Consider the following 54,019-nt stretch of genomic DNA (forward strand, 5'->3'; position numbering starts at 1 on the left):
CCGTCCATCCCTGCGCCAATCTGGCGCGGCGCGACCGGATTTTCGCGCAGTTCGGACGGCTGGCCGGGGTGGGTCTTTGCCTTCCCTCAAAATCAAGCGGCGGTATTTCGGTCGCAACGGGCCGATAGCTGGGACAGCTTGCCGCTGCCGCGTACTATTCCGCTGCCGGTGCCCGCCTATGGCGACGGTGGCCTGCTGGTGGCGGGCCGGTCGAACGCCTGTCTGCGGTCGGCGGATGGGGCGGGGTTCAGCGACTATACCCCCGTGCCCGACCCTTACTACGTCAACGATTTGGCCGCGTCCGGGCGGCGCTATATCGCGGTTTGCTATGACCGCACCGGGAACAGCGGCGCCACCTGGCAGACCAGCAAATTCCTCATCCTCGACGTTCCAGGCTGACCGTCGTTCATAAGGATAGATTAACAATGCCGGTTTTAATCTCTTTCCGTACTCGTTTGGGCATATCTCGTTTACCCCCTAACTGGATATCAATCTCTCCCCTACCCAATGCTGAATGGGGGGCAACCTATTCAGCGACCCTGCTGGCAACCACCGACGCGCCACCGGTCAGCTATAGCCTGCCGTCCGGCAACTTGCCGCCGGGGCTAACACTGGTCGGGGATACGATCAGCGGCGCCCCGCGCCCGGCCCCGACCGCGCCGGTCTGGGGCACGGCGGCGGGTAGTTTAGGCAGCGCGACCCAGGGTGGCAGTTTTGCCGCCACCTTGACCGCCAGCGGAGCCGCCAGCTTTGCCGTGCGGGCCGGGCGCTTGCCCTGGGGGCTAACGCTGGATGGGGAGACGGGGGCACTCGCGGGCACGCTGGCGGTGATCGGCGGCGCGACCGACGATCCCGGCCCGCCGCCGGTCTGGGTAACCGCAGGCGGCAGCCTTGGCACGGTGCGGGAAACCTATAATGGCATCAACGAACCGGTTGCCCTTGGCCTCGCTGCAACCGGGGCGGCGGTTTACACGATAAGCGGCGGCGTGCTCCCCTGGGGCCTGACGCTCGACCGCGATACCGGCGCGCTGGCAGGCGTGGTGCGGAATATCGGCGGCGGCACCTGGGAGCCGGATACGGTTGTTACCTGGACGGCGCCGGTGGCGACGGACCTTGGCAGCTTCGCCCGGGGCACGTCGGTCGGGCCGATTCCGCAGACGGTAAGCCCTTCTGGCGTGTTCTGGATCAGCAGTGGCACGCTGCCCTGGGGGCTTACACTGACACGCGTCGGCGGCGAGATCAGCGGCACGGTCAGCAACGAGAACGAGATGGGCACATACACTTTTACGGTGGCTTGTGCTGCCAACCCAGGCTTTGCCTTCGGCACGCGCGCCTATTCGATCACCATTACATAAGGAGGGCGGTATGCCCGAAGTGTTTAATTTCACCGCCCGCGCCACGGCGGCGAGCGGGGCTTTTGCCGACCGGGATTTTTCGATCACGGTCAATAATACCCAAATCAATCGGCTGCTGGCGGTGGGCCAAAGTGGCGCGGCGCGGTCAATCAACTCGCACACGGCCTGGGTTCTCATCCCTGGGGTGAAGGGCGATAGCGCCGCCTATGGTGACCGCTGGTTGATCTGGGACCAGACGGCGGGGGTGATGTGGACGTCACCCGATGCGATCAACTTCACCAGCTTTGTGCCGACCTTGCCGGGCGGCTATAGCCGTCTTGGTTTTTTGCGCTGGCGCGATGGTGTCTGGTGGGCGATGGCGATGGCGGACCGCACGAGCCACTGGGAAACCGGTGTTGTGACCTCAATTGACGGTGGGGTTACTTGGAGCCTTGTAGGGGCAACCTTGATTGATGCCGCGTTCGGTTATTCCTTCGAGCGGTCGGAGGCCGGGGCATCGATTATGGCAACCGGAACTCAGTGGTTCCATCGGTCCGATGATGGGGCCGCTTGGATTTCGGTGCGCAGCACAGGTCAATCCTACCGGTTTCAGATCGCCCATTTGAACGGTATCTGGTTCGGGCCGGACTCGATGGGGGCCAACAGTCTGCTGGCGCGTTCGATTGATGGGCAAAGCTGGTTTGCGCAGAGCAACCCAACAGCCTTGATCAGCGGCGGCTATTATCGCGGCATGGCCTACGGCAATGGCTATATCGTCGCCTGCGCCTACACCGAGGCGGAAACGGGATTTACCACCGACGCCGGGTTAACAGTCCAGGCCGGGGCGACGCTTCCGGCTGCGTCCGGCCCCTATGATACCGAATGCCCCATCGTCTGCGTCCAGGGGCGGTTCGTGATGCTGGGCGATGCCGGGCGTACCTTCGCGGCCTCCACACCTGCTGGGCCGTGGAATGCCAGCAATCTGCCTGCCGGTCTCAATCCCTCAACGTTGGCGGTACGGCCATGATGATGGGGGATATTCATACCGTTTTAGCCGAAATCCAGGCAGGCGCACGCGAGGGGCGCGTGTGGCGTGAACGGGCGGACGCACGATTGGATCAGACNCGATGCCGGGCGTACCTTCGCGGCCTCCACACCTGCTGGGCCGTGGAATGCCAGCAATCTGCCTGCCGGTCTCAATCCCTCAACGTTGGCGGTACGGCCATGATGATGGGGGATATTCATACCGTTTTAGCCGAAATCCAGGCAGGCGCACGCGAGGGGCGCGTGTGGCGTGAACGGGCGGACGCACGATTGGATCAGACCGCAGAAAGCCTCAATCATCTCTCCCAGGCAGTCGCCGAAATCGGCACCGAGATGAAACTGCACTTGCACTATGGGCAGGAGCGGATCGACCGCCTGGAAACCCGACTGGCCAATGTCGAAACCCCAAGAGGGGCGACAACCCAGAAGGCGGCGGTAGCGGTTGGCGGCGGCGGGTTATTCGGTTGGTTGGCCGGTGGGGGATGGGATCATCTCGCCCTCTTGCTGAAAAGGATCCTGCCATGACGGGCGGCAGGCTGCCGCGCGGCATCCGCAATCATAATCCCGGCAATATTCGGCGGACGGCAACCCTCTGGCGGGGTATGAGTGTGGATCAATCCGCCGACCCCACCTTCATCGTGTTTCAGGAACCGCTGTGGGGCCTGCGCGCTCTCGGTCGGCTGCTGCGCACTTACTACGATATTTACCACTGTCGGACGGTTGCGGCGATCATCGACCGCTATGCCCCCCCGACGGAAAACGACACGGCGGCCTATCGTGCCTCTGTCGCAGCGGCGCTTCGCGTTGCAGTAGATCAACCGCTGGTCCGAGACGTGCCGACGTGGGTTGGGCTCATGCAGGCCATCGTCCGTCACGAAAACGGGGTTGGCGACTATTACTCCCCCGATCTGTATCGGTCCGCCGCTCAGATGGCGCTGGACTGATTTTCATCTTCGTCTTCAGGAGACTGACATGTCCTATCTTCTCGCGCGCTTGCAGGAGCGCAGCACTTGGCTTGGCCTTATCGCGCTGGCAACCGGTTTCGGTGTGAGCCTTGAGCCGGAAATTTCGAATGCCATCATCACCATCGGCAGCACCTTGGCTGGGGTGGTGGCGGCGCTGACGCCGGATCGTTCTTCCTAAGGAGGATGAGAGACCGATCCTGGCGAGAAAAGGTGTATGTTGTGGGCTTGGCATCTAGGCGTGCTGCCACCATCTCGCACCAGAGTGCCTTTGGTTGAAAGGATCGGTCATGCGGTCGCTTGCAGTCGTTTTGCTGGCCGGTGGATTGGCGTTTCCAGCCTCGGCCAGCGCCCCCGAACCCCAGGGGGCGGAACTTGAGTATCGCGTCTATGTCGGCGGTATCGGCGCGGCGCGCTATGCCGTGCGCTACACGGCGACGGAGGGGCGCACGGCTATCGCCCTGACCGGCCAGACCGAAGGCATGACCGATTGGTTTGCCGGGTGGCGGGCGACGCAGTTTGCCGAGGCAGACTTCGATCCCCGCGCTCTCCATATCGCGCCGCGCATCGAGTATCGGTCGGCCAGTATTTTTCGCAGCGAACCGCGCGACGTTCGCCTGTCGCTGTTTCCCGACCGGCCCGCCGATTGGTGGGCCAGCCCGGAAAAAGACGATGAGCCGCGCACGCCTATTGATGCGGCGCAGACGCGAGGGGTGTTCGACCCGCTGACCGCCAGCTTCCTCAGCCTCAGCCGGATCGGGGATAGCCAGACCTGCCCCGATCAACTGCCGGTCTTTGACGGACGGCGGCGGTTTGATGCCGTTTTCCGGCCTGCGCAATCGGAGGTGCTGAAAGCCAGCAGTTACAGTATGTTTGCTGGGCCGACCCTGGTCTGTCGGTTCGTCATCAAGCGCCTTGGCGGTTATATCATTCGCGAAACCGATTGGAACCGCCCGGAAGACCGCGAGCGACCGATCACGGTGCATCTTGCCTCGGTTCTGCCGGGGCATCCGCGCGTGCCGGTGCGGATCGAGAGCGAATTAACGCTGGGAAGCATCATCGTACATCTGGTCGCCGCCCGGGCGGTGAGCGGGGAAACGCGCATGGCTGCCTTGCCGCCGAATTAACATTGTCTCTCTGGTGTCTCTCCTTTGTCCGCGTTGATATGAGTAGCGCTTAACGCCGCTCACCGAGCTTTAGGGGGAGAGAATGAACCTGACCGATACCGCCCTGTTCCGTCAGCAAGCCTATATCAATGGCCAATGGGTTGGCGCTGATACGGGGGGCACCCTTGCCGTCGATAATCCAGCCACGGGCGTTTTGATCGGCACGGTCCCAAATATGGGGGCGGCTGAAACCCGCCGGGCGATTGAAGCGGCGGGCGCGGCCTTTCCGCTCTGGGCAGCGAAGACGGCAAAGGAACGGTCGATCATCCTCACCCGCTGGGCCGAGCTGATCGTTCAGAATGTCGATGATCTTGCCGTTCTAATGACCAGCGAGCAGGGCAAGCCACTGGCCGAAGCGCGCGGTGAAATTCTGTCGGGCGCCGCTTATATCCAATGGTTTGCCGAAGAGGGCCGCCGGGTGTATGGCGATGTCATCCCGCAGCCGCGCGGCGGTCAGCGTTTGCTGGTCGTAAAGCAGCCGGTCGGCGTCTGTGGGGCGATTACCCCGTGGAATTTTCCGTCTTCAATGATCGCGCGCAAAGCCGGGGCGGCCTTGGCGGTCGGCTGCACGCTGGTGGTCAAACCGTCGGATCTGACGCCGTTTTCGGCGCTGGCTCTGGCGGAGCTTGCTGAACGCGCCGGGCTGCCCGCAGGGGTTCTGAACATCGTGATCGGCGATGCCGCGCCGATTGGTGACGAATTGAGCTTCAATCCTATCGTCAAAAAGATCACCTTCACTGGCTCGACGGCAGTCGGCAAGTTGCTGCTGAGTAAGGCCGCGCAGACGGTGAAAAAGGTCAGCATGGAGTTGGGCGGCAATGCGCCCTTCATCGTTTTCGACGATGCCGATCTCGATGCCGCGGTGGCCGGGGCGATCCTGTCGAAGTTCCGCAATGCCGGGCAGACCTGTGTGTGCGCCAACCGCGTTTTCGTGCAGGAGGGGATTTACGAGGCTTTTGCCGCGAAATTCACAGCGGCAACGCAGGGGCTGAAAGTCGGCAACGGCCTCGACACCGGCACCACGACCGGTCCGCTGATCGACGACCGCGCGTTGGCGAAGGTCGAACGGATGGTGGCTGAGGCGACGGAAAAAGGGGCGCGCGTGCTGACCGGCGGCACGAAGCATGCGCTGGGTGGGCGCTTCTATACCCCGACCGTGCTGGCCGATGTGACTGGCGAAATGTCGGTCGTGCGGGACGAAATCTTTGGTCCGGTCGCGCCGCTCGTCCGCTTTAAGGACGAGGCCGATGTCATCCGGCTGGCCAATGACACCGATTACGGCCTCGCCGCCTATTTCTATGCTCGCGACCTTGGGCGCGTCTGGCGGGTGGCCGAGGCGCTGGAATATGGCATGGTCGCCGTCAATGAAGGGGCGATTGCGACGGAAGTTGCGCCCTTCGGCGGGATTAAACAGTCTGGCATGGGCCGCGAGGGTTCAAAATATGGCGTTGATGATTACATCCAACTGAAGTTCGTGACCTTCGGTGGAATTGGAGCCTAGGGATGGCCTATGAATTTGACCTGCTGACCATCGGCGCCGGGTCGGGAGGCGTGGCGGGGAGCCGCCGCGCCGCCGCCTACGGCCCGCGCGTTGGCATTATTGAAGAAGCCCGCATTGGCGGCACCTGCGTTCTACGCGGCTGCGTGCCGAAAAAGCTGCTGATCTATGGCGTCGATATCGCCGACACGCTGGCCGACGCCGCCGGTTTTGGCTGGAGCATTGACGGCGCTAGCCTGGACTGGCGCAAGCTGATCGCGGCTAAGGATAACGAGCTGGATCGTCTCCACGGTATCTATGTCTCAATGCTCGACAAGGCCGGGGTTGCGCGGATCGAGGGGCGCGGCGTGCTGGTCGATCCGCACACGGTGCAGGTCGGCGACCGGCGCGTAACGGCGGAGCGCATTCTGATTGCCACCGGTGGCTGGCCGACTGTGCCGGATATTCCGGGTAAGGAGTTGATGATCACCTCGAACGAGGCGCTTGATCTGAAAAACCTGCCGGAACGCATCGTCATTTACGGGGCGGGCTATATTGCGGTGGAGTTTGCCGGAATTTTCCGGGCGGCGGGCTGTACCGTCGATCTGGTTTTCCGGGGCGATCAGGTTTTGCGCGGCTTTGATGGCGAAGTGCGGGCGCATCTCACCGACTCGCTGGCCGCGCGCGGGATTAACCTATTGCCGGGCCGGACGATCGCCAGCGTGGCGGAAGAGGGCGCGGCGCGGCGTGTCACCCTGTCCGACGGATCGGTAATCCTGGCGGGGCAGGTCATGGCGGCAACGGGTCGCGCGCCGAATACCAAAGGCCTGGGGTTAGAGGCAGTTGGGGTGCAGACTGGGGCGCAGGGCGAGATTATCGTCGATAATTGGTCGCGCACCTCGGTGCCCTCGATCTATGCCGTTGGCGATGTGACCAACCGCTTCAATCTAACGCCGGTCGCGATTGCCGAAGCGCGGGCGGTGGCTGAAACGCTCTATAATCAAAACCCGATGAGCGTCTTCGAGAATATTGTCCCGACGGCGGTCTTCTCGCGCCCGGAAGTCGGCACGGTCGGCCTGTCGGAAGAGGCGGCCCTGGCAGCGAGCCATACGCTCGATATCTACACAACCCGCTTCCGCCCAATGAAGAACACCATCTCTGGCCGGGCGGAGCGGACGTTTATGAAGCTGGTGGTCGATCAGCCGTCCCAGCGCGTCTTAGGGGCGCATATGGTCGGGCCGGATGCGGCGGAAATCGTCCAAGGTCTCGCCGTCGCCCTGACCTGCGGCGCGACCAAGCAGCAGTTCGACCGCACGATCGGCCTGCATCCCAGCGCGGCGGAAGAGTTTGTGACGCTGCGGGACAAGCGGACTTAACAACGGCAGCCGGGGCTTCGGCCCCGGCTAAACCCGCTTGAGTAAGGCCCGACCGATGGGCTTGATCGGCTCGCTGCGCAAGACCAGCGACGTCGTAACCGCGCCGAATCGGGCGATGGTATCGACGATGGCTTCCAGTTCTGCCGGGGTTGGCACCAGCACTTTGAGAATGAAGCAATCCTCGCCGGTTAAACGCAGGACTTCGATCACCTGTGGCATTTCGGCGAACAAGGCCAGGCTGGCCCGGATATGCTCGTGGGTTGTGCGCAGCCGGATCACCGCCATCATGCCGAGGCCCAGGGCGGCGGCATTGATCCGCGCGCCATAGCCAGTGACGATGCCGCGCTCTTCCAGCCGTTTCACCCGCTCGGAGGTGGCGGGCTGCGACAGGCCGATCCGCCGCCCAAGTTCCGACATGCCGATCCGGCCATTTTCCTGAAGTGCTTCCAAAATAGCGATATCCACGGGGTCAAGGAGGCTCTTCAAGCCGCTCATCGGGATGCTCCACCTTGAATTCATCGGAAAGGGCGTTTCTTTTCCGATGATCACCCATTCAGCCGCGCTCGGAAACCCGTCATTTTTCCTCTATCGAACGACGTAGGAGACGATGATGACGGAAATCATTCTGGTACCGGGGATCAATGGATCAGGCCCAGCGCATTGGCAAAGCCTATGGGCGGCGGAAGATGCGACGATGCGTCCGTTCCAGCCGCGCGACTGGGATCACCCGGAGTTGGATGATTGGTTGGGGGCGTTCGACGCGGCCGTTGCAGCGTCGAACGCTCCTCCGGTCCTGGTCGCCCACAGCCTAGGGTGTCTGCTGGTTGCCTTTTGGCAGGCACGCTCGGCGCATCCCGTTGCCGGGGCCTTTTTGGTGGCGGTGCCCGATCCGGTAGGGTCGAAGTTTCCGGCGGCGGCGGTAAGTTTTACGGCCCCCCCGGGCGATAGTTTCCGCTGTCCTGCCCTGATCGTCGGCAGTTCGGACGATCCTTATGGAACGCCCGATTATGCCCGGCAGCGGGCCGCCCAATGGGGGTGTGGCTATCTCGACATTGGTGCCAAGGGGCATCTCAACGCCAAAAGCGGGCTGGGCGCTTGGCCGGAGGGGCGGGCTTTGCTAACCGCCTTCATTGCCGGTCTGGCACATTAGGATGGATGGGGCCGCTAGGCCCCATCCGCCTCAGGCGATTACGCGGCCTTCCGCTTCACGCTGCGGACTTTCGCCGAGCGTGGTTTCAGGGTCCGCGCGGCGAAAGGGAGGACAGGGCCCTCCAGATCGGCCAGCGATCCAGGGGTTAGGCCCCGGATGTACAGCCGCTCGGTCTTTTCGCCCGGCATGGTAATGCCCTTCGGGCCAGCCTGCTCGAAGCCGAACTTGGCGTAGAATTCGGCGAGGTCGCTGACCAGCACGATCACCTGATGCCCGTGAGCAGCGCAGGCGGCCAGCGTTACATCCATAAGGTCGGCGCCAAGGCCGAGGCCCCGATAGTCGCCATCGACGGCGAGCGGACCCAGCAGCAGGGCAGGCGTCGCGTTCGGGCCGATCTGCACAGGCCAATAGCGCAGGGTGCCGATGATCTTCTCGCCATCCTTGGCGACGAAGCACAGCGGTGCGACGGGCGCGACCCGATCCCGGAACCGATAGGAAGTCTTCTGGCAGCGTGTCTGGCCGAAAACCTTATCGAGCAGATGTTCGATTTCCGCCGCGTCTTGCGGCTGTTCTTGGGTGAAAGTCACCATTGTCCTAGTCCTGTAATCCCGAGAGCGCACACGTCCAGTCGCTTGGCCAGCGACACACCGACCAAACCCGGTCCGGCAACCGCCGGGGTACGTCTAGGGCAACAGGGTCCCCACCGAAGCGGCAGGGCAGGAGGGGCTGAGTTTCGTCAGGGTGCCCGCATCCCGCTGCGCGTCACGACGCACCGGCTGGCCGAACCGGCCATCCTGTCGTCGTCGTTGCAGGGGAAGAAACTGAAGCACCGTGAAATCCTCTGATTAGGTGAGGCAGATCAATATCATATTCTGAGGTCGCGTCAATAGGCAGAATTTTATCCTGCATCTTGCCGAAATTGCATCAGTCGCAGGGCAGCGCCCCATAGGCTGAACGCATCTTTGACGGAAAGGCTACCGATATCGGCGTGACTCAGATCATCCAGCAGAACCAAATGACCCTGTCCTGGGGGCAGGGCTTCTATCAGGCTTTCGCTTTCGGTGTAAGGCACGGTTCCGTCATGGCGGCTATGCACGAGGGTCACGGATGCGGAAAGGCCGGAGAGATCTAGATCCGCAAGGCTCAGCGCAGCAATCGCCTCCCGCAGCGGGGCGGGGAGGGCGGCGATGAACTCACCTACCGCGTCGGGATCATCGTTACGGATCAGGGCGAACAGCGCCCGGCCTTCCGGTCCTAGGCCAGCGGCGAGATCATCCAGCGGTGCGCTGGGATCAGTCAGGCGGCGCTGCGCCATTATCCCCAGTAGGCCCCGGTCGGCGGGATCGCTCAGGCGATCAAGATTGGCGTCGAGAAAGACCCAAATCCCCCGCGCATTGGGCGGCTGGAACTGCCAACTCTCATCCAGCGGTCCGCGATAAGCGCCAGTGGTGAAGAAGCGGATGACCGCTTCGGCATCATAAAAACCGCCGAGCGCGAAGATCCCCTGCACATCGGCGGCGATATCGGGTTCGAGCGCCGCACGGATCGATGGGACGAGGCTGTAGGAGACGGCACCAATCCCAACCTGCCGCGCCGCCGGATCGATCCGGTCGGTCGCAACGCGGACGGCATCGGCAATGGCGCGCGGGTGATCGGGCAGGACGTGCAGTTTTTCCATGCCCGGCAGTTCTGGCACGATAACGCGGAAGCCGGTTTCCGCCAGCAGCCGGGCCATCAGCATCAGACGCGAATCGTCGCGCCCGGCTTTGGAGGCGCCCGGCACGAGGATCAGGCTGGCGCGTTCCCAGCCATCCTGCCTTAGCCAAATGTCACCCTGGCGGGTACGCCCTTCTACGGTCCATTCCGTGCGCCGCTGATCGACGGCGGGGGCGAAGGGGAGCGGCTCCCTCCCCGCCAGCAGCGAGACGATGACCCAGAGCGCCGATCCGGTTCCCGCTGGGGTCATGGCCCAGCCCAGCCCCATCGCCCCGGCGAGGACCGCCAGGGCTAGGGCAATCCGCCGGAGCCAGATCATTTCCGCAGCAGAAATTCGCGGCCGAGCTTAACGCGCGGTTCGCCATCGTAAGCGATGATATCGGCGGTGGCGTAGGTTTCGCCCCAATTATCCGGCAGGTAGGAGCCGGTGCCGATCACGTCGATGGGGGCGCCTGCCGCTGCCATTACTTTACATTTTGCCGGGCCGAAGCCGCTGGAAGCGATGATTTTTACCGCACCGAACCCGGCTTGATCGAGCGCTTGGCGGAAATGGAAAATCGCCGCCGCCGTTACGCCGGGGCCGACCAGATGCCGCAGTTCCGCTTCTGTCCGATAGCCCCGGATCGACTGCGGTGCATGGGCCGCGAGTACGGCGTAGGAGAGGGATGTATCCAGCCCCTCGATAAAGCGGCTACCGTGGGTATCGAGGCGAAAGCTGATGCGCCCCGCCGCCGCCAATTCGGGGAAGCGGTGGCAGACCGCGAGCGCATCGGTCACTTCCTGGCCGAAATAATCGACGAGGACGATCAGATCGTTCTGCGGATAGGTCTCATGATACATTTCGGCGGCGCGCACCGTCGATCCGGCATAGCCGATCAACGCGTGCGGCATGGTGCCGAGGCCGCTCTCCCGCCCGAAATGATGGGCGGTCGCCGTCGTGGCATTGCCAATAAACCCGACCGCGCCGACCGACCGTTTTGCGGCGTCCGATCCGACATGCGCGGCATAGGCCATCATATCGGCCATTTCCTGGCCCGCGCAGTGGCGCGCTTCCATCGCCAGAAATGCCACATTTGGCAAATCGACGCACATGGTAAAGGCGTTATAGGCCGCAACGCAGGCCGGGCCGAGCCGTTGTAGCAGAATGGTTTCGAGATCGACGAGATGGGTGAAGGCGCCGGTTACATAGAACAGCGGTTCGCCCGCGCCGACCCAATCGCCTTCCTGGTGTTTGGTTTCGATGGTGAACTGCGTGCCGCGCTGGGCGGCCATCGCTGTCAGCCAATCCAGCGCAAGTTTTGCCGCAAATAGCACCGGACGCCGCATAAAGACAGCATAGGTGACGCTGGTGTCGCCGTTCCTGCGGACGATTTCTTTCGTCCGCAGGAAATACGCATCGGTCCGGTCGGCGACCTGAGCATCGGAAAGCGCCACACCTTGAACAGGTGCCTCGGTCTGGGCAACCACGGCCCGGTCGCGAACGTCCATATTTCTCCTGACCGGTAGGCCCCCGACGGCGCCGCTACCGACTAGCTTGCTGCAGCAAGCCTTACAGCTTCCCGCTCGGCTTTCAAGGATTCAGCGATCAGGAACGCCAATTCAATCGCCTGTTCGCCGTTAAGGCGCGGATCGCAATGGGTATGGTAGCGATCACCCAGCGTATCATCGCTGATGGCTTGGGCGCCGCCGATACACTCCGTCACGTTCCGGCCGGTCATTTCAAAATGCACGCCGCCCGCATAGGTGCCTTCGGCGCGGTGAATGTCAAAGAAGGCGCGGATTTCCGACAGGATATTGTCGAACGCGCGGGTTTTATACCCGCTGGCCGATTTGACCGTATTGCCGTGCATCGGGTCCGATGACCAGACGACGCGGCGGCCTTCGCGCTCTACCCGGCGGACGAGCTGCGGCAGGTGCTTGCCGATCTTATCCGCGCCCATGCGGGCGATCAGGGTCAAGCGGCCCGGCTCGTTCGACGGGTTCAGCCGGTCGATCAAGCGGATCATATCGTCCGGGTCCATCGACGGGCCGACCTTCATGCCGATCGGGTTCTTAATCCCGCGCATAAATTCAACGTGCGCCCCGTCGAGCTGGCGGGTGCGGTCGCCGATCCACAGCATATGGGCAGACGTATCGTACCAATCGCCGCTAATGCTGTCGGTGCGGGTCATGGCCTGCTCGAAGCCGAGCAGCAGCGCTTCATGGCTGGTGAAGACATCGGTTTCGCGGATCTGCGGCGAGGTTTCGGACGTCAGGCCGCAGGCTTCCATGAACGCCAAGCATTCGCCGATCCGGTCCGCGAGCGCTTGATATTTTTCCCCCGCCGGGGAGCGCGAAACAAAACCGAGCGTCCAGCCGTGAACCCGGTGCAGATCGGCATAGCCGCCTTGGGCGAAGGCGCGGATCAGGTTCAGCGTTGCTGCTGACTGGCTATAGGCCTGCAACTGCCGCTTCGGATCGGGGATGCGCGCGTCTTCGGTGAACTCGATGCCGTTCACCACGTCGCCGCGATAGGACGGCAGCGTCACGCCGTCGCGGGTTTCAGTATCTTCCGACCGCGGTTTGGCGAATTGCCCAGCCAAGCGCCCGACCTTCACGACCGGCATGGCCGAACCGAAGGTCAGGATGACCGCCATTTGCAGCAGTACACGGAAGGTATCGCGGATATTATCCGGGTGGAATTCGGCAAAACTTTCGGCGCAATCACCGCCCTGGAGCAGAAAAGCCTTCCCGTCGGCCACTTTTGCAAGCTGGGCTTGCAGGCGGCGCGCCTCACCGGCGAACACCAGCGGCGGATAGCTGCGCAGCGTATTTTCGACCGAGGCGACATCGGTCGCATCAGGATAGCTGGGCAGTTGCTTCGCCGGTTTCGTGCGCCAGCTTTCGGGGGTCCATTTCCCGCTCATTGTATCCTCTTTCTTTCCTCCATCTCTCCGACACTTCGGAAAGGTCTGCCAGAATAGCGGCTTCCTGGCAGAACGGAAATTCTAATTTTGCAGTCCTGCCAATGGTTTCTGATGTAATGAACGCTTGGGCAGTCCGGTTAACGCATTTGTCATACGGCGGCAAGCCCTGAGAAAGCTGACAGGCGTTAGGCTGTTTCCATCACCCCTTCGGGAAGGAAACCGTCCATGCGTCGCGTATTGATCCTATCGGTCTTGCTGTTGGCGTCAGGGTGCGTCAGCGACCGCCATTCCCATCGTCCCCATTACCACGGCGGGCCGCCTGCGCGTGTTTATGCCGCGCCGCCCCCACCGCCGGACTACCGCGGCCCGCGTCATTATTATTCCCCGGAAGCCGATGGGCACCGGCGGAATTGGGAACGGCGCGTCCCTCGCCACTGATCGCCGCCGGATTACGAATTTGTCATACGGCGGCAAGCGGCGTGTGAGGCGCGCAGGCCTAGGATAAGTCTCAGGTGATGCGGCGGAAAGCGCCGCTGTGGAGGATAAGATGTCGATCCGTTTATCGCTGTTGGCGGCCTCGGTGCTTCTATCCGGTTGCGTGACCGGCACGGCGACCTTGGCACATGATCGCTACTATTACGATCAGCCCCGGTATTCACGGTACTATTACGCCCCGCCGCCGCCGCCAGTCTACTATCGCCCGGCGCCGGAATATCGCCCGGTGATCATTTACCGCGACCGGCCTTACCACCGCTACCGGCCCCATTGGCGGGACCGGGACCGCTGGTAGAGTTGCTGCCCCGGCAGCGGTCGGAACAATAGCGCACCTGCGGCCAGTCCCGCGCCCACTTCTTACGCCACGCAAAGGGACGACCGCAGGCGGCGCAGATTTTCTCGGGCAGGGTGAGTTTCTTGTGAACCATCCGCCCGATGTAGACCGGGCTCGGGGCAAAACAAGGCTGCTGGTGCCGGCAGAGGGATTCGAACCCCCAACCTTCAGTTTACAAAACTGCTGCACTACCGTTGTGCTATGCCGGCGGCCTTGCGGATAGCTGCTTGTAAACGTGGAACCTTTCGGGGTCAACACCCCAGCGCGGCGTCAGGGTTCCGCCCAGAGCCGCAGCAGGTTGGCAAAACTCTTCGAGAGAAGATCGAACTCGCGGCTTTTGCCGTCCCGGGCAAACAGCATGCGGCGGGCGGTATCAAGATCAAACAGAATTTCGCGCCGGCCTGGATCGCGGATTAGGCTTTGAATCCAGGTGATCGCCACCAACCGCACGCCGCGCGTGACGGGCGCCACTTGGTGCAAGGTTGTAGCCGGATAGAGGACGGCCGCCCCAAACGGCAGTTTATACGCCTGCTCGCCGCCCGGCTGGTCGATGATCAGATCGCCGCCGTCATAGGTTTCCGGGTCCGACAAAAACAGCGTCAGCGCCAAATCGGTGCGCAGCGGCGGGTCGCCCATCAACGGGTCATCGACATGATAGCCGTAGGTCATACCCGGCTCGTAGCGGGCGAAGAGGATGGGGTGCAGCCGCTTCGGGCGGGCGGCAAGGGCAAAAACCGGATGCTGGCGCAGCGCCGTTTCGATTTCCGCCGCCAATTGCGCCACGCCAGGGGCATACGCCTGCTGGTTTTCCTTCACCCCGGCGGCATTCCATCCGGCTGTGGCTTTACCATCAATGAAACGCGCGGTCTTCAATCGGTCCACAAGTGCAGTCAGCCGGTCGGCAGGCAGAATATCGGCAAGACAGAGCTGCATGGGAAATCTCACAGTGCAAATCATTCGCAACTAATCTTGCGAATGCGTCGCGTTCCTGCCTACACTCCGGCCCAGGTTCATGCAAGGGGCAGGGCGCCGCAGCGGCGCGTCCCAGGGGAGCAGAGGATGCAGAAGACGACGAAATTCTGGGTAGGCGTCGGCGCCTTTCTGGTGGCGAGCACGGCCGGGGAAACGCTGGTGACGGACCCGATGGCCGTGCTCAGCAATCCCATCCCGGCCGCGCTGGCCGCCGGGGGCGAAGGCGGCGAGACGGGGGGCGAGGGCGGGGGACGCCCGGCGAGCTATAAGCTGAATTCGACCGATGCCAATGCTTTTGCCTTTGATGCCTCAGCCCAGGTCACTGGCTATGTCGCCCATGTTTTTGAGAGTTACACGGCGGCCCATCGCGGCGCCAAGCGCTTGCAGGCGGCGATTGACCGTTTCCTGAAGTCGCCGAACGCCACAACGCTGGCCGATGCCCGTAATGCCTGGACCTCGGCGCGCGTCTTCTATCTGAAGACCGAGGCCTTCCGTTTTTATGATGGTCCCATCGACCTCAAAACCCCGACCGGAAGCGAGGAAGGGCCGGAAGGCCATATCAACGCTTGGCCGCTGAACGAAGCTTTCATCGACGGCGTAAAGGGCAATCCGAAATCTGGCCTGATCAACGACCGCAAAGTGCCGGTGACTCGTGCGGCGATTTTGGAACGCGATCAAGTGTCGGACGAAGCCGACGTAACGACCGGTTGGCATGCCATCGAGTTTCTGCTGTGGGGCCAGGATTTTTCGGCCACCGGACCGGGGAACCGTCCCGCCAGCGACTATACGCCCGGTCAGGGGAATAACGACCGCCGCCGCGCCTATCTGAAAATCGTCACCGATATGCTGGTGGATGATCTCGGCGCGCTGGCGAAGGCTTGGGATCCGGCGGGTAAGGACAATTATGCCGCCTATTTCAAGGCTCTCGACCAGCGCGAAGCCTTGGGCCGTATCTTCGCCGGGGTAGCCAGCCTGTCGGGTTACGAGTTGATGTCCGAACGCCTTGCCGTGGCGCTCGACTCGGGCGATCAGGAAGATGAACATTCCTGCTTCTCCGATACGACGTGGCAGGATTTCCTGTTCGATATTCGCGGTATCCGCGAAGTCTATAGCGGCGGGGCGGCGACCCCGGCGGGGGCATCGCTGCAAGCGCTGGTCGCCCAGCGCGCGCCCGAGGTGAATAATGCCGTGCTGGCTGCCTTGGCGGCGGTGGAAGCCGATGCCGAAGCCCTGCCACGCCCGTTCGATCAGGAAGTGCTGCGCGCTTCGAAAGACAGCGAAGGCCGCAAGACCGCCGAAAAGCTGGTGAAGGATCTGACCACTCTCGCTTCGGCGCTCGCCGATGCCGGGGCGGCGGTCGGGGTATTGGTTGTCGTGCCGACTGCCCATAAGGCCGAGTAAGCAGAATGTCGTTTCGATGCTGGGAACCCGTCGGCCCGGCTGTGATCCTGATGGGGGCGCTGCTTGCAGCGCTTCCGCTTCAGGCGCAGGACGCGCCGCTCGGCCCCGATCTCGCAGGGACCACAGGCCGCAAGATCGTTACACAGATGGCTTTCACCCTGCCGCTCGCTGGCCTTGATGCCGAACGGCAGCGTGAGTTTTTCTTCGGCAATCGTCTGTTCAACACCAATTGGGTGGCGGCGCCGTCCTCCACGGAGAAATTCGACGGGCTGGGGCCGACGTTCAACCGTGTGTCCTGCGACGCCTGCCACCTGCGCGATGGGCGCGGGCAGGTGCCGGACAGTGCAGGCGAACCGCTGCAATCGGCCTTAGTGCGGATTTCTGTTTGGGATGTGGCGACAAAAACCGCAATCCCCCATCCGGCCTATGGCGACCAGCTTAACGACCGCGCGATTTCCGGCGTCAAAGCCGAAGCGCGGGTGCGGGTGAGCTGGGCCGAGGTGCCGGGAAAATTCGGCGACGGCAGCGCCTATAGTCTGCGCAAACCTACGATCCAGATCGACCAGCCCGCCTATGGACCGTTGGGGAAGGATCTGCTGACTTCCCTGCGGGTGGCGCCCGCCGTCATCGGCCTTGGGCTGCTGGAAGCCGTGCCGGAGGCCGATATTCTCGCGCTGGCCGAAAAGCAGGCCAAGGACGGGATCGTTTCGGGCCGTCCCAATCGGCTCGACGGCGGCAAGCTGGGGCGGTTCGGCTGGAAGGCCAATCAGCCCGACCTGCGCACCCAGAACGCTGGGGCAGCCAATGGCGATATCGGCATCACGACATCCCTCTTCCCCAAGCAAAACTGCCCACCCGCGCAAAAAGCCTGCCTGGCCGCACCTAACGGCGGGGAGCCGGAGATGAGCGACGCGTATCTCGATAAGCTCACCACCTACACCCAAACCCTTGCTGTACCGCGTCGGCGGGAATGGGAGACGCCGGAATTAACGCGGGGCGAGGCGTTATTCACCGGCTTCGGTTGCGCCGCCTGCCATGTGTCAACGCTGAAAACCGGCGACCATAAAATCCCCGAACTGCGCAACCAGACCATCCATCCGCTGACTGACCTGCTGTTGCACGACATGGGGCCGGGCCTCGCCGACGGCCGCCCGGATCACGAAGCCGGGCCGTCGGAATGGCGCACCCCGCCGCTCTGGGGCCTTGGGATGATCCCGCAAGCCAATCAGCACGAGCATCTGCTGCACGACGGCCGCGCGCGCGGTCCGGCGGAAGCGATCCTCTGGCACGGCGGCGAGGCGGAGACAGCGAAGGAAGCCTTCCGCACCGCCCCCGCAGCAGATCGGGCGGCGCTGGTGGCGTTCCTGCGGTCGCTGTAAGCATCAGGACCGGTTGGGAATTGCCCCTGTTACGCCGCCAGCACCTGAAAGGCGCTGTTGCCGAAATCAGGCTTGCCGTAGGTTAAGCGCGCGCCCTCAAGGGTCTGCACCGCGCCGCCCGCGCCTTCGATGATGGCTTGGCCCCCGGCGGTGTCCCACTCGCAGGTGCGGCCATAGCGGATCATGATGTCGGCGGTGCCTTCGGCGATCAGGCCGAATTTCCAGGCGCTGCCGCAACTGACGGTCTTGGTCACGCCGCGCGCGGCCAAAGCGGCGTCGGCTTGCGCGCCGTCGCGGTGGGAGCGGGAGATCATTGCCGTCAGCCCATCGGCGGGGGCGGGGCGCATCTGGATTTTCCGCCGCTCGTCCCCGGCGATGCGCCAGGAACCAAGATCGACCCCGCCAAGATAGGCGAGACCCTGCACCGGCACGCTGAGCGCGCCCAGGACGGGGTAATCCCCGGCGATCAGCCCGACCGAAACGGCGAATTCCCCGGTGCGGTTGATGAATTCCTTTGTGCCGTCGAGCGGATCGACGCACCACCATAGGCCGCCGGAGCAATCGGGCCGATGCCCGGCGGCGACCTGTTCTTCCGAGACGATGGGAATATCCGGCGTCAGCGCGGCAAGGCCCGCGAGCAGCACCGCTTCCGCCGCGTGATCGGCCTCGGTAACGGGGGAGCCGTCGGTCTTATGCGCCATCCGGCAACCGTTGGCATAGAGCGGCAGGATAGCCGCCCCGGCGTCGATGACGATCTTCTGCAACCCCGGTAGCAGCGCGGCGAAATCCCTCATTCCGCCGCCGCCTTCACTTGGGCTGCCTGGATCGCCCGCCAGATTTTATGGGGCGTCGCGGGCATGTCGATATGAGTGATGCCATAGGGGCGCAGCGCCTCGATCAGCGCGTTGATCACGGCGGGTGGCGCGCCGATGGCCCCGGCCTCCCCGGCGCCCTTGATCCCCAGGGGGTTGGTGGTGCAAGGGACGTTCCTGAGATGAAATTCGATCTGCGGCAGCAAATCGGCGCGCGGCATGCCGTAATCCATGAAAGAGCCAGTGAGCAATTGGCCCGACTCGGGGTCATAGGCGGCTTCTTCGATCAGCGCTTGCCCCGCGCCCTGCGCGATGCCGCCGTGGACCTGCCCGGCCAGCATCAGCGGGTTCACCACCGCGCCGAAATCATCGACGACGATATAGCGCTCCAGCGTTACGCCGCCCGTGTCCGGGTCTACCTCCAACTCGACGATATGCGTCCCATTGGGGAAGGTCGCGGCGGGGGGCTTGAAGCGCCCGTCGCCGTCGAGTTCCGGGGTTTCGCCGTCCGGCACCTGCCCGGCCTTGGCTTTCGCCGCAACCTCCGTCAGCCCGACCGACCGATCCGTGCCGACGATGGTGAAGCGCCCTTCGGCGAATTCCACGTCCGCCGTCGCCGCTTCCAAGAGATGCGCGGCGAGGCGCTTGCCTTTTTCGATCAGGGCTTCCGCCGCGCGGGTGACGGCGACGCCGCCGATGGGGACGGAGCGCGAGCCGCCCGTGCCGCCGCCCGTGCGGATGCGATCGGTATCGCCCTGCACCATCGTCACTTCGGCAATGTCGAGGCCCAGCGCGTCGGCGGCCAACTGCCCGTAGGCGGTGGCATGGCCCTGGCCGTTGGACTGGGTGCCGATGAAGATCGTGACCTTACCCCCGGCATCCATCACCAGCCGCGCATCCTCCGGGCTGCCCCCGGCGCAGGCTTCGATGTAGGAGGACAGGCCGATCCCGCGCAGCTTGCCCTTGGCGGCGGATGCGGCGCGGCGGGCTTCGAACCCATCGAGATCGCCCAGGCGCAAAGCTTCGGTCAGCGTCTGGTTGAAATCGCCGCTGTCGTAGGTCTGGCCCAGCGCCGTCTTATACGGCATGGCGGCGGCGGGAATGAAGTTGCGGCGGCGGATTTCGGCCGAGGATAGGCCGGTGACGCGCGCTGCTTCCTCCACCAGTCGTTCGATGACGTAAGCGGCTTCCGGGCGGCCTGCACCCCGATAGGCATCGACCGGCGCGGTATGGGTGAAGACGCCGCGCACGCGCACCGAGGCGCAGGGAATGGCATAGACGCCGGTCAGCATCATCGTTCCGGCCAGCGTCGGGATGAACGGCCCATAGGGCGACAGGGTGCCGCCGAGGTTGGCGATGGTATCGACCGACAGCGCCAGGAATTTTCCGTCCGCATCCATCGCCACGGCGGCTTCCGTTACATTGTCGCGCCCGTGGGCGTCGGCTTGTGAGGAGTCCGACCGCTCGCCGGTCCATTTCACCGGGCGGCCGAGTTTCTGCGCCGCCAGCAGCACTAGGGCCTGTTCGGGGTAAGGGAAGATTTTCGTGCCGAAGCCGCCGCCGACATCGGGCGTCACGACGCGCAGCTTTTCGCGCGGCAGGCCGAAAACCTCGTCGGCGAAGACTTCCTGCAAATCGTGCACGCCCTGGCTGCTGGTGTAGAGCGTCAACCGCCCGTCCGCATCGATATCGCCAATGGCGTTGCGCGGCTCCATTGCGTGGGAAATCAGGCGGTTGTTGATCAGGCGGACGCGCGCGGTTTTGGCTGCCTTAGCGAAAGCGGCTTCCACCGCCTCCGGCTGACCCGATCCCCAGTCAAAACAGATATTGCCCGGCGCTTCCGGGTAGACCTGCGGCACGCCCGGTTCGACGGCGCGGGCGGTTTCGACGATAGCGGGATGGTCTTCATAGTCCACCATCACCGTATCGAGCATGTCGCGGGCGGTGGCGAGGTCTTCGGCGATAACCAGTGCCACGGCATCGCCGACGTAGCGCACCGTATCCTCCGCCAGCAGTAGGCGCGGCACGACGACCATCGGCGACCCATCGCGGTTCTTCAGCTTGATTGGCGTCATCAATGGCTTCAGGCCCGCCGCTTTCACGTCCGCCGCCGTCAAGACCGCCAACGCGCCGGGCAGGGCGAGGGCGTCCGTTGCGTCGATCCCCTTGATGGTGGCATGGGCGTAGGGCGAACGCAGCACCAGCGCATAGGCTTGGTTGGGCAGCGAAATATCGTCGGTATAGCGGCCCTGGCCGGTAACGAAGCGCTGATCTTCCACCCGGCGCACCGGTTGGCCCATCCCGAACTGACCCATTCCGCTCTCCCTAACGATCCGAAAAATCCAACGATTAACGGCGTGATCAAGATAGGGACGCTTCGGCACGGAGGCCAGAGGCATTTCCGCAGGGGAGGGGCCAAGCCAAGCCGCGTTAGGGCAAATGCAGGGTCAGGCGCCCATCGGCCCCCTCGATCTTTGTGTCGCCCGGCAGGCTGGCCGTCGCCACCCAAGTCGCCAAAAAAGCCTCGGCCTCTGGGCCGGTCCACAGCCTTGGGAAATCTTGCGATGCCGGGTCCGTGCCGCCGCCGAGACGGAGGGCGTGCACCTCGATTTGCGTCAACCGCCCGGCCTCGAACGTTAGGCAGCCGAGCAGGCTGCGCCAAATCGCCGGATGCGGGCGAACACTGGCCCGCTGCGAATGAAAAAGAAAATTCCCAAGACCGAAAAAGACCGGCTGCCCCGCAATGATCGCTAGGCGTTGAAGCACCGGCGCCCCGTGGCCCAACACCATATCTGCCCCCGCTGCGATCAAGCGTTCGGCCAGGGGGGGAAGCCACGGACCGGGTTCGTGCCAATCGGCGGGCCAATGGTGGGTGTGCACCGAGGCGATGACCAGGGCGCCGCTGGCTTTTGCGGCGGCGATGGCCGTTTCCTGCCGGGCGAGATCATCGGGCGCAACGTGCCAGAGTTCGGTAGCGGTTTCCGCCGGTTGCAGCACTTGACCAAAAAAATCGATGCAGCCCGGCGGGGGCGGGGTTTGAAAGCCGACGGCCACCCGCGTTGCTAGGCGCTGGGCATGGCCAACCGCCTCGGCATAGGCCGCCATGTCGGCCAGCAGGGCGGGCGGCACGCCCAAACGGCGGCTGACCCCCAAGCGGTTGCAGCCGGGGCGTGCCCCGCGCCCATCCTGGCCATCGCTGGCATAGACCGAGGCATCCCACGGTCCGGCGTCCATTGCCACCAAGGCCACCCCCCGCCCGCTGGCAGCCGCTGTTGCCGCCGTCAGCGTTGGCCCGGTTCCCGCGGTGGTAAAGCCGCGCGCGGCCGTTTCCGCGAGCGTGGATAGAATGCCGTTTGGTCCCAAATCGCCTGCGTGATTATTGGCGAGCGACAGATGGGTGAAGCCAAACCTAGCAAGACTATCCAGCATCGCCGGAGCAACGCCGTGGGCGGCCTTATCCTTCGTCGGCCAGCCGCCGTAAGAACCCGCGATGCAGCCTTCGAAATTGGTGAAGGCGGCATCGCAGCCCCGGATAATATTGGCAACCGCCTGGGCCTCGGGATTATCGAGGGCAAACGGGTCGCGGCGGATCAGGGACTGACCCGCCACGGCGATGCGCAGCCTATGGGCGACGGACATTCATCGCGACCGTCTGTTCGTCCCGCCGCCCCTGATAGGTCAGGCCCTTGCGGGTAGCCCAGGCGACTTTCTGCCAATAAAGCGGAATGATCCCGACATCACCAAACGCGATCTTGGCGGCGTGTTGCAGCAGAATTTCGCGCTTATCGTCGTCGAACTCGGCCATCCCCTGTTCTAACAGCAGATCGAAGTTCGGGTTGGAATAGCGCGTGCGGTTGTTACCGCCAAAACCCCGTTCCTTGTCGTAGGTATGCATCACGCTATCAAGACCGGCTGAGGCTTCGCCGGTCGTCGAGCCATAGCTGAATAGGAAGGCCGAATATTCCCCGGCGGTCGCCGCCTTGGCGAACACGCTGTAGGGCAGCGTCTGCACGCCATTCACCTTAATGCCGCCACGCGCAAAAAGCTGGCCGATGGTCTGGGTCACAGCGCTATCTTGGGCAAAGCGGTCATTTGACCCATGCAGCGTTAGCCCGAAGCCTTTCGGCCATCCGGCTTCCGTCAGCAGCTTCTTCGCCCCCTCGGGATCGTAGGCGACCGGGGTGAGCGCCGGATCATAGCCGAAGACGCCTTCCGGGATCATTTGCCCGGCGGGGGTACCGGCGTTGGTTAACACCCTTTCAACGAGGCGGGGGCGGTCGATGAGTTTAGACAAGGCAAGCCGCACCCGTTGGTCTTTCAGCGGGTTCTTCGTCATCGGTTTGCCATCGGCATCGGTCACGAAGGGGCTGACATCGCGGGCGCTATCGAGCGCCATATAGATCAGCCGGAGCGACGAGGCTTCCGACACCGCAACATTCGGGTCGCCCTTCAATTCCTCCAACATGCTGGGCGGGACGAGGTCGATCATTTGCACATCGCCCGCCTTCAACGCGGCAACGCGGGCGGCGGCATTGCTGATAAAGCGGAACTGCACCCGCTCGAACTCCGGCTTGGTGCCCCAGTAATTAGGATTGCGCACCAGATTAAGCTGCGCGCCCGGCACCCAGTTTACGAACTTATAGGGGCCGGTGCCAATTGCGGCCGCCCCAGAATTGAACTGATCGTTGCTGGCGTTCTCCGCCGCTTTTTTCGAAACGATGAACACCCGGCCGATTTCATTAACGAACAACGGGTCGGGCGATTTCGAAGTGATCCGCAGGGTCAGCGGATCGATGATTTCCATCTTGTCGATCCCAGCGACCGAATCGGCAAACGACGCGGGGGAATTCGGAATCGTCGGCGGGCGGCGCAGCGAGAAAACCACATCCTCCGCCGTGAAGGGGCTGCCGTCGTGGAAGGTCACATTCGGGCGCAGTTTCACCTCCCACAGGGTCGGCGACAGGGCTTTCCACGAGACGGCCAACTGGCGTGTCGCGCGCATATTATCGTCAACGCCCGCGAGGCGCTCGAAGATATGGATAGAGGTCATCTGATTATTGCCGGTGCGGGCAAACTGCGGATCAATGGAAACCGGCTCGTTGCCCCGCGCGATAATCAGGTCGGGGGCTTGGCTCAGGGCCGTTCCTGCGGTTAGCGCCGCACTGAGGCCGAGGGCGATGGCAAGGGGGCGAAAACGTCTCAGCATTGGTTAGTCTCCCGTTCTTTTGTGATTCTATAAGGGTTTGGCGTTAGTGACCGGCGCCAAAACCAAGCGCGACGGATGGGCGGCATCAGTATAGATGCGCACGTCGGCCACCTGGGTCGGTCCGCTTTCCCAGGCGGGGGCGCCGGTCTGGGGGTTGACGTCGAAATGCGGGAAGTTAGAACTGGCGATATCCAGCCGCAACCGATGCCCGGCTTTAAACAGGTTGGCGGTCGGAAAGGCCTCCACCTGGATTTTATAGATCGTGCCCGGTTCCATCAGGCGCGGCGCTTCCCACCCATCGCGGAAGCGGCAGCGTTGGATCCCGTGGGTCAGGTTCAGCGCAAACCCCTGCGGATAATCGGCACTCGGCGGGTAAACGTCGATCAGCTTGATGCAGAGATCGAGATCGGGCGCCGAACTGCTGACGAAAATCTCCGCTGTTACCGGCCCGGTCATGTCGAGGTCATGGGTCAGTGGCGGGGTTTCGAAGACCAGAACATCGGCGCGGCTGGCAAGCGGTAGATAGGGCGGCTGGCAGCCGAAGAAGCGCGGGTCTTCCCGCTGGTCGAAGCCACCCCGTTCGATGATCGGATCGCCGGAGGTAATCGCCCCGCCAATCGTCGGCACGGGGTTCTTGGGGTCCGACAAATAGCTGCGGCTGGCCTGGGGTACCTCCGGCGGGGTCGGGCGAAAGCCCCCTTCGGCGGTCAGGAAGAAATCCTGTCGGGCGGCTTGGGGCGGCCATGTCTCGGCCTGCATCCAGGCGCCGCCATGATCCAATCGCCCGTCGCTGCGGCGGGTACCGCTGCCACCCCCCATGCGAAAATAGCGCACGGCAGGCGGCGGCGGTGTCGTCGCGGTGCCGAAGACCCGCGCCATCCAATCCAGCCGGAACGCCATGAAATCGGGGGCCAGTGACCCATCCAGCGTGGCCGCCGGGCCGAAATCCACATCGCCGGAAAAACTATCGCTCCGCCGCCCATGCAACCAGGGACCGAGTACCAGATAGGCCGGGCTGCGCCGCCCGCCACTCGTGAGGGCCGTAAAGTTCTCGATCGCGGTGCGCGGGTAGGGATCATACCAACTCGACATCAGCAGGATCGGCACATCCGGCAAGGTGTCGAGATAACCCAGCGCGTATAAGCCCGGTTTCTGCCAGCTTTCATCGAAGCATTCCGCCTGCCACTGGCTGAAGAAATAGGCTTCATACTCCGGCACCCAGCGCAGGGGGCTGTGCCCCGGCTTCCAGGGCAGCCGATGGAACCAGGCGCGAATATCTTCCTGCTTCAAGGCGGTGGCGACCAGCGGGTCGGCCTTGGCGACGGGGCTAAGATGCGCCTGCTTATAAGCCCAAGTCGCCTGCTTTAGCTCGAACGCGCCGCCCTGGCGGATGCCGCCTTGATAGGCGTTGGAGAAACCGCCGCTGTCGAGCAACATGCCCGCCAGCCCAGTCGGTGCTAGGCTGGCGAGGGCCATCTGGGTATGGGCGCTATAGGATAGGCCGTGCGTCGCCACCCGCCCATCGCACCAGGGCTGCGCCGCCAGCCACTCCACCGTTTCGGCCCCGTCCGCCGCTTCGCCAGTATACTTGCTGAAACTCCCCTCGGACTGATAGCGGCCCCGGCAGTCTTGCATCGCGACGATATAGCCGGCGCGGACAAAGGCGCAGGCTACCGCCTCACGCGACCTTGGCGTGCGGTCGTGAACGCTGATTTCCGAATGGGACGCAGACCGCTTATCGTAAGGGGTGCGTTCCAGCAAAACCGGGCGGCGCCCCTCCAGAATTTTCCCATCCTCTGCCGGAAAATAGAGGTCGGTCGCCAGGCGAACCCCGTCTGGCATCGTGATCATCTGATCGGGCCAGCGGATCACCCGGCCTTGCTCGAGAACATCGGACATTATGCAGCCTCCGCAAGATGGCACGCGGCAGAATGATCGGGGGCCAAGCGGCGCAACACGGGCGCTTCTTGGCGGCAGCGGTCGGTTGCCAAGGGGCAGCGCGGGTGGAAATGGCACCCCGGCGGCGGGTTGAGGGGCGAGGGAATTTCCCCCTTCACCGGCGCAAACTGCTGGCGCCCTGCCCCGATCTTCGGAATTTGCGACAGCAACGCCTGGGAATAGGGATGCCGGGGGCGGGCGAACAGGGTTTCCGTCGGCGCCAGTTCTACCAACCGCCCGAGGTAGAGGATCGCCACCCGGTCCGAGATATGCTCGACCACCGATAGATCGTGACTGATGAACAGATAGGTCAGCCCGCGCGCCTGCCGCAGGTCCATAAACAGGTTCAGCACCTGGGCCTGGATCGACACGTCCAGCGCCGCGACCGATTCGTCGCAGACCAGCAAATCAGGCTTCACCGCTAAGGCGCGGGCGATGCCGATGCGCTGGCGTTGACCGCCGGAAAACTGATGCGGGTAGCGGTGGCGGAAATCCGGGTCCAGCCCAACGTCGCGCATGACCGCCGCCACATAATCATCCATCTCGCGTCGGCGGATCAGACCGTGATAGAGCGGCGCTTCGCCGATCGCTTCCACGATCTTCAAGCGCGGATTGAGCGAAGACATCGGGTCTTGGAAGATCATCTGGATCCCCAAGCCATCATGCCCGCTGCCTACCGGGCGATCATGATATAGAACGCGCCCACCGCTGGCGGGCATGATCCCGGCAACGATGCGGCCCAGGGTAGATTTTCCGCAGCCGCTTTCCCCAACGATGCCGACCACTTCCCCCGCCGTTACGGTCAGCGAGACCGTATCGAGGGCGTGAACGACCGTATCTTCAACCGTCGCCCCCAAGCGGCGGGCAATTTTTCCGGCAAAATCGGGCCTATTCTCGAAACGTTTGCTAACGTCGCGAATATCCAAGATCGGGGTGCTCATGGCATCTCCGCAGAAACAGGGTGAAAGCAGGCCGCCTGCCGCCCGGCGCCGTGATCGGCCAAGGGGGGGCGCGCCTCGCAATGGGTATCGGCGGTCTGGCAGCGCGGGGCGAAGGCGCAGCCGGGCGGCAGGGCTGCAAGCCCCGGGGTCATCCCGCTGATCTGCTGCAAGCGGACGCCGCGCCGATTGGCGCTCGGCAAGGAGCGCAAAAGACCCTGGGTGTAGCGATGCAGTGGCGCGGCAAGAGTTTGATCCGTCGGGCCAAACTCGACGATCCGCCCGGCGTACATCACTGCGATCTTATCGGCGAGACCGGCGACCACCCCAAGATCGTGGCTAATCCAGATCAGCGCAGTTCCCGTCGTTCGGCACAGGGTCTGCACTTCGGAGAGAATCTGCGCCTGGATGGTCACGTCGAGGGCGGTAGTCGGCTCGTCCGCAATGATCAAATCGGGATCGAGCAGCAGCGCAATGGCAATCGCCACTCGCTGCCGCATGCCGCCGGAAAGCTGGTGCGGATAGCACAGCAGCCGTTCGTCGGGCGCCGGAATGCCGACCTTCGCCAACACGTCCCGCGCCCGCTGGCGGGCGGCGTCGCGGCTAAGATCGGTATGGGCTTGCAGCGTTTCGATCATCTGCGTGTCGATGCGCAGGACCGGGTTCAGGGTCATCATCGGATCTTGAAAGATCATCGCGATGCGGTTACCGCGCAGGCGGCGCAACCCTTCGGCATCGAGCGTGAGCAGATCGAGGCCTTGAAACAGCACCTTGCCGCTGGTCACCCGGCCCGGTGGTTCGACAAGGCCGAGGATGGAAAAGCCGGTGACGGATTTGCCGGACCCGCTTTCGCCGACAAGGCCGAGAATTTCCCCTTTCTCAAGATCAAAAGAAATGGCATCGACCGCGCGGGCCGGGCCTTTGGGGGTGCGGAATTCGGTCACAAGGTTTTGGACCGACAGAAGCGGAGCGCGCATGGCCGTCAGCGTCCCTGAAGCCGGGGGTTGAGGATTTCCCGCAGCCGGTCGCCTGCGATATTGATGCTGAAAATCAGCACCAGCAGCAGCAGGCCGGGGAAGACGGCGACCCAATATTTGCCTGTTAGCAAATGTTCGTAACCATTGGCGATCAGCAGCCCCAGCGACGGTTCGGTGATCGGCAGGCCGATGCCGAGGAACGACAGGGTGGCTTCGGTCGCGATGGCGGAAGCGATTTGCAGCGTGCCGACGACGATGACCGGCGGCAGGCAGTTCGGCAGCAGGTGCCGCAGGATGATGCGAACCGGCCCCAGGCGCAGGCAGCGCGCCGCTTCGATATAATCTTTCGACCGTTCGACCAGCGCCGCCCCCCGCACCACGCGGGCAAAATAGGCCCATTGCACGAGGATCAGCGCGAAGATCAGCTTCGCCACCCCTTGCCCCAGGAAGGCCATGATCATCAGCGCGACCAGAATGGTCGGGAAGCTCAGCATGAAATCGACGAAGCGCATGATCAGCGTTTCGGTGCGCCCGCCGAAATAACCCGCCGTCAGCCCAAGCACCGTGCCGAGCGAGACGGCAATCAAGCAGGCGCTGACGCCGACGGCTAGACTGGTGCGCAGACCGTAAACCATCGTTGAGAGCATATCGCGCCCTTGGGCGTCGGCGCCTAGCAGGAAGGTAAACCCTGCTTCGGCCTTGGTGCCCGGCGGCATAAGGTTATCGCCAAGCCCAAGTTCGGCGAGATTATAGGGGTTCTGCGGCACGAGCGACGGGCCGATAACGGCCGTGATCAACAGCAGCAGAACGATGGTCGCGGCGGCGACCGCTAGCGGGGAGCGCGCAAAGAGGCGCAGCAGGGCTGTCGTCGGCATCAGCGCTTCTCCGCCAGGCGAACGCGCGGGTCGAGCGCCGAATAAAGAATATCGACCAGTAGGTTGATCGTGATGAACATTGCCACCACGACCATCAGGTAAGCGACCACCACAGGCCGGTCGAGCTTATAGATACTGTCGATGATGAGCTTGCCGGACCCGGGCCACGCGAAAACGGTTTCGGTCACGGTCGCAAAAGCCACCAACTGCCCGAACTCCAGCCCCGTCACGGTAACGATGGGCACCAGAATATATTTCAGCACATGCACCCCAATAATGCGGCGTTCCCGCAGCCCTTTCGCACGGGCGAATTTCACGAAGTCGAGCACCAGCGCCTCGCGCACCCCGGCGCGGGTCAGGCGGATCAGTAGGGCGGTTTTGAACAGCGCGAGATTGACGGCGGGGAGCAGCAGATGCCGCCAACCGTCGAGGGTGACGAGGCTGGTCTTAACGCCGAAAATCTCCCCGACCGCCCCCCGCCCATTGGACGGCAGCCAGCCCAGCAGCACGGCGAAAACCCAGACCAGCATCATGCCCTGCCAAAAACTCGGCAGGCTGAAGCCGAAAATCGAGGCGGTAACGATCGTCCGATCCACCGGCCCCTCGCCGCGCAAGCCCGCCAGCAGCCCCAGCGGAATGCCGATACCAACCGCCAGCACTAAGGCGACGAACGCCAGTTCCAAGGTTGCGGGCAACCGATCCAAAATCAGCGAAATCGACGGTTCATTGTAAACGAAGCTGCGCCCGAGATCGCCGTGCAGCGCGTTCCAAAGGAAGGTCGCATATTGCACATGCAGGGGCCGGTCGAGACCGAGCATGGCAACCGCGCGGTCGCGTTCCGCTGCCGAAGCATCGGGATCGATCAGCAGCAGCGTCGGGTCGCCGACGCCATAGAGCCCGATGAAGACGATGAAGGACACCGCCAGAATGACGATACAGCTTTGCAGCAATCGCCGGATGATGAAGACGAGCACGGCCCCCAATCCTTATTTTTTATTGGTTAGGTGAAACCCCACGACAGATCATTGCCCAGCGCGGCGCAGTAACGGAAATCGTTTGTTCTGATGGGGCTATTAGGAGAAATTATCTGCCCCAAACCGTGCTGGGAGAGGCGCTGCCGATGGAAAATCTGACCCTGACCCTCCGTCACCTTCGGGTGTTCCGGGCGATCATGGCGACCGGATCGGCCACAGCGGCGGCCGACCGGCTGGCGATCACGCAGCCCGCCGTTAGCCAGCAATTAGCCCAACTCGAAGACGCCCTCGGCCTTAAGCTCTTCGAGCGTAAAGCGGGCCGTCTGATCGCTACCGATCCCGCCGTCGAACTGCATCGGGAGGTGGCGAACGCCTTCGACAGCATCGAGCGGATCGTCAATCTCGCCAGCCGTTTGAAGGCCGATGCCCCGGCCATGCTGCGCATTGGGGCAGCCCATAGTTTGGGCGTGCAGATCTTGCCGCAGATTTGCGGCGCTTTTGCCGAGCGCTATCCGGCGCTGGCCTTCGATCATCAGGGCGGGCTTTATGCCCTGCTCGCGGGGCAGGTAGCCTCGGGCGCCCTCGATCTTGCCATTTTGAAACTGCCGATGACCCACCCGGGCACCAGTGTGTTGCGGCGCTTCGAAGCCCGCTCGGTCTGCATTATCCCGGCGCGCTATCCACTTGCCCAGCGGCAGGGGCCGTTGACGCCGGAAGACCTGCGCGATGTGCCGCTGGTGATGTTGCGCCGCAATAGCCCCTTCCGCCACGATCTTGAGCAGGCCTTGCTGGCCGCAGGGGTGACGCCGCGCATTAAGGCGGAGGCGATGACCGTCGCCACTTGCTGCGGTTTCGCCTCGGTCGGGCTTGGGGTCGCGGTCGTCAATGAATTGATGGCGACGCAGTTCGAAGGCCCGGCGGTCGTAATGCGGCCATTGCATTTTGACGGCGGCCCGCAGATTTTTGATATCATCGTTCCCGCTGGGGTAACGCCGCCCCCCTTGGTTAGCGAATTTGCCGATTTTACGGTGCGCTGGGTGGAGGATAGCCTTACCGCGTTTCGGCAACGCCACGGTATCTGACCCCCAACACGACACATAGCCGTCATGCTTACTGTAAGCGGGAAGCCCCTTGCCACGGAGGTAGGAAAGACGCATAGTGAACCAGTTAACTTTGCTACTGGGTTATGTCCGGCTCCGGCCGCGTTTTCCCCGTCGTGACTTTGATGCCCGTGCTGCATGTTGCGCCGGGTAGCTCCAACGGGAATACCCCAGGAGGCACTTATGTCGAATACCGGTACCGTGAAATGGTTCAACAGCACTAAGGGCTTCGGTTTCATCCAGCCTGACAATGGTGGCGAAGACGTTTTCGTTCACATCTCGGCCGTGCAGCGTGCCGGCCTGTCGGATCTGAACGAAGGCCAGAAGATTAGCTTCGAACTCGTGCGCGATCCGCGTAAGGGCAAGACCTCGGCGGATAACCTCCGCGCGGTCTAAGCTATCCTTCAGTCGGATGCTTTTAGGGCGGCGGCATGGGTTCATGCCGCCGCCCTTGCTTTTGGGAAAAAAATGACAAAAGAAGAATTTATCGAGTTCGAAGGGCACGTCGTCGAAGTGCTTCCCGATGGCCGCTTTCGCGTGAACTTGGAAAACGGGCACGAAATCATCGCCTATACGGCAGGCAAAATGCGGAAAAGCCGCATCCGTTCGCTGGTCGGCGATCGCGTGACAATCGAAATGACGCCCTATGATCTGACCAAGGGGCGCATCACCTATCGGCATAAGGACGAAAAATCGTCCGGGGCGCCCGGCAGTATCCGCCGCCCACCCCCGCGCCGCCGCTGACCGACGGTTGCCTGCGGAAGACGTTCTTGCAGCGCCCGTTGCGCAGATAGCGGTCTTCCGACAGTGATAGGCAGAACGCCAGAACCCGCCGATCCGAGGTTGGATCGCGCCGGTCCACCCCGTACACGGCATTGGCAGCCGCGTTCAACGGCCCCGGATCACGGCATTGCATGATCTGATCATGCAATGCCTGCCACGTGGTGAGACGATTGCCCCTCATCTGTCAGCAGCCCAGGGTGCCAGATGCTCTGGTCGCCGGATGCGGGCACATTGGTATAGGCCTGCAGGCGTTGTCCTGCAGCGGCCAATAAAGGGGCGGCGAAGCTGACTATGGCAGCGCTGTCCAAACCGCCACTTAGATGTTTAGTCCCAGCATAGGGTTGTGTGGCTTAACGATGAAAACGTCCGGCTTGTTTTTCCAGAGTTCTTGGACGGCTTCCTATGGTGTTTTGAACTTTAATGCCTTGATCTGCTAGGCAAAATTATATGCAAAGGGCCAATCACGGACATGGCAGCGCAACTCGTTGATCGAAGCGTATTGGAATAACTTGACCGTCGCTTCCTTGATTGTTCGAACTATGCGTTCTGCCTGGCCGTTGGTCCAAGGGTGATACGGCCTGGTCAAACGATGCTCGATGTTATTCTCACGAGCAACACGACCGAAGATGTGGGGAAAGTCAGGCCGGTGCCTTGCTCGCGCTGAACGAACTGGACGCCGTTATCAACGAGGATCGCGTGGACCTTGCAGGGTACGTGGCGGATCAAAGATTTCGGGAACTCTGCGGCTGCCGGCTTGGTGGCCCTGTGATAGATGCGGGCGAACACTAGCTTGCTGGTTCGGTCCACCGTAACGAACAGAAGCCCTTGCCACCTTCGTAGCGCGATTCGGCGATATCGATATGGAAATAGGCGATCTCGTAGCTCTTGAACTTCTTCGGCTTTTCCCTAACGCCTTTGGGCAGGCGAGAGATGCTGTGGCGGTCCAGGCAACGGTGCAGTGACGACCGCGTCAAAGGCGGGTGTCCCTGAGGGCGACGAGCGACCTCCTCCATCAGCGTGAGTGCGCCTGCTGCCCCATCCTTCGGGATCAGGATTTCCGCTCCAAGGATCTCAACCAGAAATACAAAATGCCACCGCCTTGCGAGACTGGCCAGCGATGGGAGGGGGTTACGAATTACCGCTAGTAGCTCTCAGCAGCGCTGAAAGATGCTAGGGCTTGGTTTTTGATGCTTCGCAGAACAGGGTGAATGGCCTACTAGGGTCGACGCATAACAAAAAAGCCTCTTGGGTTGATAACCCAGAGGCTTTTTGAATGGTGGGCGCGACAGGGATTGAACCTGTGACCCCTACGATGTCAACGTAGTGCTCTCCCGCTGAGCTACGCGCCCTCACTGCGTCGTGAGGCCCGCTTTGTACGAAGATGGGCCGGGGCTGTCAAGCAGCGAAACGCTCGGGTGTCCCGAGTGATCCGGTTGTGCCTGCCTGCCGTACCGAAGGCAGGAGGATTTTGCGATGATACGGCAGGTTTTGGCGGCACTAGCCATCTGTCTCGGGGGGCTGATCAGCCTTCCGGCGGCGGCGACTTCGCGCGAAATTTTCTTTACGGTGGAGCGGAACGGCACGCCGTTCGGCACCCATAGCCTGCGGTTCGAAACGACCCCACAGGCACTGACCGTCTCGGTCGCCATCGATCTGAAGGTCGATTTCGGTCCCATTACGGTGTTTCGCTATACCCACCGCAATCGCGAGGTTTGGACGGCCGGGGCGGGCGGTCTGCGTCTCGCCGCGCTCGACACGCAGACCGATGATGATGGCGCGACGTTCCGCACGGCGGGCGTGGCGCTCGGGCAGGGCTTCCGGCTGAGCGAGGGAGAGGCGACGGGCGTTTTACCGGGGGATATCGTCCCGACAAGCTATTGGCACCGCGCCAGTTTGGAGCGCCGCGCCTGGCTCGATACCCAAAGCGGGCGGCTGCGGCAGGTGCGTGTTCAGCCGCTGGGGCCCGAGAGTGTGACGGTGGCCGGTCAACCCGTCACCGCCAACCGCTACCGGGTAACGGGCGATCTTGAGATGGATCTTTGGTATCTGCCGAACGGCGAATGGGCGGGGCTGGAGTTCTCGGCGCGCGGTTCGCTGATCCGCTATCGGCGCCAAACCCCGGCGGATGTCGCGGTTCTGCCAGAAGGGGTGAAGCCCGCCCCGGCCCTGGCCTCGGCGGCCCCATGAGCGGCGCGCTACGGCTGGTTCTCGGCGATCAACTGACGCCTCATCTGTCGGCGCTGCGCGGGATTGATCCGGCCCACGATCTGATCCTTATGGCGGAGGTGCAGGCGGAGGCGACCTATGTGCGCCACCACCCCAAGAAACTCGGTTTTTTCTTTGCGGCGATGCGACACCATGCCGAAGCGCTGCGGGCGGCGGGGCATAGGGTGCGCTACTTTCGGCTCGATGATACCATGCCCTGTCACAGTCTTGGCGAAGCCATTGCCCGCACTTTGGCGGAGGGTAGGTACGGGCGGCTGATCGTCACCGCGCCGGGGGAATGGCGCCTGCTGGCCGAGGTGGAAAGCTGGGCCGCGCGGTTTGGTCTGCCGGTCGATATCCGGCCCGACGATCATTTTCTCTGCACGCGCGAAGAATTTGCCGCTTGGGCCAACGGACGCAAAGGCCTACGGATGGAGTTCTTTTACCGCGATATGCGCCGCCGCACCGGGTTGCTGCTGGCTGCCGATGGCGCGCCGGAGGGCGGCAGTTGGAATTACGATGCGGAAAACCGGGGAGCTTTGCCCGAAGCCATCCCCGCGCCGGGCCTGTTTCGCGTTCCGCCCGATGACGAAACCTGCGCGGTTCTCGCCCTGGTTGCCGAGCGCTTCCCTGATCATTTTGGCGACCTGGAAGGCTTTGACTATGCCGTAACGCGCAGCAATGCCGAGGCGGCGTTTGAGCATTTTTGCCGCCACGCCCTGCCGCAGTTTGGCACTTATCAGGACGCCATGCGGCAGGCCGGGGGAGCGGAGGGCGATGTGCTATTTCACGCCCGCATCGCGCTTTATCTCAATGTTGGGCTGCTCGACCCCTTGCAGGCCTGCCGCCGGGCGGAGGCGGAGTATCGCGCCGGGCGGGTACCGCTGAATGCGGCGGAAGGGTTTATTCGCCAGATTATCGGCTGGCGGGAATATGTTCGGGGTATCTACTGGCTGAAAATGCCTGACTATGCCGCCGTCAATTATTTTGAGGCCCGGCGCCCGCTGCCCGATTTCTTCTGGTCGGGGGAGACCGATCTAAACTGTTTGCGGCAGGTGATCGGCCAGACCAAGCGCACCGCCTATGCCCATCATATTCAACGCCTGATGGTTACCGGGAATTTCGCGTTGCTGATCGGTGCTGATCCGGCGGCGGTGGCCGAATGGTATTTGGCCGTTTATGCCGATGCGGTGGAATGGGTTGAACTGCCGAATGTCGTTGGCATGGCGTTATTTGCCGATGGCGGGACGATGGCCAGCAAACCCTATGCGGCCAGCGGCACCTATATCGACAAAATGTCGAACTATTGCCGCCGCTGCCGCTTCGATCCTGCCAAGAAGAACGGCCCGAAAGCCTGCCCGTTTAATTACCTCTATTGGGATTTTCTGATGCGCAACCGGGAAAAGCTGCGGGGTAACCCTCGGCTCGCCATTCCCTATCGCACGCTCGATAAACTGCCTGAGGCACGCCAAGCCGCGATTGCCGAGGATACGCGGCGGTTTCTAAAAACACTTGGGGAGGCCGCATGACGCATCTCTGGATCACCGGCGCCAGCCAAGGCATTGGACGGGCGGTGGCCCTTGCCGCCGCCGCGCGCGGCTGGACCGTTTCGGCAACAGCGCGCAGCGCAGCGGGGCTTGAAAACCTTGCGGCGGAGAGTGGTGGGCGCATTCAGGCCTTCCCTGGCGATATTACCGACCGGGCCGGGCTGGCAGCGGTCGTCGCGGCCATCGAAGCCCAGCGCGGCCCCATCGACATCGCTGTGTTGAATGCCGGAACCCACGAGCCGACCGATGGTGCCGCCTTCGATGCCGCCGTTTATGATCATTTGATCAAGGTTAACCTGACCGGAACGGTCAACTCGCTGGCGGCGGTTTTACCGGGGTTCACCCAGCGCCGGGCCGGGCGGGTGGCGCTCGTTTCCTCCGTCGCGGCCTATCGCGGGTTGCCGAAGGCTGGGGCCTATTGCGCCAGTAAGGCGGCGGTAACGGCGTTGGCCGAGTCGCTGCGGTTTGACCTTGCGGCCGTTGGGGTGACGGTTCAGGTGGTCCATCCTGGGTTCGTGCGCACACCGCTGACCGACCGCAACCGCTTCGCCATGCCGTCCCTGATCGAGCCGGATGAAGCTGCGGCGCATATTCTGGCAGGCTTGACGAGCAGCCGGTTCGAAATCGCTTTTCCCCGAGGGTTTATCAGCATGCTGAAATTGCTTCGACTTTTGCCCTATCGGCTCTATTTTCCGCTCGTCGCCCGCCGCACGGGGGTTTCTTCGGGGTTTGAATAATGACCGCGCCGGATATTGAGCCATTTCAACGCTATCTTGAAACCCTAACCCCGCACACCGTGGGGGGGCTCGGCGTTTTGGTGGCGCGCGACGTGCGGTTTATCGATCCGTTTCACGATGTGAGCGGCGCAGTGGCGATGGAAAAAGTGTTTGCCGCAATCTTTACCTCTCTCGCCAACGTCCGGTTTACTGTCACTGACCGTGCTTGGTCGGGAAGCGCTTGGTACTTGCGCTGGCGCTTCGAAGGCGAACGGCGCCAGGGCAGCCAGATCATCGCTTTCGATGGGATGAGTGAGATTTATTTCGACGATGACGGCAAGGTCCGCTTCTATCGCGACCATTGGGATGCCGCGCAAGGGCTTTACGAGCGGTTACCGTTCATCGGGCCTATCCTGCGCTGGCTGCGGCGACGGATTGCGGACGGGGCTTAATCGCCGCCGCTATTGGCCGACGGCGGCAAAGGGTTCGACCAATGACAGGGCAGCGCGTGCCGGTTCCTTACGGAAAAACAGCGTCACTTCGCCAATCTCGATCCCGAATTTCGAAACGCGGGCGCGGTTGATCAGCGTTTCGCGGTCCGCCAGGAACATCCAATCGTTAAAAGTCACGCGCCACGTGCCATCGCCCACCTTTAGGTTCAAGTCATATCGCCAGTTCAAGGCTTTACCGTAGGCGAGGCCGGTGGCCGTGCCGACGACATCATCGGCCCGGCCCTCGTAAGTATGCTCGTCTTTCTTGACGATGGTCCAGACGCGGCGGTCTTTCTCCCCGTCGCCATAGGTGAAATCTTCGTCCAGGGTAAGGGTTTTCCCGTCCCAGGTGCCGGTGATTTCAACAATGAAGTCGCGGCGCAGGTTGCCGAAACGATCTTCGAAAATTCCCCAGGCTTTGGTCCGGCCGTTGAAATAATCTTCAACGACAAAACGCGGTTTGGTATCGGCAAAATCTTGCGGTTTCATCGTGCTGCATCCTGCGAGCAAAGCGAGGGCGCCAAGGACGAGGGCGGCGGGGGCGGCGAGAAGCCAGCGGCGGGACATGTCAGGTCTCCTGGCGGGGGGCGAAGGGCAGCCAGGGCGGCTTCATCCAGCGCGTAGCCGCGCATGAGCCCCCAGGCTGCCAGTTTGAAAAGAAGCGGGGCCGCGCCGTAGAGCAGCGCGAGCGCCCGGGTTTCAGGGGCATTGGGTGTGCCGGGCACATAGCCGGCCCAATCCAAGAGCGGAAACGCAAGGCCGACCGCCAAAGCTAACGACGCTTTGGTCGCCATGCCCCAAAGGGCGAAATAGAGACCGGCACGGGCGCCGCCGCCCGCATGGCTATCGGCCTCGATCACATCGGCTTGCATCGCCGGGGGCAGCACCAGATCGGCGCCGACCATCAGCCCCGTCGCAAGGCAGAGCAGAAGGAAGCCCGCCGTGTCCCCAGCCCCCAGGAAGGGGGCGGGCAGGAAGGCGCAGCAGGCGCCCAGTAACCCCAAGCGCCAGGCGCGGTGCTTGCCGAGGCGGCGGCTGAGCCACAACCAGCTGGGAACGCCCGCCAGCCCGGCACAGAAGTAGAGGGCGAGCGCGGGCCCGGCCAGCGTTGGCGCGCCAATCCGGTCGCTGATGAAGCTGAGGAACAGCGTGGCAGGCAGGCCGTTGGCGATACCGTTCAGCCCATAGGCCCCCAAAAGGCGGCGGAAGGGGGCATTGTTCCTAAGTAAGGCCCAAGCCTGCTTGGGGGCTAGCGGCGGGGGCGCGACGGGGCGCGGTTCGGGCAGGCGGGCGCAGGCCAGCAAGACCGTAGGGATCAAGCCGACCAGGATGACGATGCCGAGGAAGCGCAGGGCTGCCGGGCCACTGAGGCCGAGGAGGGCGGGGGTTGCGGCGGCCACCAGGGTTCCGGCCAGCACGGCGGCTTCCCGCGCGCCCGCGACCCGGGTTCGACCGTGATAGGCTTGGTTGAGATCGGCCCCCCAGGCGAGGTAGGGGACGCTAAAGCCGGTCCAGCCAAGATACAGCAGCAGGCTCCACCCCAGTAGCGACGCTGCGCTGACCGGGCCGCTTGGGGCGAAAAGCGCCCAAATCGCCATCGCCATCGGGCCAAGGGACAGCAGCAACCACGGTTTGCGGCGCGGCCAACGGTCGGCTAAGAGACCGGCAACGGGGTCCGTCAGCGCATCGGCCAGCCGGGCGATTAGCAACACCGCCCCGACCTCCGCCAACCCCAAGCCGAAGTCATCGGCGTAGATCGTCGGAAGATAGAGGTAAAGCGGCACCGACAGCGCCGCCAGGGAGAAGGCGGGCGCCGCGTAAATTGCCAGCCCTAGGCCAGCAAGCCGATCTTGAAAAGCAACGGGCTGCATACCCTTGGTACGCAGCCCGTCAGCGATTGGATTAGAGGCGCGCCTTACAGGGTAAATTCAGGCGGCTCTTGCTCCCGCTCCTCGCCTTCGACCGGCAATTCGGCCGGAATATGCTTGCCCTGGCGGCGCAGGGTATCCAGCACTTCTTGCAAGGCAGCATAGGAACACAGGCCGAGTTGGATTGGGTCGCGCGCTTTGATATTGGAAATATTCCAATGGCTGCGGTCGCGGATCGACGCAATGGTCGTCTTGGTTGTGCCCAGCAGTTTGGAAATCTGGCTATCGGTAATATCGGGATAGTTGCGAACCAGCCAGGCAATCGCATCGGGCTTGTCCTGGCGCTTGGCGATCGGCGTATAGCGGCCGCCCTTGGTGCGCACCGCGGGCTGCGGCAGATTGCTAACCAGCAGCTTCAGCTTGGCCTTGGGGTCCGCTTCGCAGCGCTTGATTTCCTCGTGGGTTAGCTGGCCGTTGATGATCGGATCCAGCCCCTGCATGCTGCCTGCAACCTCGCCGTCGGCGATGGCCTGGATTTCCAAACTATGCAGACCGCAGAAATCGGCAATCTGCTCGAAGGTCAGCGCCGTATTTTCGACGAGCCAGACAGCGGTGGCCTTTGGCATCAACGGCAATGGCATGATCTCTACCCTCTAGAAGCTGCGACGGCCCGCCTTTGGGGGCGGGCCGGGACGATATAGAGTCGTCTATAGCAGGCGGCTTACGCTAAACCCAAGACGATTTTTCCGATAGGGGCACCGCTTTCCAGCATTTCATGGGCGGCGGCCGCCTGATCCAACGGAAATACCCGATAGATTTGGGGGCGGACCAGCCCTTTGTCCACCCACGGCCAAACGGTTTGACGGAGGCCTTCCGCCAAGCGATTTTTGGCAGCAATGCTTTGGGGGCGCAGTGTCGTCCCGGTGATCGTTAAGCGGCGGACCATGACTTTGCGGAAATCCACCTCCGCCACGGCCCCGCCTTGAAAGGCGATGAAGACGATCCGCCCGTCCATCGCGGCACACTCGATATTACGCTGGATATAGGGGCCGCCGACCATATCGAGAATCACGTCCGCGCCGCGCTTGTCAGTGAACGCGCGGGTAGCCTCTACGAAATCCTCGGTTTTATAGTTAATCGCCAGATCGACTCCTAGGGCGCGCGCGGCCTCGGCCTTCTCTGCCGATCCAACGGTAACGATTACCCGGGCGCCATAGGCTTTGGCCATTTGGATAGCCAGCGTACCGATGCCCGATGTGCCGCCGTGGATCAGCAGGGTTTCGCCCGGCTGAAGGCGCCCGCGATCCCAAACATTGCCGTAGACGGTGAAAGCCCCCTCCGGCAGGGCGGCGGCTTCTTCCGGCGATAGGGTTTGCGGCACCGGTAGGCAGTGCCCGGCCGGCGCGGTGACAAACTCGGCATAGCCGCCGCCGGGGGTAAGGGCGCAGACGGTTTCGCCCAGTCGATCGGTCGCGACGCCATCCCCCACGGCAACGATGGTGCCGGAGACTTCGAGCCCCGGCAGCGGGCTCGCGTCGGGGGGCGGCGGATAGGCGCCCTGGCGTTGCAGCAGATCGGGGCGATTGACCCCGGCGGCGGCAACGCGGATGAGCACTTCCCCGGCCTTGGGGTGTGGGACCGGCAGGGTCGTCGGCGTCAATACTTCCGGCCCGCCGGGGGCTTTGATTTCAACGGCGCGCATCGTGGTGGGAAGAGTCACGGGTAAAGCCCTTATCTGAAACGGAATTTCTTGAATGAAGGGGGTCGAGTTTCCCCCGATCCTCGCGTATCATGCCGCTCTGACGACGCTTAGCAAGGGGGCTGACGCATGGATGCCGACGACGACCGCGCGCGCCTGCAGGGGGATCGGCCCGTGTTTTTATCGCCTGCCGCCCTGGAGCGGGCGGGGGTGGAGGAACTGACGGCCTATCGCGATGCCCTGGTGGCGGAAATCGCGCGCGTTGATGCCGAAGTGGTCCGCAAGCGTGACCGGCGCGGTGCTGCCGACGCCTTGTTTAAATTCTAGCGAAAATGGGTGCTGCATGAACCGCGTGGTCCCCCGGTATGTTCCGGCCAATGCCTTTGAAGATAAGTTCGGCTTTCTCGTCACCGCCAAAACGGCTGAGGGCGATCGCGTCTACCTGACGCGTATCGGCAAATGGGGGGGGATTGGCGAGGCACTGTTCTTTCTCGAAACTCTCGACGCCGCCGACACGATGAAGGCGATCAATCAGGAAGACATGCTGGTTGCCGATGGTATCGACCCGGCCTCGGTCACGCTGGTGCGCGTTCACGCCTTTCTGGTGCCGACAACGATCAGCGAGGCGGATTTGCGCCGTAAGCGTAAGGAACAGGCGCTGAAGAAATTGACGGCGGAAGAAATCGAGGCGATTGGCCTTAACCCTGATGGAACGATTCCTGGCAGTGCTGAAAGCCGCCGCGCCAAAGCAACCACCGGGGCCGCCCCGCTGCCGGACGCGCCCTTAGCCGTCACGAGCGACGATATCGGCTAATTTTTTCCCAAGTGTGACGAAAATGAGGCTAAAAGCCTTGACCCCCCGTGCTCAAGCCGGTATCCCTGACGCTGCTTAGGCAAGTTGTATCAGGTGAGGTAAACTGTTTGCAGCCGCCGACCTCGTGTCGTGCGGCTTTTTTTCCGTCCAACCTCGTTCGACCTGTTATCAAACTGCAACATTTTGACCCTATGGGCTTGACCCACTCGCCATCGGTGCAAAATTAGATCACAGTAAGTTAGGGATGCTTATCCGGGCGCACTGCCCGCTGATGGGGAATCCCGTCCAGCGGAACGGGGGGCCTATGGGGACGGTCTTTTTCCGGGGCACCTATGACGAAGCCTTTCAGCTTCTGATTGAGGCGCGCGACTATCTAACCTACTTGGAGCCGACAGAGCGGGCGGCCCTCAGCCTTGATCAGCGACTGGCTGCGAACCGGGAGGCGATGCGCCTCACATCGCGCTTAACGCAGGTGATGGCGTGGCTCATGGTTCGCCGGGCGGTGCAGGAAGGGGAAATCAGCTTCTACGAGGCGTTGCAGAGCGACCGTCGGCTTGACGGCCAGCGCGTCTGCCTGATCCAAATCGAAGACGAGGAAGCCGCCCCTCTGCCCCGGGGACTGCGCGACCTGCTGGGCCGATCCTATCACCTTTATACCCGCGTTGATCGGCTTGATAAGGCGATGGGGCCACCCTTGGCGGGCGAGGCGATGATGACCGCCCATTGACCAAGCCCAAATGAAAAGTGGCCCCGCAGGGCCACTTAACTGGGTGCCAGTCGGCAGGCGGGTTACGCCTTGAGGCCGAGGTTGGCGAAACGCTTGTTGAAGCGGGCAAGCTGCCCCCCGGTGTCCAGCATACGCTGCTGACCGCCGGTCCAGGCCGGATGCGACGTCGGGTCGATTTCCAGGCGCAGCGTGTCCCCGGCCTTCCCGTAGGTCGAGCGGGTCTGATAGGTGTGACCATCCGTCATGATAACGGTGATCGCATGATAGTCGGGGTGAATGTCCTTTTTCATCGACGCTCTCACAACACAGATTGGCCGGGGTCGGCACAGCAAAACTCGTGAAGCGAGGCTTCTACCTGATCAATCCGCCGCTGTCCAGAAGACTCGTGATCTTTATGTGGATATATTGTATCGTAAGGCGATGCAGAGAGTCAGGCGGCATGATTGTCAGTTTTCGGCATAAGGGCCTGGAAGGATTTTACCGCTTGGGATCGCTAAGGGGGATCCAGCCGGTTCATGCCAAACGGTTGCTGATTCTTCTGGCTCTGCTGGACGCGGCTGTGAAGCCGGAGGATCTGAACCAGCCTGGGCTTCGGCTACATGGGTTGAAAGGCAATTTAGCGGGATATTGGTCGGTTTGGGTCGATGCAAACTGGCGGGTGACGTTCCGTTTTATTGGAACGGATGTCGAGCTTGTCGATTATCAAGACTATCATTGAGGGGCCGCACGATGATCCACACCCATCCGCATCCCGGGGAAATTTTGCGGGAAACCGTTTTTGATCCCCTGAACTTATCGGTAACGGAGGCTGCCGGGAGGCTATCGGTATCGCGGGTCGCCTTGTCGCGCGTACTGAATGGTCGGGCGGGGATCAGCGCCGAGTTGGCGATACGGCTGGAAAAAGCCGGGGTCAGCACCGCGCGCTTCTGGGTAACGCTTCAGGCCAATTATGATCTTTGGCGGGCGATGCAGCGCGAGCAGCCGCCGGTGCGGAGCCTTCAGGAGGGGGATCCGGTGGCAGGCTAACGCCGCTTCGTTCGGCAGGCGGGACTTTCTGCCCGGTTGTTGTTCCGGGCCAGGGCTGCTATGACCCCCGGCGGATTTGGGGCGGTTAACGCGGGTATGCCCGCAGCACCGTCCGGCTGCTGAAGGATGAGGGGCGATGCGCCAACCGAGGTCTTTTCCCGCCGCGTCGAATGATGAACGGGCGCGCAGCCGCAGCCTTCGCTCGCTCGGGTTTCTGCTAACGTATCTCAAACCCTATCGGTCGCAGATGGTGGGGGCGGGGTTAGCATTGATCGTCGCGGCCAGCACTGTGCTGGCCCTTGGTTCTGGGTTGCGGCACCTCGTTGATCAAGGCTTCGTCTCGGGAAATGCCGGGCTGCTCGATCAGGCGGTGCTGGTGTTGATGGCCGTTGTGGCGCTGTTGGCGGGGGCGACCTTTGCGCGCTTCTACCTCGTGTCCTGGTTGGGCGAGCGGGTGGTGGCCGATATTCGCCGCGATGTGTTCGCCCGGGCGCTGCGGCTCGACGCGACCTTTTACGACACGGCCCGCACGGCGGAAATCCAATCGCGGCTAACCACCGATACGGCCATTATCGAAGGGGTTGTCGGTTCCTCCTTCTCTATCGCCCTGCGGAATTTCCTTCTGTTCATCGGCGGCTCGGTGATGCTGCTGATCACCAGCGCTAAGCTGACCGGGCTTGTCTTTCTCGTTGTGCCGCTGGTGGTCGTGCCGATCATCGTCATCGGACGGCGGGTGCGGGCGCTCTCCCGCGTCGCGCAGGACGAGGTGGCGGCGGTTGGTGTGCAAATCTCCGAAGCGCTGCAAGGCGTGCGTACGGTGCAGGCGTTCACCCATGAGGCGATGGAGCAGCGGCAGTTCGAAGGGCGTATCCAGACCGCCTTCAATGCCGCCCGGCAGCGGATTAAGGCGCGGGCCTGGCTGACGGCCATTGTTATCCTGCTCGTCTTCGGCGCCATCAGTATCATTCTGTGGATCGGCGGGCGGGACGTGCTAACCGGCGCGCTCTCCCCTGGTGATCTGTCGGCCTTCGTTTTTTATGCGGCTGTGGTTGCCGGCGCTGTCGGCGCGATTTCCGAAGTGATCGGCGATCTGCAACGGGCGGCGGGGGCATCGGAACGGCTGATCGAATTGGCGACGATTGTCCCCGCCATCCAGGCGCCTGCTCAGCCGGTATCGCTTGGCCAGCCCGTGCGCGGCGCGGTGCGCTTTGATGGCGTCTCCTTCCGCTATCCGACCCGCCCAGACCGGGTGGCGCTCGACGCGGTCAGCTTCGCAGTGGCCCCCGGCGAGCGGGTGGCCCTGGTCGGGCCGAGTGGTGCCGGGAAGACGACGGTGTTTCAACTGCTGTTGCGCTTCTACGATCCCGCCAGCGGTACGATCTGCTTTGACGATCAGCCGCTTACCGCGGTCGACCCTGCCGACTTACGTGGCGCGATGGCGATTGTGGCGCAGGAGCCAGTGATTTTCGCCGGAACCGTCGCGGAAAATATCCGCTATGGCCGCCCTGATGCCTCGGACGGCGACCTGCGCGCGGCAGCAGAGGCCGCTTTCGCGCTAGAGTTTATCGAGAAGCTGCCGCAAGGCTTCGATACGCCCTTGGGCGAGCGCGGCATGCGCTTGTCCGGCGGCCAACGCCAGCGCCTCGCCATCGCCCGCGCCATTCTGCGGCAACCAGCGCTGCTGCTGCTGGACGAGGCAACCAGCGCGCTCGATGCCGAATCGGAACGGGCCGTGCAGCAGGCGCTCGATGGGCTGATGCAGGGGCGGACCACGCTGGTCATCGCCCATCGCCTCGCCACCATCGTCGGCTGTGACCGTATTCTCGTGATGGATCAGGGCCGCATTGTTGAAAGCGGCACGCACGACGCGCTGGTGGCGCAAGGCGGGCTTTATGCCCATCTCGCAGCCCTGCAGTTCGGGGCGGGGGACAGCGCCTAAAGAAGAAGGGGCCGCCGCAGCGACCCCTTTTGCTATTCCGCCGGTGCGGGCGGTGGTACCGGTTCGGTCGGAACGCTGGGCTTGCGGCTCAGCCATTCCGATAGTTTCTCGAAATAGACGTACACCACTGGGGTGATGTAGAGCGTGAGCAACTGCGATACCAGCAGGCCACCGACCACCGAAACCCCCAGCGGCTGCCGCAGTTCCGCCCCGGCGCCATGCCCGACGGCGATGGGCAAGACGCCCATAATGGCGGCGAAGGTCGTCATCATGATTGGGCGGAAGCGGATGACGCAGGCTTCGTAGATACTCTTTTCTGCGTCTGTCTCGCCCTCGCGTTTCCGCTCTAGGGCGAAGTCGATCATCATGATCGCATTCTTCTTCACGATCCCGATCAACATGATGATGCCGATGATGGCGATCACCGACAGGTCCATCCCGAAAGCTTGCAACGTCAGCAGCGCCCCCAGGGCGGCGGAGGGCAGGCCCGAGAGAATGGTGATCGGGTGAATGAAGCTTTCATACAGAACGCCAAGGATGATGTAGACCGCCAGCACGGCCACCAGCAGCAGCATGCCCTGGCCGCGTTCGGCGTCTTCGAACACTTTGGCGGAGCCTTGGAAAGCACTGGAAATCGTCACGGGCAAGCCCAGGCGATGTTCCATATCCTTAATCGCGGCCACAACCTGCCCCAGGGGCACCCCTTCGGATAGCGAGAAGGAGAGGGTGACGGAGGCAAGCTGCCCCTGGTGATTGACCGACAGCGGCCCGACCGAGCGGTTAACGCTGGCGAAGGTCTCAAGCGGGATCAGCGTGCCGTTGGCGGCGCGGACATAGACGGCGTTGAGGCCGTTCATGCTACTTTGGAACTTCGGATCGGCCTCTAGGATCACCGCATAGTCATTCACCGGCGTGAAGATCGTCGAGGCTTGGCGGGTCCCGAAGTAGCTATACAGCGTCGTGCGCAGCGTATCGATGCTCACGCCTAAAGTGGCGGCCTTGTCGCGGTCGATGTCGATCATGGCCTGCGGCGAGCGGATGCGCAGATCGGACGAAACATCCTGCACACCTTGGATACGCCGCAGTTCCCCTTCCAGGCGCGGCGCCCAGGCGAAAAGCTCGGTCGTATCGACGCCCTGCAGCGTATATTGATAGGCAAGGTTGGACTGCCGCCCGCCGATACGTAGGTTCTGCACCGGGTTTACGAAGGCATTGATGCCGGGCACCGCCTGCATCTTTGTCCGCAGCCGGTTGGCGATGGTCTTGATCTCGCGAACCGTGCGCTGATCCTTCGGTTTGATCTCGACGAACATCTGCCCGGTATTGCCGCCGCGCGACCCGAAGCCGCCCGCGACCGAATTGACCGTGACGACATCGGGATCGGCGGCGACGATGGCGGCCAACTGCTGCTGCTTTTCCGCCATGGCCGGGAAGGCGGTATCCTGATTGGCCTCGGTGAAAATCGTCAGCAGGCTATTGTCTTCTTCAGGGAAGAAGCCGCGCGGCATCTGGCGGAATTCATGGGCGGTATAAAGGGTTAGGGCAATGGTGAACAGCAGCGTGGCGAACTTATAGCGCAGCACGGCACGCAGGGTGACATCATACCCGCGCTGCATCGCCATGAAGCCGCCTTCGAGAATACGGCCGAACAGATTTTCCCGTTCTTCCCCATGATGGGGCCGCAGCAGGCGCGAGCACATCATCGGCGTCAGCGTCAGCGAGACGAAGCCCGATACCAGAATCGCCATGCTGATCGTCACCGCGAATTCGAAGAACACGCGCCCGACGACGCCGCCCATGAACAGCACCGGAATGAAGACGGAAATCAGCGACAGGGTAATAGAGATGATGGTGAAGCCGATTTCGCGGCTGCCCTTCAACGACGCCTCCATCGGCGACAGGCCTTTTTCCGTGTAGCGGACGATATTTTCCAGCATCACGATCGCGTCATCGACGACGAAGCCGACCGCCAGAGTTAGCGCCATCAACGAGATATTGTTGAGGCTAAAACCGCAAAGATACATACCGCCGAACGTACCAATGATCGACATTGGCAGCGCCAGCGATGGGATCAATGTTGCCGAAATCTTGCGTAAGAATAAAAAGATGGTCAGAACGACCAAGCCCACAGTCAGAACGAAGGTGAATTGCACATCAGCAATCGAGTCGCGGATTGAGATGGATCGGTCGTTAAGAACTGAAATATTGACCGAGGGCGGAATCTGAGCGCGGAATACTGGGATCAGCGCCTTGACGGCATCGACAACCTCGATCGTATTGGCCCCCGGTTGGCGTTGGATCGCGAGGGTGATGGAGCGGGTGCCATTGTACCAGCTCGCCACCCGGTCGTTTTGTACCGAGTCGATGATCGTGGCTATATCACTCAGGCGCACTGGGGCGCCGTTGCGGTACGTCACGATCAGGGGGCCAAAGTCCTTCGCCGTTTCCGGCTGGCCGCTGGTCTTCAAGATCAGCGTCTGTTTGTCGCCGTTGAGGCTGCCGACCGGCGTCGTCGAGGTGGACGACACCAACGTGCGCTGCACATCGTCGATGCTAATGCCCAGCGAGGCCATCAACTGCGGGTTTACCTGCACGCGCACGGCGTACTTTTGGCCGCCGAAAATATTGACCTGCGATACACCCGTGAGGGTCGAGAGCCGCTGTGCCATCAAGGTTTCGGCGTAATCATGCACTTGGCTGAGCGGCAGGACGGAGGAGGAGACGGCGACGAACAGGATGGGATCATCCGCCGGATTGACCTTGCGGAACGACGGCGGGTTGGGGATTTCACGTGGTAGGCGGCGGGTGGCGACCGATAGGGCCGACTGCACATCCAAGGCCGCCGCATCGATATTGCGGTTCAAATCGAACTCCAGCACCACCTGCGTATTGCCGAGCGTGCTGGTGGAGGTGATGGAGGTAATGCCGGAGATATTGGAGAATTCCCGCTCCAACGGCGTTGCCACCGATGCGCCCATCGTCTCCGGGCTGGCCCCCGGCAGGCTGGCGGTCACGACAATGGTGGGGAAATCCACCTTCGGCAAGGCAGCCACCGGCATTTGCTTATAGCCTGCTACCCCCATGATACACAGCGCCGCCATCAGCAGCACTGTCATGACCGGGCGCCGGATGCAGAGTTCGGACAGGTTCATCGACGGCTCCTGCGGGTTAGCTGCGGGCGGGCGGCTGTTGGGCGGTGGTGGCGGCCCCCGATTGGGCGGCGGGAGCTTGGCCGCCGCCGGGGCGATTGCCGCGCGGGGCGGTGGCGTTCGGGTCACGGATCTCGACGCGGGTGCCGTTGGTCAGGCGCAACTGCCCATCGGTTACAACGATTTCACCCGGCTTCAGCCCCTTGGCGATGACGCTGCGGGCGCCGACCGTGCGGGCAACGGTAATCGGGCGTAACTCGGCCTGCTTGGCCTCCGGCGCCCCTTCGGCGGGCGCGACGATGTAGACGAACTGCCCCTGCTGCCCGGTCTGGATGGCGGCGGTCGGGACGCTAATGGCATTGGCTTCGACGCCAAGGCGCACGACCAGCGGCGCGAACATCCCCGGCCACAGTGCACTATCCTGATTAACGAAGGTCGCCTTGGCCTGGAAGGTGCCGGTCGTCTGATCGATGGTATTGTCGTAGAAGGTCACTTCGCCGCTCACGGTCAACTCGGGCCGGTCGGGGATTTGCGCGGTCACAGCGACTTTGCCGGTCTTCATCGCGTCCCGGAGTTCCGAGAAATGCTTCTGCGGGACCGAGAACAGCACATTGATCGGGCGTAACTTGCGGATAGTGACCAGCGAGTTTGTGTCATTCGCCTTCACCAGGTTGCCCTTGGTCAGCTTGATTTCCCCAGCGCGCCCGCTGATCGGGGCGGTGATCTTGGTATAACCGAGGCTGACGCGCAGCGCTTCGATCTGTGCTTGGCTGGCTTTAATCGATTGATCGGCGGTGGTTGCGGCGGTGCGGGCGGTATCCAGGGCGGATTGGGAGGCGATGTTACTGGCGACCAGCGCGGTTTGCCGGTCCAGTGTGCGTTTGGCGTTGGTCGAGAGCGCTTGATCGCGCTGCAAATTGGCTTCCGCCTGTCGTAACTGCGCTTCAATCGACCGGCTGTCGAGCGTGAAGAGCAGATCGCCTTCCTTCACCTCCTGCCCATCGGTGATATGAACGTCGAGGATAATGCCGTCGATCCGCGCTTTAACGCCGACCACTTCGGTCGCTTGGACGGAGCCGATGGCGGTGATTTCCACCGGTTGCGGCCCTTGTTCGGCGGGGCTGGCAAAAACCGGTTGCGGCGGGCGGGCGCCGCCGCGGCCCTGCCCGGCGGCAGGCGCCTCGCTTTGGGCCGTGCCGACCTGGGCCTGAACCCAGCCGCGCACCTGCGGCGATTGCCATCCGACAATTCCGCCGATCACCAGTACCGCGCCCGCGCCCAACCAGCCAATTTTCGCCCGCATGAGAACCCCATCCCGCTCAGGACCGCCCTTGAAAAATGACAGCGGTCAGACTACGCCTGACAATATATAGGACTCGGGGGGCTTGCCCATCCCCGCAGAGAGTGTGCATCGCAAAAAAAAGAACCCCGCCCGTTTTTGCGAGCAGGGCAGGGTTGAGGTCGCAATCTCTTGCGAGGGGTCTAGGATAGGAAAGATGCAGATTATGGCTTTCCTAAGGCGTTATGCGCGCCGCTATCATCTCGGGATTGCATCGGCTTTTCTGACAGTTTTATTGCTAACGGCCTGCGAGAAAGAGCCGCGCGATTTGCTGGCCGCTTGTACCGATTTGGTGGCGGCTTTCGAACCCGCCGATAGGCCTGTAACGCGCGGCGTGCCGCAGGTAGTTGGCCCGCTGTCGGTGCGGATCGAATTTTCCTGGGGGGCGGGGGAGCGGGACGCATTGACCTGCCATTTCGCCGCCCGGGCGCAAGCGCTGGAGACCCCGCCGCTGCGGGCGGTCGAAACCCTGCGGCGCGGGGCACTGAGCGACCGGGAACTGATGGTGCTCGATCTCTGGGCGCGACTACCGGGGGCGGGGCCGACACTCTACCAACCCGGGCAAGTGTGGGAAAAACAGGCGCTTAGCGGTACGGCCTATTTCGTTCAGCAGATGCTCAATGCCCTCTCGGTCGGCAGTCTCTATGCCTTGATCGCAGTTGGCTACGCGCTGATCTTCAGTTTGTTGGAAATCGTGAATTTCGCCTTTGGGGAGCTGGCGATGGTCGGCTCCATCCTGGCAGTTATCGTGATCCTTCTCCTGGGCGGGGCGGGCGTGGACAGCGCCTGGGTGTTGCTGCCCGCCGCCGTCATGGCTGTGCTCGCCTATGGCGGTGTGCTGGGCGCGGTGATCGACCGTAGCGTCTACCGACCGCTTGGGCGCGACAGCCGCTTAACGCCGCTTGTCGCCGCCATCGGCCTCGCCCTCGTGGTGCAGAACAGCGTGCTGCTCGCCCAAGGCGCCCGCAGCAAATATCTACCGCCGCTGATCGGCGGCGGTTGGACGCTGCATTTGGGCGAGTCCACCGTCCGTTTTAGCTTCAATCAACTTACGCTGATGCTGCTGACCCTCTGTGTCGGGATCGCCTTGCATTATTCCGTGCAGCGCACGCGCTTTGGCCGCGATCTGCGCGCCTGCGCCGCCGATCCGAAAATGGCGGCACTGTTGGGGGTGCCGGTCGATAAGGTCATCGCCCGCGCCTTTATGCTCTCGACGGCGCTGGCGGGACTGGGCGGCCTCGTTTCGGTCGTTTATTACGGCCAGACTGACCATAGCATCGGCCTTGCCCTGGGGTTCAAAGCGCTGACCGGCGCTATTCTCGGCGGTATCGGCAGCTTGACCGGGGCGATGGCGGGCGCTTTGCTGGTCGGGTTGGTGGAAATTCTCTTTGCTGGCTTCGTGTCGAACGAAATGCGCGATCTCGCCGTCTTCGTCCTGCTCGTCGGTGGGTTGATCGTGCGGCCAACGGGCGTATTTGGCACTAAAAACGAGACAAGCTCATGACCGACACGCCGCCCACCTGCACCACGCTCTATAATGGCTCCTGCCCGGTCTGCCGGGTGGAAATCGACCATTACCGCCGGATCGATGGCGCGGCGGGCCTCGGCCTCGGGTGGGTCGATATCGCCGCCGACCCGGCCGAGGCGCAGGCGCGTGGTTTCGATCCCATCGCGGTACGTAAGCGTCTGCATGTATTGGATGCCGAGGGGCGGGTGCATATCGGCATCGACGCTTTCTTGCTGCTCTGGTCGCACCTGCCGCGCTACCGCTGGCTCGGGCGGATCATCGGCGCGCGGGGGATCAAGCCGGTGGCGGTGTTTCTCTATGATCGCGCGCTGGCGCCGCTGCTGTTTGCTTGGGACCGGCGGCGGCATAGGTAGCGCTTCATCAAAAGAAACCCGCCCATCAGCAGGGGGGCACTATTGACGGCATAGGCTAAGATCGCGCTTGGACCGTCGAGTTTCAGCAGGAAAAGCGTGTTTCCACCAGCATAGAGATAAGGCGCGTAAACCGTCATGCCGATTAGCATCAGAGCGGTATCAAAGAGCGAGACCATAGGCTCCCCGGCTCGGGCGCGCTTGATCGTCTGATAGAGCCCCCACCATCCGGCACCGCCAAAAACAAGGATAGGAAAAAGTAGATTAGCGTTAATCCCAAAAACGCCCATTGAATGAGTAGAAATAAAATCAGAACTCATAAAAAAACTCTATTGCGGTGAGGGTGAATTTTTTCATCAAACCTCAATATCCTCTGTTGATTTATAATATACCTCTATCTATTATTCTTGATCCGTAACAAAGAAATATGTCCAGGCGAATAGGTATTTCCCTCGCATCGATCATATCAGACTGATGGTGAGATTTTTTCAGGATCAGGTTCTATATCCACTGCTATTTTTCCGTAGTCAGTAGATGGCGTAAATTTGTCCATAAGGCGATATATAATTAGGAAAACTGTAAAACAAATTGGACTTAAAGCAATATAATTTACCATGAAGCCAGAGAAAAATGCACCAGTCTCTTCGCCAAAAAGTAAATTATTCATCTTCGTAAAAAAATAAAAATTTGAAACTATTCCTAATAATATCATTATTTTTAATGATTTTGATTTTATTAAATATTCTTTTGTTGTGAATATTAATCTCGTAAGTCCAATCCATCCTAAAAGTCCAATTGTATATGTTAATAGAAATATAATAAAATTACCATCCAGTTTTGATTTCATGATCATCGCCGCCAGAAATAAAATTCCGTACAAATATATGGCGGCAATGACCCCCGGTGCGCTGAAAATAAGAAATATATACATTATGAAACGAATGAGCATTTTGGCATCGCTAAAAGTGTGTGACTGGATGACGCCCTTGAAAGGCATTTTTCTCTCCACCCTAGCCCAAACCGCCATCCGCTGCTATACCGCCCGGCATGAGCACGATCACACGTTTTGCCCCGTCGCCCACGGGGATGCTGCATATCGGCGGGGCGCGCACGGCCCTGTTCACCATCCTCTATGCCCGTCACACGGGGGGGAAGGCGCTGCTGCGCATCGACGATACCGACCGCGAGCGCTCGACCGACGCGGCGGTGCAGGCGATTTTCGAAGGGCTGGACTGGCTGGGCCTGACGTTTGACGGCGAACCGACCTTCCAGCACACGCGCCTCGCCCGGCATATCGAGGTTGCCGAGCAGTTGCTGGCGGCGGGTAAGGCCTACCGCTGCTATGCGACGGCGGAAGAGCTGGAAGAAATGCGCAAATCGGCTGCCCGGCGCGGCCTGCCGCCGCGCTACGATGGCCGCTGGCGCGACCGCGACCCGAGCGAAGCGCCCGAAGGTGCAACCTTCGTCATCCGCCTCAAAGCACCGCGCACCGGCAGCACGATTATCCCCGATCGGGTGCACGGTACGATCACCTTTGCCAACAGCGATCTTGACGATTTCGTGCTGCTGCGGGCCGATGGGTCGCCGACCTATATGCTCTCCACCGTTGTGGACGATATCGACATGGGCGTGACCCATGTGATTCGCGGCGACGATCATATGACCAACGCCGCCCGTCAGGCGCAGATTTACGATGCGCTGGGCGCGGCACGGCCGGTCTATGCCCATATTCCGCTTATTCATGGGCCAGACGGGCAGAAACTTTCCAAGCGCCACGGCGCGGTCGGCATCGGCGAGTACCGCGATCAGGGCTATTTGCCGGAAGCGGTTCTGTCGTACCTGATGGGTCTCGGTTGGGCGTCGGGGCTAGAGCATCCGACGATCGAAACCGCCGCGCCGCACTTCGACCTGACCCACCTGGGCAAAGGCCCGGCGCGTTTGGATATGGATGCGCTGGTGTCGGCCAACTTCCATTTCATGAAACATGCCGACGATGCCCGCCTCGCCGCGCTGATCCTGCCGCACCTCGGCCGCGCCGCCGACGATCCGGCAAAGACGCTGCTGACGGCGGCCATGCCGGGGCTGAAGGAGCGGGCGAAGACCGTTCCCCATCTCGCCGAAACCGCCGCCTTCTACCTCGCCGCCCGCCCAATTCCGGTGGAGGAGGGGGCGCAAGCGCTGCTGACCGACGAAACGAAACCGCGCATCCGCGCGGTTTATGAGGCCTTGCAGGCGCAAGAGGATTGGTCGCACGAGGCGCTGGCGGCTTTGGTAAAAGCCCAGGCCAAAGTGCTCGATTTGCCGTTCGCCAAGCTCGGCCAGCCGCTGCGCGCCGCCCTGACCGGACGCACCAACTCCCCCGGTGTGGCGGAGGTGATGGCCCTGCTCGGGCGGGAAGAAAGCCTGGGACGGCTGGCGGACGCGCTCGCCTAGTCTGGGGCTGTGCCCCAGACTCCCCTCATTTGAGGCTACGGCCCGCCGTGGGCCTTCGACCAAGCGTCGGGATCGGCCAGGAAGCTGCGGACTTCCACCATATCGGCGGCCGACGTGCGCTTGTCGATATCGGCCACTTCCAGCACCTCTTTCCAGGTGGAGAGGTAATGCAGGGTGACCCCGAGGTCGTCCAACACCTTTAGCCCGCCGCCGAAGGCCGCGTAGAAGAAAACCACCAACGTATGGTCGCACTGGGCGCCCGCTTCGCGCAGGGCGTTGATGAAGGTAACCTTGCTGCCGCCTTGGCTGGCGAGGTCTTCGACCAGCAGAACGCGGTCGCCATCCTTAAAGCTGCCTTCGATCTGGGCGTTGCGCCCGAAGCCCTTGGGCTTTTTGCGCACATAGAGCATCGGTAGGCCCAGCCGATCGGCGATCCAGGCGGCATAGGGAATGCCCGCCGTCTCCCCGCCTGCCACCGCATCGATCCGCTCATAGCCGATGCCTTCGGAAATCTTCTGCACGGCAAAGTCGATCACGGCTTTGCGGGCGCGTGGGAAGCCGATGATCTTGCGGCAATCGACATAGACCGGGCTAAGCGTGCCCGAGGTGAAGGTGAAGGGCTGCTGCGGGCGGATATGCACCGCCTCGATTTCCAGCAGCAGGCGGGCGACGGCTTGGGCGGGCGTAAGCGACATGGAACCCCCGGGGCTAAGGCGCAAAAGATGGGCGGGTGATAAAGCGCGGGCGCGCCGCTGTCCAGTCCTACAGGCGGGGCGCGGGATTCGCTTGCACCGGGCGCAGGCTTCTGATTTCTCATAGCCTAAGGGGCTGGGGAGAAGGGAAAGCGATGACGATGTCAGCATTGGGGGTGGC

At 62.5% G+C, this 54,019-nt stretch carries 57 protein-coding genes, 2 tRNA genes and 1 pseudogene (1 of these 60 cut by a window edge); 31 read left to right on the top strand and 29 right to left on the bottom strand.

The genetic code is table 11. The features are described from left to right. From CHR90_RS19385 to gor, 9 genes are all read left to right on the top strand, one after another. Positions 1-399: hypothetical protein (locus CHR90_RS19385; RefSeq protein WP_212668587.1), on the top strand; the 399-nt coding region annotated here is incomplete at its 5' end. A 26-nt stretch (positions 400-425) separates the two neighbouring features. Next, positions 426-1,355, top strand: coding sequence for a putative Ig domain-containing protein (locus tag CHR90_RS01860; RefSeq protein ID WP_141210845.1), 930 nt, complete (start codon positions 426-428; stop codon positions 1,353-1,355). Between the two features lie 10 nt (positions 1,356-1,365). Continuing rightward, the gene (locus tag CHR90_RS01865) at positions 1,366-2,361 is read left to right on the top strand and encodes a hypothetical protein (protein WP_094407166.1); all 996 of its coding nucleotides are present in this window, start codon (positions 1,366-1,368) and stop codon (positions 2,359-2,361) included. Positions 2,362-2,558: 197 nt separating this feature from the next. After that, positions 2,559-2,903, top strand: coding sequence for a hypothetical protein (locus tag CHR90_RS19070; protein ID WP_141210846.1), 345 nt, complete (start codon positions 2,559-2,561; stop codon positions 2,901-2,903). Continuing rightward, a complete protein-coding gene (locus CHR90_RS01875) occupies positions 2,900-3,322 on the top strand; it encodes a hypothetical protein (RefSeq protein ID WP_094407170.1) in 423 nt (140 codons plus the stop codon). Before CHR90_RS19070 ends, CHR90_RS01875 begins: the two co-directional genes overlap by 4 nt. A gap of 28 nt (positions 3,323-3,350) precedes the next feature. Continuing rightward, positions 3,351-3,521: a hypothetical protein gene (locus CHR90_RS19390; RefSeq protein ID WP_170941258.1), complete on the top strand. Its 171-nt coding sequence runs from the start codon at positions 3,351-3,353 to the stop codon at positions 3,519-3,521. Positions 3,522-3,630: 109 nt separating this feature from the next. Beyond that, positions 3,631-4,467, top strand: coding sequence for a DUF3108 domain-containing protein (locus tag CHR90_RS01880; RefSeq protein WP_094407172.1), 837 nt, complete (start codon positions 3,631-3,633; stop codon positions 4,465-4,467). 82 nt (positions 4,468-4,549) lie between these two features. Continuing rightward, positions 4,550-6,007, top strand: a complete 1,458-nt coding sequence (locus CHR90_RS01885) for an NAD-dependent succinate-semialdehyde dehydrogenase (protein WP_094407174.1) — start codon at positions 4,550-4,552, stop codon at positions 6,005-6,007. Between the two features lie 2 nt (positions 6,008-6,009). Further along, entirely contained in the window at positions 6,010-7,359 is a 1,350-nt protein-coding gene (gene gor / locus CHR90_RS01890) for a glutathione-disulfide reductase (protein ID WP_094407176.1), read from the top strand. 27 nt (positions 7,360-7,386) lie between these two features. Here the strand turns inward: gor and CHR90_RS01895 are convergent, their stop codons facing one another. Beyond that, the gene (locus CHR90_RS01895) at positions 7,387-7,854 is read right to left on the bottom strand and encodes an Lrp/AsnC family transcriptional regulator (protein WP_094407178.1); all 468 of its coding nucleotides are present in this window, start codon (positions 7,852-7,854) and stop codon (positions 7,387-7,389) included. A 115-nt stretch (positions 7,855-7,969) separates the two neighbouring features. Here CHR90_RS01895 and CHR90_RS01900 point away from each other — a divergent pair, with 115 nt between their 5' ends. Then, the gene (locus CHR90_RS01900) at positions 7,970-8,509 is read left to right on the top strand and encodes an RBBP9/YdeN family alpha/beta hydrolase (RefSeq protein WP_094407304.1); all 540 of its coding nucleotides are present in this window, start codon (positions 7,970-7,972) and stop codon (positions 8,507-8,509) included. 38 nt (positions 8,510-8,547) lie between these two features. Here the strand turns inward: CHR90_RS01900 and CHR90_RS01905 are convergent, their stop codons facing one another. The 4 genes from CHR90_RS01905 to CHR90_RS01920 all read right to left on the bottom strand — a co-directional run bounded on the left by CHR90_RS01905 (position 8,548) and on the right by CHR90_RS01920 (position 13,131). Beyond that, the gene (locus CHR90_RS01905; protein ID WP_094407180.1) at positions 8,548-9,099 is read right to left on the bottom strand and encodes a GNAT family N-acetyltransferase; all 552 of its coding nucleotides are present in this window, start codon (positions 9,097-9,099) and stop codon (positions 8,548-8,550) included. 308 nt (positions 9,100-9,407) lie between these two features. Beyond that, on the bottom strand, positions 9,408-10,544 hold the full coding sequence (locus tag CHR90_RS01910; RefSeq protein WP_094407182.1) for a hypothetical protein: 1,137 nt from the start codon (positions 10,542-10,544) through the stop codon (positions 9,408-9,410). Next, the gene (locus CHR90_RS01915) at positions 10,541-11,713 is read right to left on the bottom strand and encodes a nicotinate phosphoribosyltransferase (protein ID WP_229671582.1); all 1,173 of its coding nucleotides are present in this window, start codon (positions 11,711-11,713) and stop codon (positions 10,541-10,543) included. Before CHR90_RS01915 ends, CHR90_RS01910 begins: the two co-directional genes overlap by 4 nt. 41 nt (positions 11,714-11,754) lie before the next feature. Next, positions 11,755-13,131, bottom strand: coding sequence for a class II 3-deoxy-7-phosphoheptulonate synthase (locus tag CHR90_RS01920; protein ID WP_094407184.1), 1,377 nt, complete (start codon positions 13,129-13,131; stop codon positions 11,755-11,757). Between the two features lie 225 nt (positions 13,132-13,356). Between CHR90_RS01920 and CHR90_RS19075 the strand changes: the two genes are divergently transcribed. Then, positions 13,357-13,569, top strand: coding sequence for a hypothetical protein (locus tag CHR90_RS19075; protein ID WP_141210847.1), 213 nt, complete (start codon positions 13,357-13,359; stop codon positions 13,567-13,569). A gap of 109 nt (positions 13,570-13,678) precedes the next feature. Further along, complete coding sequence (locus CHR90_RS19080) at positions 13,679-13,921, top strand: hypothetical protein (RefSeq protein ID WP_141210848.1); 243 nt, start codon at positions 13,679-13,681, stop codon at positions 13,919-13,921. Here CHR90_RS19080 and CHR90_RS01925 read toward each other — a convergent pair. The 3 genes from CHR90_RS01925 to CHR90_RS01935 form a co-directional block, all read right to left on the bottom strand. Next, positions 13,857-14,054 carry a DUF2256 domain-containing protein gene (locus CHR90_RS01925; protein ID WP_094407186.1) on the bottom strand — a complete coding sequence of 66 codons (198 nt, stop codon included), beginning with the start codon at positions 14,052-14,054 and terminating at the stop codon, positions 13,857-13,859. The genes CHR90_RS19080 and CHR90_RS01925 overlap by 65 nt on opposite strands. A 40-nt stretch (positions 14,055-14,094) precedes the next feature. Further along, positions 14,095-14,169 (bottom strand) — tRNA-Thr (locus CHR90_RS01930). 61 nt (positions 14,170-14,230) lie between these two features. Beyond that, positions 14,231-14,893, bottom strand: a complete 663-nt coding sequence (locus tag CHR90_RS01935; RefSeq protein ID WP_094407188.1) for a Fe2+-dependent dioxygenase — start codon at positions 14,891-14,893, stop codon at positions 14,231-14,233. Between the two features lie 126 nt (positions 14,894-15,019). Between CHR90_RS01935 and CHR90_RS01940 the strand changes: the two genes are divergently transcribed. Further along, positions 15,020-16,333 (top strand): imelysin family protein, encoded by a 1,314-nt coding sequence (locus tag CHR90_RS01940; RefSeq protein ID WP_141210849.1) that lies wholly within the window; start codon positions 15,020-15,022, stop codon positions 16,331-16,333. A gap of 5 nt (positions 16,334-16,338) precedes the next feature. After that, positions 16,339-17,712, top strand: a complete 1,374-nt coding sequence (locus tag CHR90_RS01945) for a di-heme oxidoreductase family protein (protein ID WP_094407192.1) — start codon at positions 16,339-16,341, stop codon at positions 17,710-17,712. Between the two features lie 29 nt (positions 17,713-17,741). Here CHR90_RS01945 and cysQ read toward each other — a convergent pair whose 3' ends face one another. The 9 genes from cysQ to CHR90_RS01990 form a co-directional block, all read right to left on the bottom strand. Continuing rightward, positions 17,742-18,506 carry a 3'(2'),5'-bisphosphate nucleotidase CysQ gene (gene cysQ, locus CHR90_RS01950; protein WP_094407194.1) on the bottom strand — a complete coding sequence of 255 codons (765 nt, stop codon included), beginning with the start codon at positions 18,504-18,506 and terminating at the stop codon, positions 17,742-17,744. Next, entirely contained in the window at positions 18,503-20,839 is a 2,337-nt protein-coding gene (locus tag CHR90_RS01955) for a xanthine dehydrogenase family protein molybdopterin-binding subunit (protein ID WP_094407196.1), read from the bottom strand. The genes cysQ and CHR90_RS01955 overlap by 4 nt, the downstream gene beginning before the upstream one ends. A gap of 115 nt (positions 20,840-20,954) precedes the next feature. Then, positions 20,955-22,163 carry a CapA family protein gene (locus tag CHR90_RS01960; protein ID WP_094407198.1) on the bottom strand — a complete coding sequence of 403 codons (1,209 nt, stop codon included), beginning with the start codon at positions 22,161-22,163 and terminating at the stop codon, positions 20,955-20,957. Next, positions 22,147-23,730: an ABC transporter substrate-binding protein gene (locus CHR90_RS01965; protein WP_094407200.1), complete on the bottom strand. Its 1,584-nt coding sequence runs from the start codon at positions 23,728-23,730 to the stop codon at positions 22,147-22,149. Before CHR90_RS01965 ends, CHR90_RS01960 begins: the two co-directional genes overlap by 17 nt. 27 nt (positions 23,731-23,757) lie before the next feature. Continuing rightward, complete coding sequence (locus CHR90_RS01970) at positions 23,758-25,629, bottom strand: CocE/NonD family hydrolase (protein ID WP_094407202.1); 1,872 nt, start codon at positions 25,627-25,629, stop codon at positions 23,758-23,760. Continuing rightward, positions 25,629-26,609 carry an ABC transporter ATP-binding protein gene (locus CHR90_RS01975; RefSeq protein ID WP_094407204.1) on the bottom strand — a complete coding sequence of 327 codons (981 nt, stop codon included), beginning with the start codon at positions 26,607-26,609 and terminating at the stop codon, positions 25,629-25,631. Before CHR90_RS01975 ends, CHR90_RS01970 begins: the two co-directional genes overlap by 1 nt. Beyond that, the gene (locus CHR90_RS01980) at positions 26,606-27,583 is read right to left on the bottom strand and encodes an ABC transporter ATP-binding protein (protein ID WP_094407206.1); all 978 of its coding nucleotides are present in this window, start codon (positions 27,581-27,583) and stop codon (positions 26,606-26,608) included. Before CHR90_RS01980 ends, CHR90_RS01975 begins: the two co-directional genes overlap by 4 nt. Before the next feature lie 5 nt (positions 27,584-27,588). Continuing rightward, positions 27,589-28,458 (bottom strand): ABC transporter permease, encoded by an 870-nt coding sequence (locus CHR90_RS01985; protein WP_094407208.1) that lies wholly within the window; start codon positions 28,456-28,458, stop codon positions 27,589-27,591. Then, complete coding sequence (locus CHR90_RS01990) at positions 28,458-29,432, bottom strand: ABC transporter permease (protein WP_094407308.1); 975 nt, start codon at positions 29,430-29,432, stop codon at positions 28,458-28,460. Before CHR90_RS01990 ends, CHR90_RS01985 begins: the two co-directional genes overlap by 1 nt. Before the next feature lie 146 nt (positions 29,433-29,578). Between CHR90_RS01990 and CHR90_RS01995 the strand changes: the two genes are divergently transcribed. From CHR90_RS01995 to infA, 3 genes are all read left to right on the top strand, one after another. Beyond that, positions 29,579-30,514, top strand: a complete 936-nt coding sequence (locus tag CHR90_RS01995) for a LysR substrate-binding domain-containing protein (protein WP_094407210.1) — start codon at positions 29,579-29,581, stop codon at positions 30,512-30,514. Positions 30,515-30,715: 201 nt separating this feature from the next. Continuing rightward, positions 30,716-30,928 carry a cold-shock protein gene (locus CHR90_RS02000; protein ID WP_094407212.1) on the top strand — a complete coding sequence of 71 codons (213 nt, stop codon included), beginning with the start codon at positions 30,716-30,718 and terminating at the stop codon, positions 30,926-30,928. A 72-nt stretch (positions 30,929-31,000) separates the two neighbouring features. Beyond that, positions 31,001-31,276 (top strand): translation initiation factor IF-1, encoded by a 276-nt coding sequence (gene infA, locus CHR90_RS02005; protein WP_094407214.1) that lies wholly within the window; start codon positions 31,001-31,003, stop codon positions 31,274-31,276. A gap of 355 nt (positions 31,277-31,631) precedes the next feature. On the opposite strand, the pseudogene CHR90_RS02010 reads toward infA, so the two are convergent. Beyond that, positions 31,632-32,361 (bottom strand): annotated as a pseudogene (locus CHR90_RS02010) (integrase core domain-containing protein); the annotation flags it as partial. Between the two features lie 228 nt (positions 32,362-32,589). Then, positions 32,590-32,664: transfer RNA gene (locus tag CHR90_RS02015), tRNA-Val, on the bottom strand. 124 nt (positions 32,665-32,788) lie between these two features. Between CHR90_RS02015 and CHR90_RS02020 the strand changes: the two genes are divergently transcribed. From CHR90_RS02020 to CHR90_RS02035, 4 genes are read left to right on the top strand one after another with little or no spacing between them, the layout of a single operon-like run. After that, on the top strand, positions 32,789-33,502 hold the full coding sequence (locus CHR90_RS02020; RefSeq protein WP_094407216.1) for a DUF6134 family protein: 714 nt from the start codon (positions 32,789-32,791) through the stop codon (positions 33,500-33,502). After that, positions 33,499-35,049 carry a cryptochrome/photolyase family protein gene (locus CHR90_RS02025; RefSeq protein ID WP_094407218.1) on the top strand — a complete coding sequence of 517 codons (1,551 nt, stop codon included), beginning with the start codon at positions 33,499-33,501 and terminating at the stop codon, positions 35,047-35,049. Before CHR90_RS02020 ends, CHR90_RS02025 begins: the two co-directional genes overlap by 4 nt. After that, complete coding sequence (locus CHR90_RS02030; protein WP_094407220.1) at positions 35,046-35,804, top strand: SDR family NAD(P)-dependent oxidoreductase; 759 nt, start codon at positions 35,046-35,048, stop codon at positions 35,802-35,804. Before CHR90_RS02025 ends, CHR90_RS02030 begins: the two co-directional genes overlap by 4 nt. Then, positions 35,804-36,235 carry a nuclear transport factor 2 family protein gene (locus CHR90_RS02035; RefSeq protein ID WP_094407222.1) on the top strand — a complete coding sequence of 144 codons (432 nt, stop codon included), beginning with the start codon at positions 35,804-35,806 and terminating at the stop codon, positions 36,233-36,235. Before CHR90_RS02030 ends, CHR90_RS02035 begins: the two co-directional genes overlap by 1 nt. Positions 36,236-36,244: 9 nt before the next feature. Here CHR90_RS02035 and CHR90_RS02040 read toward each other — a convergent pair whose 3' ends face one another. The 4 genes from CHR90_RS02040 to CHR90_RS02055 all read right to left on the bottom strand — a co-directional run bounded on the left by CHR90_RS02040 (position 36,245) and on the right by CHR90_RS02055 (position 39,844). After that, a complete protein-coding gene (locus tag CHR90_RS02040) occupies positions 36,245-36,763 on the bottom strand; it encodes a DUF3833 domain-containing protein (protein WP_229671583.1) in 519 nt (172 codons plus the stop codon). After that, the gene (locus CHR90_RS02045) at positions 36,760-38,145 is read right to left on the bottom strand and encodes an MFS transporter (RefSeq protein ID WP_094407226.1); all 1,386 of its coding nucleotides are present in this window, start codon (positions 38,143-38,145) and stop codon (positions 36,760-36,762) included. Before CHR90_RS02045 ends, CHR90_RS02040 begins: the two co-directional genes overlap by 4 nt. Before the next feature lie 44 nt (positions 38,146-38,189). Then, positions 38,190-38,783, bottom strand: coding sequence for a DUF1013 domain-containing protein (locus CHR90_RS02050; RefSeq protein ID WP_170941259.1), 594 nt, complete (start codon positions 38,781-38,783; stop codon positions 38,190-38,192). 80 nt (positions 38,784-38,863) lie between these two features. Continuing rightward, complete coding sequence (locus CHR90_RS02055) at positions 38,864-39,844, bottom strand: NAD(P)H-quinone oxidoreductase (protein WP_094407230.1); 981 nt, start codon at positions 39,842-39,844, stop codon at positions 38,864-38,866. A gap of 126 nt (positions 39,845-39,970) precedes the next feature. On the opposite strand from CHR90_RS02055, the gene CHR90_RS02060 reads away from it, so the two are divergent. From CHR90_RS02060 to CHR90_RS02070, 3 genes are all read left to right on the top strand, one after another. Next, entirely contained in the window at positions 39,971-40,168 is a 198-nt protein-coding gene (locus CHR90_RS02060) for a DUF1192 domain-containing protein (protein ID WP_094407232.1), read from the top strand. A 16-nt stretch (positions 40,169-40,184) separates the two neighbouring features. Further along, the gene (locus tag CHR90_RS02065; RefSeq protein WP_094407234.1) at positions 40,185-40,655 is read left to right on the top strand and encodes a hypothetical protein; all 471 of its coding nucleotides are present in this window, start codon (positions 40,185-40,187) and stop codon (positions 40,653-40,655) included. A gap of 304 nt (positions 40,656-40,959) precedes the next feature. After that, positions 40,960-41,382: a DUF1465 family protein gene (locus CHR90_RS02070; protein WP_094407236.1), complete on the top strand. Its 423-nt coding sequence runs from the start codon at positions 40,960-40,962 to the stop codon at positions 41,380-41,382. Positions 41,383-41,444: 62 nt separating this feature from the next. Here the strand turns inward: CHR90_RS02070 and rpmE are convergent, their stop codons facing one another. Then, positions 41,445-41,672, bottom strand: a complete 228-nt coding sequence (gene rpmE / locus CHR90_RS02075) for a 50S ribosomal protein L31 (protein ID WP_094407238.1) — start codon at positions 41,670-41,672, stop codon at positions 41,445-41,447. Between the two features lie 149 nt (positions 41,673-41,821). Between rpmE and CHR90_RS02080 the strand changes: the two genes are divergently transcribed. The 3 genes from CHR90_RS02080 to CHR90_RS02090 all read left to right on the top strand — a co-directional run bounded on the left by CHR90_RS02080 (position 41,822) and on the right by CHR90_RS02090 (position 44,347). Next, positions 41,822-42,100 (top strand): type II toxin-antitoxin system RelE/ParE family toxin, encoded by a 279-nt coding sequence (locus CHR90_RS02080; protein ID WP_094407240.1) that lies wholly within the window; start codon positions 41,822-41,824, stop codon positions 42,098-42,100. 11 nt (positions 42,101-42,111) lie between these two features. Beyond that, entirely contained in the window at positions 42,112-42,408 is a 297-nt protein-coding gene (locus CHR90_RS02085) for a HigA family addiction module antitoxin (RefSeq protein ID WP_094407242.1), read from the top strand. Positions 42,409-42,544: 136 nt separating this feature from the next. Then, on the top strand, positions 42,545-44,347 hold the full coding sequence (locus CHR90_RS02090; RefSeq protein ID WP_094407244.1) for an ABC transporter transmembrane domain-containing protein: 1,803 nt from the start codon (positions 42,545-42,547) through the stop codon (positions 44,345-44,347). Positions 44,348-44,379: 32 nt separating this feature from the next. Here the strand turns inward: CHR90_RS02090 and CHR90_RS02095 are convergent, their stop codons facing one another. Both CHR90_RS02095 and CHR90_RS02100 read right to left on the bottom strand, forming a co-directional pair. Continuing rightward, complete coding sequence (locus CHR90_RS02095) at positions 44,380-47,499, bottom strand: efflux RND transporter permease subunit (RefSeq protein WP_094407246.1); 3,120 nt, start codon at positions 47,497-47,499, stop codon at positions 44,380-44,382. Positions 47,500-47,515: 16 nt separating this feature from the next. After that, positions 47,516-48,799 carry an efflux RND transporter periplasmic adaptor subunit gene (locus CHR90_RS02100; RefSeq protein WP_094407248.1) on the bottom strand — a complete coding sequence of 428 codons (1,284 nt, stop codon included), beginning with the start codon at positions 48,797-48,799 and terminating at the stop codon, positions 47,516-47,518. Between the two features lie 193 nt (positions 48,800-48,992). Here CHR90_RS02100 and CHR90_RS02105 point away from each other — a divergent pair, with 193 nt between their 5' ends. Both CHR90_RS02105 and CHR90_RS02110 read left to right on the top strand, forming a co-directional pair. Continuing rightward, complete coding sequence (locus tag CHR90_RS02105; protein WP_094407249.1) at positions 48,993-50,339, top strand: branched-chain amino acid ABC transporter permease; 1,347 nt, start codon at positions 48,993-48,995, stop codon at positions 50,337-50,339. Further along, positions 50,336-50,716, top strand: coding sequence for a thiol-disulfide oxidoreductase DCC family protein (locus tag CHR90_RS02110; protein ID WP_094407251.1), 381 nt, complete (start codon positions 50,336-50,338; stop codon positions 50,714-50,716). The genes CHR90_RS02105 and CHR90_RS02110 overlap by 4 nt, the downstream gene beginning before the upstream one ends. Here CHR90_RS02110 and CHR90_RS19085 read toward each other — a convergent pair. After that, complete coding sequence (locus tag CHR90_RS19085) at positions 50,659-51,033, bottom strand: hypothetical protein (RefSeq protein WP_141210850.1); 375 nt, start codon at positions 51,031-51,033, stop codon at positions 50,659-50,661. The genes CHR90_RS02110 and CHR90_RS19085 overlap by 58 nt on opposite strands. 146 nt (positions 51,034-51,179) lie before the next feature. After that, positions 51,180-51,740 (bottom strand): hypothetical protein, encoded by a 561-nt coding sequence (locus CHR90_RS19090; protein ID WP_141210851.1) that lies wholly within the window; start codon positions 51,738-51,740, stop codon positions 51,180-51,182. Positions 51,741-51,760: 20 nt separating this feature from the next. Between CHR90_RS19090 and gltX the strand changes: the two genes are divergently transcribed. Then, entirely contained in the window at positions 51,761-53,146 is a 1,386-nt protein-coding gene (gene gltX, locus CHR90_RS02115) for a glutamate--tRNA ligase (protein ID WP_094407253.1), read from the top strand. 35 nt (positions 53,147-53,181) lie between these two features. Here gltX and CHR90_RS02120 read toward each other — a convergent pair whose 3' ends face one another. Then, on the bottom strand, positions 53,182-53,841 hold the full coding sequence (locus CHR90_RS02120) for an orotate phosphoribosyltransferase (RefSeq protein ID WP_094407255.1): 660 nt from the start codon (positions 53,839-53,841) through the stop codon (positions 53,182-53,184). 152 nt (positions 53,842-53,993) lie between these two features. Between CHR90_RS02120 and CHR90_RS02125 the strand changes: the two genes are divergently transcribed. After that, on the top strand, positions 53,994-54,019 hold the start of the coding sequence (locus tag CHR90_RS02125) for an enoyl-CoA hydratase/isomerase family protein (RefSeq protein ID WP_212668589.1). Its footprint extends 754 nt past the window's final position; the window shows 26 of its 780 coding nt (coding positions 1-26); the start codon lies at positions 53,994-53,996; its stop codon lies beyond the right edge, outside the window.

Origin of the sequence: Elstera cyanobacteriorum (assembly GCF_002251735.1) — a bacterium.
GTDB lineage: Bacteria > Pseudomonadota > Alphaproteobacteria > Elsterales > Elsteraceae > Elstera > Elstera cyanobacteriorum.

Excerpts from the sequence above, each read along its gene's own strand:
- CHR90_RS19390 (WP_170941258.1), top strand. The coding sequence starts at position 3,351 with ATGTCCTATCTTCTCGCGCGCTTGCAGGAGCGCAGCACTTGGCTTGGC.
- CHR90_RS01895 (WP_094407178.1), bottom strand. The coding sequence starts at position 7,854 with ATGAGCGGCTTGAAGAGCCTCCTTGACCCCGTGGATATCGCTATTTTG.
- CHR90_RS02000 (WP_094407212.1), top strand. The coding sequence starts at position 30,716 with ATGTCGAATACCGGTACCGTGAAATGGTTCAACAGCACTAAGGGCTTC.
- gltX (WP_094407253.1), top strand. The coding sequence starts at position 51,761 with ATGAGCACGATCACACGTTTTGCCCCGTCGCCCACGGGGATGCTGCAT.
- CHR90_RS02100 (WP_094407248.1), bottom strand. The coding sequence starts at position 48,799 with ATGCGGGCGAAAATTGGCTGGTTGGGCGCGGGCGCGGTACTGGTGATC.
- CHR90_RS01985 (WP_094407208.1), bottom strand. The coding sequence starts at position 28,458 with ATGCCGACGACAGCCCTGCTGCGCCTCTTTGCGCGCTCCCCGCTAGCG.
- CHR90_RS02080 (WP_094407240.1), top strand. The coding sequence starts at position 41,822 with ATGATTGTCAGTTTTCGGCATAAGGGCCTGGAAGGATTTTACCGCTTG.
- CHR90_RS01935 (WP_094407188.1), bottom strand. The coding sequence starts at position 14,893 with ATGCAGCTCTGTCTTGCCGATATTCTGCCTGCCGACCGGCTGACTGCA.
- CHR90_RS19090 (WP_141210851.1), bottom strand. The coding sequence starts at position 51,740 with ATGGCGGTTTGGGCTAGGGTGGAGAGAAAAATGCCTTTCAAGGGCGTC.
- CHR90_RS02105 (WP_094407249.1), top strand. The coding sequence starts at position 48,993 with ATGCAGATTATGGCTTTCCTAAGGCGTTATGCGCGCCGCTATCATCTC.
- CHR90_RS01920 (WP_094407184.1), bottom strand. The coding sequence starts at position 13,131 with ATGAGCGGGAAATGGACCCCCGAAAGCTGGCGCACGAAACCGGCGAAG.
- CHR90_RS02030 (WP_094407220.1), top strand. The coding sequence starts at position 35,046 with ATGACGCATCTCTGGATCACCGGCGCCAGCCAAGGCATTGGACGGGCG.
- CHR90_RS02020 (WP_094407216.1), top strand. The coding sequence starts at position 32,789 with ATGATACGGCAGGTTTTGGCGGCACTAGCCATCTGTCTCGGGGGGCTG.
- CHR90_RS01965 (WP_094407200.1), bottom strand. The coding sequence starts at position 23,730 with ATGCTGAGACGTTTTCGCCCCCTTGCCATCGCCCTCGGCCTCAGTGCG.
- CHR90_RS01925 (WP_094407186.1), bottom strand. The coding sequence starts at position 14,054 with ATGGTTCACAAGAAACTCACCCTGCCCGAGAAAATCTGCGCCGCCTGC.
- gor (WP_094407176.1), top strand. The coding sequence starts at position 6,010 with ATGGCCTATGAATTTGACCTGCTGACCATCGGCGCCGGGTCGGGAGGC.
- CHR90_RS19085 (WP_141210850.1), bottom strand. The coding sequence starts at position 51,033 with ATGAGTTCTGATTTTATTTCTACTCATTCAATGGGCGTTTTTGGGATT.
- CHR90_RS01915 (WP_229671582.1), bottom strand. The coding sequence starts at position 11,713 with ATGGACGTTCGCGACCGGGCCGTGGTTGCCCAGACCGAGGCACCTGTT.
- CHR90_RS01880 (WP_094407172.1), top strand. The coding sequence starts at position 3,631 with ATGCGGTCGCTTGCAGTCGTTTTGCTGGCCGGTGGATTGGCGTTTCCA.
- rpmE (WP_094407238.1), bottom strand. The coding sequence starts at position 41,672 with ATGAAAAAGGACATTCACCCCGACTATCATGCGATCACCGTTATCATG.
- CHR90_RS01860 (WP_141210845.1), top strand. The coding sequence starts at position 426 with ATGCCGGTTTTAATCTCTTTCCGTACTCGTTTGGGCATATCTCGTTTA.
- CHR90_RS02085 (WP_094407242.1), top strand. The coding sequence starts at position 42,112 with ATGATCCACACCCATCCGCATCCCGGGGAAATTTTGCGGGAAACCGTT.
- CHR90_RS01955 (WP_094407196.1), bottom strand. The coding sequence starts at position 20,839 with ATGGGTCAGTTCGGGATGGGCCAACCGGTGCGCCGGGTGGAAGATCAG.
- CHR90_RS01945 (WP_094407192.1), top strand. The coding sequence starts at position 16,339 with ATGTCGTTTCGATGCTGGGAACCCGTCGGCCCGGCTGTGATCCTGATG.
- CHR90_RS01875 (WP_094407170.1), top strand. The coding sequence starts at position 2,900 with ATGACGGGCGGCAGGCTGCCGCGCGGCATCCGCAATCATAATCCCGGC.
- CHR90_RS01980 (WP_094407206.1), bottom strand. The coding sequence starts at position 27,583 with ATGCGCGCTCCGCTTCTGTCGGTCCAAAACCTTGTGACCGAATTCCGC.
- CHR90_RS02090 (WP_094407244.1), top strand. The coding sequence starts at position 42,545 with ATGCGCCAACCGAGGTCTTTTCCCGCCGCGTCGAATGATGAACGGGCG.
- CHR90_RS01970 (WP_094407202.1), bottom strand. The coding sequence starts at position 25,629 with ATGTCCGATGTTCTCGAGCAAGGCCGGGTGATCCGCTGGCCCGATCAG.
- cysQ (WP_094407194.1), bottom strand. The coding sequence starts at position 18,506 with ATGAGGGATTTCGCCGCGCTGCTACCGGGGTTGCAGAAGATCGTCATC.
- CHR90_RS02045 (WP_094407226.1), bottom strand. The coding sequence starts at position 38,145 with ATGCAGCCCGTTGCTTTTCAAGATCGGCTTGCTGGCCTAGGGCTGGCA.
- CHR90_RS01905 (WP_094407180.1), bottom strand. The coding sequence starts at position 9,099 with ATGGTGACTTTCACCCAAGAACAGCCGCAAGACGCGGCGGAAATCGAA.
- CHR90_RS02050 (WP_170941259.1), bottom strand. The coding sequence starts at position 38,783 with ATGCCATTGCCGTTGATGCCAAAGGCCACCGCTGTCTGGCTCGTCGAA.
- CHR90_RS02025 (WP_094407218.1), top strand. The coding sequence starts at position 33,499 with ATGAGCGGCGCGCTACGGCTGGTTCTCGGCGATCAACTGACGCCTCAT.
- CHR90_RS02070 (WP_094407236.1), top strand. The coding sequence starts at position 40,960 with ATGGGGACGGTCTTTTTCCGGGGCACCTATGACGAAGCCTTTCAGCTT.
- CHR90_RS01940 (WP_141210849.1), top strand. The coding sequence starts at position 15,020 with ATGCAGAAGACGACGAAATTCTGGGTAGGCGTCGGCGCCTTTCTGGTG.
- CHR90_RS01885 (WP_094407174.1), top strand. The coding sequence starts at position 4,550 with ATGAACCTGACCGATACCGCCCTGTTCCGTCAGCAAGCCTATATCAAT.
- CHR90_RS19080 (WP_141210848.1), top strand. The coding sequence starts at position 13,679 with ATGTCGATCCGTTTATCGCTGTTGGCGGCCTCGGTGCTTCTATCCGGT.
- CHR90_RS02095 (WP_094407246.1), bottom strand. The coding sequence starts at position 47,499 with ATGAACCTGTCCGAACTCTGCATCCGGCGCCCGGTCATGACAGTGCTG.
- CHR90_RS01995 (WP_094407210.1), top strand. The coding sequence starts at position 29,579 with ATGGAAAATCTGACCCTGACCCTCCGTCACCTTCGGGTGTTCCGGGCG.
- CHR90_RS01865 (WP_094407166.1), top strand. The coding sequence starts at position 1,366 with ATGCCCGAAGTGTTTAATTTCACCGCCCGCGCCACGGCGGCGAGCGGG.
- CHR90_RS01900 (WP_094407304.1), top strand. The coding sequence starts at position 7,970 with ATGACGGAAATCATTCTGGTACCGGGGATCAATGGATCAGGCCCAGCG.
- CHR90_RS19075 (WP_141210847.1), top strand. The coding sequence starts at position 13,357 with ATGCGTCGCGTATTGATCCTATCGGTCTTGCTGTTGGCGTCAGGGTGC.
- CHR90_RS01975 (WP_094407204.1), bottom strand. The coding sequence starts at position 26,609 with ATGAGCACCCCGATCTTGGATATTCGCGACGTTAGCAAACGTTTCGAG.
- CHR90_RS02120 (WP_094407255.1), bottom strand. The coding sequence starts at position 53,841 with ATGTCGCTTACGCCCGCCCAAGCCGTCGCCCGCCTGCTGCTGGAAATC.
- CHR90_RS02060 (WP_094407232.1), top strand. The coding sequence starts at position 39,971 with ATGGATGCCGACGACGACCGCGCGCGCCTGCAGGGGGATCGGCCCGTG.
- CHR90_RS01910 (WP_094407182.1), bottom strand. The coding sequence starts at position 10,544 with ATGATCTGGCTCCGGCGGATTGCCCTAGCCCTGGCGGTCCTCGCCGGG.
- CHR90_RS02055 (WP_094407230.1), bottom strand. The coding sequence starts at position 39,844 with ATGCGCGCCGTTGAAATCAAAGCCCCCGGCGGGCCGGAAGTATTGACG.
- CHR90_RS02065 (WP_094407234.1), top strand. The coding sequence starts at position 40,185 with ATGAACCGCGTGGTCCCCCGGTATGTTCCGGCCAATGCCTTTGAAGAT.
- CHR90_RS02040 (WP_229671583.1), bottom strand. The coding sequence starts at position 36,763 with ATGAAACCGCAAGATTTTGCCGATACCAAACCGCGTTTTGTCGTTGAA.
- infA (WP_094407214.1), top strand. The coding sequence starts at position 31,001 with ATGACAAAAGAAGAATTTATCGAGTTCGAAGGGCACGTCGTCGAAGTG.
- CHR90_RS02035 (WP_094407222.1), top strand. The coding sequence starts at position 35,804 with ATGACCGCGCCGGATATTGAGCCATTTCAACGCTATCTTGAAACCCTA.
- CHR90_RS01960 (WP_094407198.1), bottom strand. The coding sequence starts at position 22,163 with ATGTCCGTCGCCCATAGGCTGCGCATCGCCGTGGCGGGTCAGTCCCTG.
- CHR90_RS02110 (WP_094407251.1), top strand. The coding sequence starts at position 50,336 with ATGACCGACACGCCGCCCACCTGCACCACGCTCTATAATGGCTCCTGC.
- CHR90_RS19070 (WP_141210846.1), top strand. The coding sequence starts at position 2,559 with ATGATGATGGGGGATATTCATACCGTTTTAGCCGAAATCCAGGCAGGC.